At 44.5% G+C, this 57671-nt stretch carries 52 protein-coding genes, 1 tRNA gene and 1 pseudogene (1 of these 54 running past the window's edge); 25 read left to right on the top strand and 29 right to left on the bottom strand.

Annotation, left to right across the window (positions count from 1 at the left end):
- The 3 genes from trpA to ndhL form a co-directional block, all read right to left on the bottom strand.
- Positions 1–692, bottom strand: the 5' portion of a protein-coding gene (trpA, locus tag QT984_RS18495; RefSeq protein WP_333233507.1) for a tryptophan synthase subunit alpha. 106 nt of this gene lie to the left of the window's left edge; only the first 692 of its 798 coding nucleotides appear in the window; it begins with the start codon at positions 690–692; its stop codon lies off the left edge, out of view.
- A gap of 305 nt (positions 693–997) precedes the next feature.
- Positions 998–1303 (bottom strand): DUF3007 family protein, encoded by a 306-nt coding sequence (locus QT984_RS18490; protein ID WP_333056347.1) that lies wholly within the window; start codon positions 1301–1303, stop codon positions 998–1000.
- On the bottom strand, positions 1304–1519 hold the full coding sequence (gene ndhL / locus QT984_RS18485; RefSeq protein ID WP_193972727.1) for an NAD(P)H-quinone oxidoreductase subunit L: 216 nt from the start codon (positions 1517–1519) through the stop codon (positions 1304–1306).
- Between the two features lie 198 nt (positions 1520–1717).
- Between ndhL and QT984_RS18480 the strand changes: the two genes are divergently transcribed.
- Positions 1718–1802 (top strand) — tRNA-Leu (locus QT984_RS18480).
- 279 nt (positions 1803–2081) lie between these two features.
- On the opposite strand, the gene QT984_RS18475 is transcribed toward QT984_RS18480, so the two are convergent.
- The 7 genes and pseudogenes from QT984_RS18475 to fmdA form a co-directional block, all read right to left on the bottom strand.
- Complete coding sequence (locus tag QT984_RS18475; protein ID WP_333374619.1) at positions 2082–3989, bottom strand: ATP-binding protein; 1908 nt, start codon at positions 3987–3989, stop codon at positions 2082–2084.
- A gap of 150 nt (positions 3990–4139) precedes the next feature.
- The gene (gene phnD, locus QT984_RS18470; RefSeq protein WP_333056345.1) at positions 4140–5030 is read right to left on the bottom strand and encodes a phosphate/phosphite/phosphonate ABC transporter substrate-binding protein; all 891 of its coding nucleotides are present in this window, start codon (positions 5028–5030) and stop codon (positions 4140–4142) included.
- Positions 5031–5364: 334 nt separating this feature from the next.
- Positions 5365–5772, bottom strand: a pseudogene (locus tag QT984_RS18465) (7-cyano-7-deazaguanine synthase).
- Positions 5773–5904: 132 nt separating this feature from the next.
- Positions 5905–7680, bottom strand: coding sequence for an ATP-binding protein (locus QT984_RS18460; RefSeq protein ID WP_333211437.1), 1776 nt, complete (start codon positions 7678–7680; stop codon positions 5905–5907).
- A gap of 241 nt (positions 7681–7921) precedes the next feature.
- Positions 7922–10645, bottom strand: a complete 2724-nt coding sequence (locus QT984_RS18455) for a DNA methyltransferase (protein WP_333262315.1) — start codon at positions 10643–10645, stop codon at positions 7922–7924.
- 330 nt (positions 10646–10975) lie between these two features.
- On the bottom strand, positions 10976–11239 hold the full coding sequence (locus tag QT984_RS18450) for a zinc ribbon domain-containing protein (protein ID WP_333211433.1): 264 nt from the start codon (positions 11237–11239) through the stop codon (positions 10976–10978).
- A 132-nt stretch (positions 11240–11371) separates the two neighbouring features.
- A complete protein-coding gene (gene fmdA, locus QT984_RS18445) occupies positions 11372–12547 on the bottom strand; it encodes a formamidase (RefSeq protein WP_333211431.1) in 1176 nt (391 codons plus the stop codon).
- Between the two features lie 203 nt (positions 12548–12750).
- Here fmdA and QT984_RS18440 point away from each other — a divergent pair, with 203 nt between their 5' ends.
- The 5 genes from QT984_RS18440 (at position 12751) to ureC (ending at position 17294) form a co-directional block, all read left to right on the top strand.
- Positions 12751–13626 carry an urease accessory protein UreD gene (locus QT984_RS18440; protein WP_333313141.1) on the top strand — a complete coding sequence of 292 codons (876 nt, stop codon included), beginning with the start codon at positions 12751–12753 and terminating at the stop codon, positions 13624–13626.
- A gap of 173 nt (positions 13627–13799) precedes the next feature.
- Positions 13800–14102, top strand: a complete 303-nt coding sequence (ureA, locus tag QT984_RS18435) for an urease subunit gamma (RefSeq protein WP_006635319.1) — start codon at positions 13800–13802, stop codon at positions 14100–14102.
- Between the two features lie 33 nt (positions 14103–14135).
- A complete protein-coding gene (locus QT984_RS18430) occupies positions 14136–14447 on the top strand; it encodes an urease subunit beta (RefSeq protein ID WP_333056340.1) in 312 nt (103 codons plus the stop codon).
- Between the two features lie 67 nt (positions 14448–14514).
- The gene (locus QT984_RS18425; RefSeq protein ID WP_333056339.1) at positions 14515–15516 is read left to right on the top strand and encodes a DUF91 domain-containing protein; all 1002 of its coding nucleotides are present in this window, start codon (positions 14515–14517) and stop codon (positions 15514–15516) included.
- Positions 15517–15521: 5 nt separating this feature from the next.
- A complete protein-coding gene (gene ureC, locus QT984_RS18420; RefSeq protein WP_333211426.1) occupies positions 15522–17294 on the top strand; it encodes an urease subunit alpha in 1773 nt (590 codons plus the stop codon).
- On the opposite strand, the gene QT984_RS18415 is transcribed toward ureC, so the two are convergent.
- The 9 genes from QT984_RS18415 to QT984_RS18375 form a co-directional block, all read right to left on the bottom strand.
- On the bottom strand, positions 17291–17473 hold the full coding sequence (locus tag QT984_RS18415; RefSeq protein ID WP_333056337.1) for a hypothetical protein: 183 nt from the start codon (positions 17471–17473) through the stop codon (positions 17291–17293). The genes ureC and QT984_RS18415 overlap by 4 nt on opposite strands.
- 180 nt (positions 17474–17653) lie before the next feature.
- The gene (locus QT984_RS18410; RefSeq protein WP_333313142.1) at positions 17654–18283 is read right to left on the bottom strand and encodes a hypothetical protein; all 630 of its coding nucleotides are present in this window, start codon (positions 18281–18283) and stop codon (positions 17654–17656) included.
- Positions 18284–18624: 341 nt separating this feature from the next.
- The gene (crn3, locus tag QT984_RS18405) at positions 18625–18957 is read right to left on the bottom strand and encodes a CRISPR-associated ring nuclease Crn3/Csx3 (RefSeq protein WP_333056335.1); all 333 of its coding nucleotides are present in this window, start codon (positions 18955–18957) and stop codon (positions 18625–18627) included.
- 170 nt (positions 18958–19127) lie between these two features.
- Positions 19128–20078: a DUF192 domain-containing protein gene (locus tag QT984_RS18400; protein WP_333374617.1), complete on the bottom strand. Its 951-nt coding sequence runs from the start codon at positions 20076–20078 to the stop codon at positions 19128–19130.
- Positions 20079–20097: 19 nt separating this feature from the next.
- Positions 20098–21948, bottom strand: coding sequence for an NAD+ synthase (locus tag QT984_RS18395; protein WP_333339709.1), 1851 nt, complete (start codon positions 21946–21948; stop codon positions 20098–20100).
- Positions 21949–22035: 87 nt separating this feature from the next.
- Entirely contained in the window at positions 22036–22329 is a 294-nt protein-coding gene (locus tag QT984_RS18390) for an isochorismate lyase (RefSeq protein ID WP_333056332.1), read from the bottom strand.
- Between the two features lie 70 nt (positions 22330–22399).
- On the bottom strand, positions 22400–23149 hold the full coding sequence (locus QT984_RS18385; protein ID WP_333056331.1) for an NrtR DNA-binding winged helix domain-containing protein: 750 nt from the start codon (positions 23147–23149) through the stop codon (positions 22400–22402).
- Positions 23110–23709 carry a nicotinate-nucleotide adenylyltransferase gene (locus tag QT984_RS18380; protein ID WP_333056330.1) on the bottom strand — a complete coding sequence of 200 codons (600 nt, stop codon included), beginning with the start codon at positions 23707–23709 and terminating at the stop codon, positions 23110–23112. The genes QT984_RS18385 and QT984_RS18380 overlap by 40 nt, the downstream gene beginning before the upstream one ends.
- A gap of 69 nt (positions 23710–23778) precedes the next feature.
- A complete protein-coding gene (locus tag QT984_RS18375) occupies positions 23779–25203 on the bottom strand; it encodes a nicotinate phosphoribosyltransferase (RefSeq protein ID WP_333056329.1) in 1425 nt (474 codons plus the stop codon).
- Positions 25204–25703: 500 nt separating this feature from the next.
- On the opposite strand from QT984_RS18375, the gene QT984_RS18370 reads away from it, so the two are divergent.
- From QT984_RS18370 to QT984_RS18340, 7 genes are all read left to right on the top strand, one after another.
- Positions 25704–25853 carry an isochorismate synthase gene (locus QT984_RS18370; protein ID WP_333056328.1) on the top strand — a complete coding sequence of 50 codons (150 nt, stop codon included), beginning with the start codon at positions 25704–25706 and terminating at the stop codon, positions 25851–25853.
- An 857-nt stretch (positions 25854–26710) separates the two neighbouring features.
- Positions 26711–27091 carry a CVNH domain-containing protein gene (locus QT984_RS18365; RefSeq protein ID WP_333056327.1) on the top strand — a complete coding sequence of 127 codons (381 nt, stop codon included), beginning with the start codon at positions 26711–26713 and terminating at the stop codon, positions 27089–27091.
- Between the two features lie 188 nt (positions 27092–27279).
- The gene (locus tag QT984_RS18360) at positions 27280–28560 is read left to right on the top strand and encodes a glycosyltransferase (protein WP_333056326.1); all 1281 of its coding nucleotides are present in this window, start codon (positions 27280–27282) and stop codon (positions 28558–28560) included.
- Positions 28561–28710: 150 nt separating this feature from the next.
- Positions 28711–35349 (top strand): AAA family ATPase, encoded by a 6639-nt coding sequence (locus QT984_RS18355; protein WP_333374614.1) that lies wholly within the window; start codon positions 28711–28713, stop codon positions 35347–35349.
- Positions 35346–36377, top strand: coding sequence for a response regulator (locus QT984_RS18350; RefSeq protein WP_333374612.1), 1032 nt, complete (start codon positions 35346–35348; stop codon positions 36375–36377). Before QT984_RS18355 ends, QT984_RS18350 begins: the two co-directional genes overlap by 4 nt.
- 80 nt (positions 36378–36457) lie before the next feature.
- A complete protein-coding gene (locus tag QT984_RS18345) occupies positions 36458–37087 on the top strand; it encodes a response regulator transcription factor (protein ID WP_333211441.1) in 630 nt (209 codons plus the stop codon).
- A 240-nt stretch (positions 37088–37327) separates the two neighbouring features.
- Positions 37328–39490, top strand: a complete 2163-nt coding sequence (locus QT984_RS18340) for a flotillin family protein (protein ID WP_333313145.1) — start codon at positions 37328–37330, stop codon at positions 39488–39490.
- 90 nt (positions 39491–39580) lie between these two features.
- Here QT984_RS18340 and QT984_RS18335 read toward each other — a convergent pair whose 3' ends face one another.
- Both QT984_RS18335 and QT984_RS18330 read right to left on the bottom strand, forming a co-directional pair.
- Entirely contained in the window at positions 39581–39946 is a 366-nt protein-coding gene (locus QT984_RS18335) for a DUF5615 family PIN-like protein (RefSeq protein ID WP_333249118.1), read from the bottom strand.
- Positions 39943–40242 carry a DUF433 domain-containing protein gene (locus QT984_RS18330; RefSeq protein WP_333241144.1) on the bottom strand — a complete coding sequence of 100 codons (300 nt, stop codon included), beginning with the start codon at positions 40240–40242 and terminating at the stop codon, positions 39943–39945. The genes QT984_RS18335 and QT984_RS18330 overlap by 4 nt, the downstream gene beginning before the upstream one ends.
- 120 nt (positions 40243–40362) lie before the next feature.
- On the opposite strand from QT984_RS18330, the gene QT984_RS18325 reads away from it, so the two are divergent.
- Positions 40363–40581, top strand: a complete 219-nt coding sequence (locus QT984_RS18325; protein ID WP_190734845.1) for a hypothetical protein — start codon at positions 40363–40365, stop codon at positions 40579–40581.
- Between the two features lie 2 nt (positions 40582–40583).
- On the top strand, positions 40584–40919 hold the full coding sequence (locus QT984_RS18320; protein WP_333374610.1) for a type II toxin-antitoxin system PemK/MazF family toxin: 336 nt from the start codon (positions 40584–40586) through the stop codon (positions 40917–40919).
- 305 nt (positions 40920–41224) lie between these two features.
- On the opposite strand, the gene QT984_RS18315 is transcribed toward QT984_RS18320, so the two are convergent.
- Both QT984_RS18315 and QT984_RS18310 read right to left on the bottom strand, forming a co-directional pair.
- Entirely contained in the window at positions 41225–43189 is a 1965-nt protein-coding gene (locus QT984_RS18315; RefSeq protein WP_333374607.1) for a serine/threonine-protein kinase, read from the bottom strand.
- Between the two features lie 212 nt (positions 43190–43401).
- Complete coding sequence (locus QT984_RS18310; RefSeq protein WP_333272181.1) at positions 43402–43818, bottom strand: transcriptional regulator; 417 nt, start codon at positions 43816–43818, stop codon at positions 43402–43404.
- A 200-nt stretch (positions 43819–44018) separates the two neighbouring features.
- Between QT984_RS18310 and QT984_RS18305 the strand changes: the two genes are divergently transcribed.
- Positions 44019–44303, top strand: a complete 285-nt coding sequence (locus QT984_RS18305; protein WP_333211405.1) for a DUF2470 domain-containing protein — start codon at positions 44019–44021, stop codon at positions 44301–44303.
- 189 nt (positions 44304–44492) lie between these two features.
- Positions 44493–46130, top strand: coding sequence for an AAA family ATPase (locus QT984_RS18300; RefSeq protein WP_333056312.1), 1638 nt, complete (start codon positions 44493–44495; stop codon positions 46128–46130).
- A gap of 18 nt (positions 46131–46148) precedes the next feature.
- On the opposite strand, the gene QT984_RS18295 is transcribed toward QT984_RS18300, so the two are convergent.
- Positions 46149–46304: a hypothetical protein gene (locus tag QT984_RS18295; protein ID WP_333374605.1), complete on the bottom strand. Its 156-nt coding sequence runs from the start codon at positions 46302–46304 to the stop codon at positions 46149–46151.
- A 166-nt stretch (positions 46305–46470) separates the two neighbouring features.
- Between QT984_RS18295 and QT984_RS18290 the strand changes: the two genes are divergently transcribed.
- The 3 genes from QT984_RS18290 (at position 46471) to QT984_RS18280 (ending at position 50371) form a co-directional block, all read left to right on the top strand.
- Positions 46471–47571 (top strand): DUF3616 domain-containing protein, encoded by a 1101-nt coding sequence (locus QT984_RS18290; RefSeq protein ID WP_333056311.1) that lies wholly within the window; start codon positions 46471–46473, stop codon positions 47569–47571.
- Positions 47572–48134: 563 nt separating this feature from the next.
- Positions 48135–49166: a glycosyltransferase family 2 protein gene (locus QT984_RS18285; protein ID WP_333374603.1), complete on the top strand. Its 1032-nt coding sequence runs from the start codon at positions 48135–48137 to the stop codon at positions 49164–49166.
- A 437-nt stretch (positions 49167–49603) separates the two neighbouring features.
- Positions 49604–50371 carry a DUF1350 family protein gene (locus QT984_RS18280; protein WP_333374602.1) on the top strand — a complete coding sequence of 256 codons (768 nt, stop codon included), beginning with the start codon at positions 49604–49606 and terminating at the stop codon, positions 50369–50371.
- A 60-nt stretch (positions 50372–50431) separates the two neighbouring features.
- Here the strand turns inward: QT984_RS18280 and QT984_RS18275 are convergent, their stop codons facing one another.
- Positions 50432–50902, bottom strand: coding sequence for an anti-sigma regulatory factor (locus QT984_RS18275; protein WP_333374600.1), 471 nt, complete (start codon positions 50900–50902; stop codon positions 50432–50434).
- A gap of 441 nt (positions 50903–51343) precedes the next feature.
- Here QT984_RS18275 and QT984_RS18270 point away from each other — a divergent pair, with 441 nt between their 5' ends.
- Positions 51344–52480, top strand: a complete 1137-nt coding sequence (locus QT984_RS18270; RefSeq protein WP_006632014.1) for a PP2C family protein-serine/threonine phosphatase — start codon at positions 51344–51346, stop codon at positions 52478–52480.
- Positions 52481–52536: 56 nt separating this feature from the next.
- Here the strand turns inward: QT984_RS18270 and QT984_RS18265 are convergent, their stop codons facing one another.
- The 4 genes from QT984_RS18265 to QT984_RS18250 all read right to left on the bottom strand — a co-directional run bounded on the left by QT984_RS18265 (position 52537) and on the right by QT984_RS18250 (position 55066).
- Positions 52537–52863, bottom strand: coding sequence for an STAS domain-containing protein (locus QT984_RS18265; RefSeq protein ID WP_041623653.1), 327 nt, complete (start codon positions 52861–52863; stop codon positions 52537–52539).
- 240 nt (positions 52864–53103) lie between these two features.
- A complete protein-coding gene (locus tag QT984_RS18260) occupies positions 53104–53736 on the bottom strand; it encodes a helix-turn-helix domain-containing protein (protein ID WP_333233526.1) in 633 nt (210 codons plus the stop codon).
- A gap of 425 nt (positions 53737–54161) precedes the next feature.
- Positions 54162–54710, bottom strand: coding sequence for a DNA starvation/stationary phase protection protein Dps (gene dps / locus QT984_RS18255; protein ID WP_333056306.1), 549 nt, complete (start codon positions 54708–54710; stop codon positions 54162–54164).
- Positions 54711–54805: 95 nt separating this feature from the next.
- Positions 54806–55066, bottom strand: coding sequence for a sulfiredoxin (locus QT984_RS18250; protein WP_332985662.1), 261 nt, complete (start codon positions 55064–55066; stop codon positions 54806–54808).
- 270 nt (positions 55067–55336) lie between these two features.
- On the opposite strand from QT984_RS18250, the gene QT984_RS18245 reads away from it, so the two are divergent.
- The 4 genes from QT984_RS18245 (at position 55337) to QT984_RS18230 (ending at position 57392) form a co-directional block, all read left to right on the top strand.
- A complete protein-coding gene (locus QT984_RS18245) occupies positions 55337–55591 on the top strand; it encodes a hypothetical protein (RefSeq protein WP_333056305.1) in 255 nt (84 codons plus the stop codon).
- An 82-nt stretch (positions 55592–55673) separates the two neighbouring features.
- On the top strand, positions 55674–56753 hold the full coding sequence (locus QT984_RS18240; RefSeq protein ID WP_333233529.1) for an Hpt domain-containing protein: 1080 nt from the start codon (positions 55674–55676) through the stop codon (positions 56751–56753).
- Positions 56754–56758: 5 nt separating this feature from the next.
- Positions 56759–56917: a hypothetical protein gene (locus QT984_RS18235; RefSeq protein ID WP_333056303.1), complete on the top strand. Its 159-nt coding sequence runs from the start codon at positions 56759–56761 to the stop codon at positions 56915–56917.
- A 10-nt stretch (positions 56918–56927) separates the two neighbouring features.
- On the top strand, positions 56928–57392 hold the full coding sequence (locus QT984_RS18230) for a Fur family transcriptional regulator (protein ID WP_333056302.1): 465 nt from the start codon (positions 56928–56930) through the stop codon (positions 57390–57392).
- The last annotated feature ends 279 nt before the right edge of the window (positions 57393–57671 follow it).

Here is a 57671-nt window from a genome sequence, read left to right as displayed (position 1 = left end):
ACAATCGCAGCATCTGCACCCCATTCTTTCACTTGGCGAGCGTGTTCGGGTTGCGAGATACCAAACCCGACGCCGATGGGTTTGTCGGTGACGGCGCGAAGTTCTTGCAGCAACTCTTTTGCTCTCGTTTCTAAGCCTTCGCGTACTCCCGTCACCCCCGTCACGCTGACTAAGTAAATAAATCCTTGAGACTGACGAGCGATCGCTTCTATACGACTTTTGGGACTTGTCGGCGCAACTAATAATGTTAGTTCAATCCCTAATTTGTTGGCAGGTTGGATGAGACTGTCTGCTTCTTCTAAGGGCAAGTCTGGTACAACCAATCCCTGAACTCCAGCACTTTTGATTTGCTGCAAGAAGGTTTCTATACCTCGGTACAAAATCGGGTTGTAGTATGTGAAGAGAATGATGGGCGATCGCAAATTCGGACTAACTTTCGCTACCATTTCCAGCACCGAATCTAACCGCGTTCCCCGCTGTAGAGCCCTTGTAGCAGCGGCTTGAATCACCGGCCCGTCAGCTAGCGGGTCAGAATAGGGAACGCCAAGCTCGATCGCATCTGCACCATTGTCATCCAAAATTTGCAGTGCTTTAGCCGTTGTCTCCAAGTCTGGGTCGCCAGCAGTAATAAAAGGAATCAATGCACATTGGTGGTTCTTGCGTAACTTTTCAAAACAATTAGAAATAGTCATTAGTTATTAGTCATCAGTCATTGGTTGTTGGCAGTTGGTTGTTGGCAGTTGGTTGTTGGCAGTTGGTTGTTGGCAGTTGGCAGTTGGTTGTTGGCAGTTGGTATTAGCTAATAACAACTAATATCATGTCCGAGCGATTAACCATAATAGCCCGGTCGGGGCGGGTTTTTGAGATTGTCAATTATGGGCGGTATTGTTTGTGAACCCGCCCCTACAAAAATCGCGATCGCTCGACCGGACATGATATAACAACTAACCACTGACAACTAACAACTAACCACTGACAATTGACAACTAACCACTGACTAACTATCTTTTTCCTGCTCAATTTCGGCTTGAAGTTTGGCTAATTCTTCAGGAGTGAGTGCATCCAGTTGCTTCTGCAAGACAGCTTCTTTGTAGTCTTGCAATTGCTGGCTGTAGGTCATATTTTGAGTCAGTGCTCGAAATAAATAAGTCACCAGCCAGCCAATCAAGCCAGCAACCAAAAACAACTGACTCCAAATCCCGGCATTCATACTGTCGAGTCCGGCAAATTGCAGTAGCAAGTAGACAAACCCACCTGCTACAAAAAAGCCGACACTGATTCCAATTACGTCAATACGTCGCATTTAGGCTTCTATCTGCCGCCGTTTGGGCCGAAAATTCAAAAATGGAGCTAGGAGAAACATACCTGGGAAGAAGAAGAACATCAAGAAGTACATGAAGCCGCGCTCAAAAGAGGTAGCGACGTACCAGCGGCTGTTCAGGTAAGCGTAGGTGGCCGCGGGTACTACCAGGAGGTAGGCTCCTGCCAAGACGGCGTAAAGCAGTAAGGTAATATACATAGATTTGCTTTAGGGGAATAATAACACCGGTAAGTCAGTTGACACGCTCCGTTAGCTGGTTAACTATTGTACCGCTTGCGGAGATCCAGCGCGACTTTTGGGAATTTTTTGATTAGGGGTTGCGTAAATCGGGGTTTTGCCTGTAGAATAAAAGGCTGTTGCTGTTAATCGCTCAAAACCACAGCAGCTTGACCAAAGGGGGGCGTGGCGGAATGGTAGACGCTACGGACTTAAAATCCGTTGACCCGAAACGGTCGTGTGGGTTCAAGTCCCTCCGCCCCCATCCATTTCAATCGTTAGTGATTCAACGGTTTCAGATTTCTTGTCACCAAGAGTTCTGTTTTCCGCTCAATTTTCGCGCTAATGGTTTTTTACTAAGTCCAAAAGCGCCTCTATATCTGCCCAGTTCGCCCCGACTTTTTACGTCGGGCTGTCAACTGGTTGAGCAAATCGGCTGGTTTGGGAAATTGGGCGGCTGTCGGAGCTGAGTTTAAATAGTCGAATAACAAATTATGTGCCGTCGTTAACACATTAATGTCCTCAAAATAGACAATATCTAGCTTCAAGTTTGAGATGAGGCGGGGAGTGCGATCGCAAACTCTGCTCCCCCTCCCAAAGATGAAATTACCTCTATTTTTCCCCGATGTTTTTCCACAATTTGGTAGCAAATTGCGAGTCCGATACCAGTGCCTTTTCCTGGTTCTTTAGTTGTAAAAAATGGGTCAAATAGCTTGTTTTGGATTGCGGATGGAATGCCAGGGCCGTTATCGCAAATTCGCACCAGAATTTGGCTACTGTCCAACTTTTGCGTCTGAATTAAAATCTGAGGAATTTTCTCTTTTTTAGAGTCATGGGATGATTGTTCTAGTGCATCTATCGCATTTGCTATAATATTCATAAATACTTGATTTAGCTGCGCTGGATAACACTCTACTTCTGGCAAGTCTCCATAGTTTTTGACAACTTCAATTCCCTGCTTGAGCCGACTGTTCAAAATCAACAGTGTATTGTCAATGCCTTCATGAATATCAACTAATTTCATTTGAGATTCATCTAAGCGAGAGAAATTTCGCAAAGACAAAACTATTTGCCGGATGCGTTCTGAACCTATTTTCATAGATTCAAGAAGTTTTAGTAAATCTTCTGTGATAAATTCTAGTTCTATTTCTGCGATTTCTTCTGCGATCGCCTCTGTGGGTTGCGGGTATTCCTGCTGATATAGACGAAGTAAATGCAGCAAGTTTATAATATACTCGTTGGCATATTCTAGGTTGCCGTGAATAAAGTTAATAGGGTTGTTGATTTCATGGGCTACCCCTGCCACCATCTGCCCTAAACTCGACATTTTTTCGGTTTGGATTAACTGGGTTTGGGTGTGTTTTAGTTGGTGAAGCGCTGCTGTAAGCTCTTCTGTTCTTTCTTCTACTCGCTCTTCCAAAGTTTGGCGAGCCAGCTCTAATTCATGGGTGTATTCTGCTACCCATTGAACTAATTGATTGATGGATTTTGCTAAGGTTCCCACTTCATCTTCTGTGGTGACAGGCGCTTGCAAATCAAAGTTTGCTTGTTGAGTAATAGTTTTAGCCACGCTGGTTACAGCTTGGATAGGGATGGCGATCGCGCGACTGGTACAAATGGCTAGAAAAGTAGCGATCACAACTGAAACTAACATACTCACTACGATGATTTGCACTCGCAATTTCTCAGCTCTCTTAAAATTAACAGAAGCTTGTCTCTGCTGTGCCTTAGCTACTTCTGTCATCAAGCTTAAACTCTCTGACAGTCGCTCAAACTTAACATCGAGCTTAACAGCTCTATCCCCTCTGATTAAATCCAATACTTGCTGCTGCGCCTGTTTAACGTCCTCTAGTTTTAGTGAGGAGGGAGCTATTTCTTGCCAAAAAGATTTGAGCAATTTAGAATACGAATCTGTCGCAGTTGTGTAACCGTCTAATAATTCCTTTAATTCAGCATAATTTACTGCTAATTCTTCCGAGTATTCTTCACTAAAAGTGTCTATTTCTGCAATATTTTTTTTAACTGCCTTAACATCTTTCGAGAACTTAGCAGTTTCATATTCAAACCAGATTGAATCTCCCAAGATAGATATTAGTCGTTTGGGATGTGACTGGACTACCTGCACGGAATATTCTAAATCCCTGAGCAAATCTTGTTGATCGTCGGCGAAGGTTAAAGCTTTGAAAGCTTGCTTTTGGTAATAGTCTCCACAGATCATTCCCCCTGTGGTTCCTAGTACGGCTATTCCAATTGCTAGGGAGTAGCCATAATTAATTTTTTGGGCAATGCTCAAACGAGAAATGAAACGGTTAATTGCAATGAAGGGAGTTTTTTTGAGATAATTTTTAATTTCGCGAGATCCTTCACTGACAGGGACATTATTTTTACCTCTATTTAGGATAAGGTTTTTGAACCTCACAGCCCTATTCTCTCCCTGTTCAAACTTTTGCATACTGGCAACCTGAGCTAAATTTTAACAACTTTATCAATTAGTAAATGCACGTAAATAAACTTTCTGATTCCTAGTACCAAATCTTCTCTATAGTTTATGGATTAAGGGCTAACGCCCTACTACAAAGTCGGCATTAGATAAAACTTAACCTTACAAAACATTCCCCTGACCAATAGCTTTATAAACTTCACGAATCATGTTATAATCACTGTCGTTTGCTGGGACCAGTTTAGCTCCTTGATACTTATCATTATCTTTCCCAACTAAAATTGCTTCAATTAGCTTATCTTGATTTTCGACCAGGCGATCGCGAATTTCTTCAACAAGAGTATTAGGCAGATTACTACTAGCAACAAACAAATCATTAGGTAAGGGTTGCCCTGTGGCAATAATCCGAAAATCCTTGGTTGATAAACTGTCTGTTTTGAGTAAATCTTTGTATCTATTCACACCAATTGCTAAGGCATCAACTTGGTCTTTTTTGAGAGCCTGCAAACCCTTGATTCCCAACATTGAGATTTTGAAGTCGGATTGGGGATTTAAGCCAGCATCCAGGAGAATTTTAATCGGGCTTAGATGACCACCAGTTGCACCTATTTCCCACATAGCTATTGTTTTACCTTTCAATTGTGCTGCGGACTTAATTTCGCTATTGGCACGAACAAGAATAATTGAGTGATAGTCGGGGCGGGTGATGGCAATGATGGGAACAGCATTTGTCCGGGCCCGCATAATCACATATTCAGATGGCCCTGTTAGAGCTAGTTTTAGCTGACCAGACTGGAGAGCTACTGCTGCTTCTATATAGTTATCGACAGGGAACAATTCAATTTTTTTCTCCAAAACTTCCCCAAGAACACTGCGAAAGGTTTGATAATTTTGCTGCAAATCTTCTGCACCATGAACATCAGTCACAGCAAATTCAAGGGTTTCAGGTTCACTTACGGCCAAACTGGAAGAAGTGCGATTAGATTGATTTACTGTTGTAGAACAGCTTGCTACAAACAATAGGGATAACCCAACAAAATGCCGCCGCTTCATAATTTTTAGGAGTTTGAGTGGCAGTTGAAAATTGCATAACTATTATAAGCTATTTGGAAGAAACTTTCATTAAAATAGATTATCCGTTGGTTAAGCTTCAGTCAAGTGTTGTGGCAAAATTATTAAGAAAATTTTTATCGAGGGGTTTTATGGTTGCGAGTATCAGGCTGCGGATCTTGTAAACTTAACTCATGAAACGCTGCCAGCTTTAACTCAGGAGCGCTAATTAAATAACTTACAATTTTAATTGTTATTGTGGGATGGGCGTCCCGCCCATCATGAGTGGACGGGCGGGACGCCCATCCCACTTTCAAGAGTGGAAGTTATTTAATTCTCATTCCTCACAGGAATTGCCAACGCCGTCAGCAACTTTACCGCCGCCGTAACAAAACCAAGTTTTTTTGCAAGGCACTCCCCCATTATTGCCTAATTTAATGATTGCTGTCTTTTTTAGCTCAATCAGAGGTATTAAGATAGAGAGTGCATCGCCTTCTCTCTCCTATTATGCCCCGATCCGAAATACTTCTTGCATGGCTTGAATATAATGGGGGCGACAGTGCCGATAGCCGGAATAATCTAAAGCGTTGACACTAATGTAAACGCGATCGGCGTTGAGAGTTTCGGCCCCGGAGATGCCAAAACTTAGAAAAATTGTATTGCGATCGATAACGTAGGTGATGGGCAGGCTTTCGGAGATTGGATCGAGGGTGCGATCGCGCTTAAGCGTCTGGCTATCCTGCAACCGCTTTGAAGGGAGCGATCGCCTCAACGGATCTCTGATGGTGTACAATCCCGTATCACCAGCACGCCTCAAGAGGACTTTGATTGTCTAATTTTTGCACGTCCAAACAAAAACGAAGTCGCCCCGCGAATATTACACAGCAACTGGCAAAGTAATCACAAATTCCGTACCTTGTCCTATTTGAGAATTCACCTCTATTTTGCCTTGATGCTTGGCAAGGATTTGATAGGAAATAGCCAATCCTAATCCAGTACCTTTGCCGATCGACTTTGTAGTAAAAAATGGGTCAAAAATCTGTTGGACACAGGCTGCTGCAATTCCCGGCCCGTTATCCCGAATCTTGACGGTGACAGTATTGTCGGCTGTAATTTCCGTGCTCACCCAAATCGTTGGCGAATAGCCTTTGTCTTCCTTTTTCACCTCCTCCAGCGCATCTATTGCATTGCTAATAATATTCATAAATACTTGATTCAGTTGCGCGGGATAGCACTCAACCGCAGGCAAATTGCCGTATTGTTTAATAACTTGAATACCTTGTTTGATCCGATGATTGAGAATTACGAGGGTGCTATCAATTCCTTCGTGAATGTCGGCTGATTTCATTTTTCCGTCGTCCGATCGCGAAAAATTCCGCATGGATACGACAATTTCGCGAATGCGATCGGCTCCCATTTTCATCGAAGAGAGGGTTTTTGGCAAATCTTCTCTGAGAAATTCGAGTTCAATGTCTTCGATGCGCTCTAGAATGGCATCTGGTGGGTTGGGATAGTATTCTTGATAGAGAGTTACCAAACCTGCCAAATCTTCGATGTATTGGTTGGCATAGTCAATGTTGCCCCCGATGAAGTTGACAGGATTGTTAATTTCGTGGGCTATCCCTGCCACCATTTGACCGAGAGACGACATTTTTTCGGTTTGAATTAATTGGGATTGAGTTTCTTTGAGTTCTTTTGTATACTCACTAACTCGCTGAATCAATTGATTGAAAGAGACAGCTAAAACTCCTATTTCGTCGTCGGTTGTGACTGGTACTTGCAGGTTAAAATTCGATTCGCGAGCAACTTGCTGAGCGACATTAGTGACTGTTTCGAGGGGTTGGGCGATCGCGCGGCTGGTTTTGTCCGCTAGCGCCGCGGCGATGAGTGCTGAAATTAGCATACTTCCGAGAATAATTCGGTTTCGCAAATTTTCAGATTCTTCTAATGCTTGGGTTCCTTCCTGTTTGTGAATTTCTACTTGAGAAATTAGCTCAGTTAAACGTTGAGCGAGGTTATCTAGTACGATCGCCTCTTGGCCGCTGCTAGTCCTCAACATTTGTAGCTGTGCGGACTCGATGCTGTTGGGGGGCAAATTCCAAACTTCCGCTTCTTTTAACTGCAATTTAATTAGCTGACCGTAGTAATCAATGACGAGGGCAGATTTCTTCAATATAGCGTGCAATGCTGCCTCTTCTGTTGCTAGTCTCTTGGGATGTTCTCGTGCGAAAGATTCAAGTTCTGAAATCAGGATTTTGGCCTGATTGATTTGCCCGACAAAGCGATCGTGTTCGTATTGCAGCCACACGGCGTTTCCCAAAACGACTGGCAATCTCGCCGCGTGCGATCGGGCTTCAAATACGGTATTTTGCAAATTTTGCAGCAGTTGCTGCTGCTGCCCAGCAACATTTACCTGAACTAAAGCTTGCTGGTGAAAGTAGTCTCCCAATCTCAGTCCCGCACCAGTTCCCAAAATCGCTATGCCGATAGCTAAAGCATAGCCATAGCTGATTTTTTGACCGATCCGCAAATAGTTGAATCGTCCTTTTAGCCAACTTATATTAATGTTTGAATGGTGTAACAAGGTTTTTTTAGCAGAGTGTTCTTGCTCTACTTTGCTATCTTGGGGCTGAGTGTGGGTAAATAATAACATTGAAAGCTCCTCCCAAAACAATCAGGAGTAATTGAGCGAATAAATGCAGAAGGCACTTATGCTGAAAGCAGAAAGCTGTTTTGAGTGTTTAATTTTTAAATTTTAAATTTTTAACTCAAAAATCACAACTCAAGACTCAAGGCTTCCCCTAGTATCTCTCTTTTTCGACTAGAGTGTTTGTGATCTATATCAACAATCTATGTGATTATACGCAAATTTACAAAAGTTATGATAAGAGCGATTAGTATTTGTAGTCAGTTGGAACACAAGCCCCAACTACCGGCTCTCCCCGTTTTTCTTTTTCTGCCAGTTCTAGGTTGAATTCCAGCACTTTTGCTAAAATATCGTCGCTGTCAGTAAATCCATAAGCTGCATTACATTCGCGATCGAGCGCTTCATGAAGTTTATAAAGTTGACTTGTGGGTTCTTCAAAAAACTTATTGTAAACTTGAGTAATTCCCCACTGCTTTGCGGACATTTGTTGAGTGCGGTATTGATGCAATTCGACCGCCGTTGCCCGAATTTGCTCTACTGATTTACGAGTCGGTGTCTGGGGAAATGGGAAAGTTTCAAAGCAGGTATTGTGGGTGTATGCGATATCTCCTTTGAGAGTTGATTTTTGAGCGTGCATCCAAATTCGGTGAATGTTAGATGAGAGAATGCCGAGAATATAAAAGTCTTCTGAGGCAACAACTACTGATTTGTCTCCCGGCAGCCAACTAACGGGGGCGGGAATGAAGACAGCCCACTTTGAGACTCTCGGTACAGTGAAGTAGTCAGATAAGGGGGCGATCGCCTTTCTCATTCCTTGATTAGTACGCTTAAATCTCCACCACTTTTCTCGCAGAATAGCTTCGCGGTTTTGCTCGCGTTCAGGTTTAACATGAATCCTAATATGCTCTAGTGGTAGTTCGTAATTGCTAGCTTCTTCAATACTCATATCATTAAAATCAATAATCCAGCGTTCCGGCGTACAATTAGGATTTTTTGCGAGATTTGCCCCCATTGAAAAAAGTTTAAGAACCTCTTGATTTTTCGCATCAGCTTTAATCCAATCATTAACCTGCTGTTGAGTAACAATAAACCCCATTCCCACTGGAATTACACCTTGAAAGCATTTGTTTGAGTTCGCTGACAACCGGGCAGCTTGAGAAACATCAATCGTAGCTTGTAGCGAAGAGTTAATACTTGAAACCGCGAGATTATCTAAATAGTAAACTTTCGGCTTTTCCTTGCTCCAGTTAATCAAACTAACATGAACCTTAGCTTCCCCAGACCAAGGCTGAGTAGAAACGGCTGCATAAATGTAACCGCCATTTTGCGCGACATAATCTAAAGCAGCAGCACGACTTTTACCTTGACTAATTGAATTAGTAGCAACTAAACCAGCCCTGCCATTTAGTTCTAAATTATTGTGAGCAATGCGAAACCAATAAGCACAAAAATCAACCGAATCTTTCACATCAGGAAAGCGTTTAAACACGCGGTCAATATATTCATCTCCCAGGGCAATTCTCATGTGCTTTCCGCCTAAAAACGGAGGATTCCCGATAATCGCGTCAGCCTTTACCCAATCAGTAAATAAAGCATCAGCACAGACAATATTTTTATCCAAAGTATCCAAAGGCAGAGAAGGTTCTTTCAATCCCAAATTGTCGATCGCCACCTTGCGGCCAATCATCAACGTCACTCGCGCCAACTCCACCGCAAACGAGTTAATATCCATGCCGTAAAATTGCAGCGGCGTGACTAAATTCATATAACCTCTTGTACCGTCGAACTCGTTTAGCTTATCTAAAAGTAACTTTTCAACTTGCTTGAGTTCCTGATAAGCTACATACAGAAAATTACCCGAACCACAAGCCGGATCTAGGACGCGATAGCGACCTAATTCTTGGTGCAGATTTTGCAGTTTGGCTACGGTATTTGCAGCGTTAATTCGCTCTTCCCAGTAATAGCTAATTGTGGGCAAAACAATGCGACGAATGTCTCCCTCAGTAGTAAAGTGAATCCCGTAAGCGCGGCGCTGTTTTTTATCTGTTTTCAAAGCGGATTCAAAGATATTGCCAAAAATAGAAGGGCGTACCTGACTCCAATTTTGTTCGGCACAAACTTCTAATATTTTCAACTCTCCCTGTTGCAGTTCAATGGGGTGTATTTCCGAAAATAATCCGCCGTTGAAATACTCGACTCCTTCATAACGTCCTGCGGGCGTGACTCCCTGCTGATTCATTGCTTGAAATAAGCCGCCCAAGACATCGTAAGAACTTGCTCCTTCTAGGCAATCTTTGACGCAGCGAGTAAAGAATGCCGGCGGCAAAAGTCCTCTATCTTCGGCAAACATTGCTAAGACGCACTGCAACACAAATCGCTGGGCCTGAAACTGATTAAATTTAGCAAATTTGCGCTCTTGGCCGCGATCGATTAGCATTTCCAGTAGCATCCCCATTCTGCTAGCAGCTTTTTCGGTAATCTCGACTTGGTTGTTTTTGAATATGGGGCGGCGGCTGGTAGATTCCATGAAGGCAAAAGCGGGCGATCGCGCGGGCAATTGCTTTAGGGATATAATGTCTACAGGCTGATCCGGCTGAAGGTCGAAATCGTAAATGTGAAACTCGTCAAAATTGCACATCATCACGTAGCGCGGGCGATCGTCTTTTTTGAGGCGAATATAATAGCGTTCTGTTTGGGTGCGGTGTTCTCTTTTAGTCAAATCTTCACCGCGCTTTTTCATTTCAATCAAAACGTGCTTTTTCCACACCAAATCAGCAAATCCGAGTTGACCTTTTTTGCTGCTTTTTTCTATGCGTTCCTCATAGGTTGCGCCGGCTTCTAATGCCCCCTCGTGGCCGAAAGCCCGAAAGAAGCGGTCTAAAAATACCTGTGCTTGTCCTTTTTCATCGCCTGTAATGTGTTGTTGGCAGTAGGTGACGAATTTTTGGAGGCTTTCAGGGGTGGCTGGCATGGGAGGATAATTTAAAACGCATATTAATTAGTATAATCTGGTTAGAAGTTACGCAGCGATCGCTTAAAATTTCGATACTCCCTAGCCTTTTTTAAAGAGAGTAGAATTGATTCATACTTCCTTGGCCCGCCATGCCCGCCATGCCCGCCATGCCCGCCAGGGACTGAAGTCCCTGTCTAATAGCAAAAGTCGGTTGAAACCGACTGAAATACAGGACTTACGCACAGCAAGCAAATACTAACTTTACAGTCCTCATAGCGAGGACTTTCGCTTTGAGGCAGGGAATTCATTCCCTGCCGGACTATCGGACTGTCGGAATATCAAACTACATCAGTGACCGATCATCCAAGGCCGTCCCCCTCGGTGTTCGCGATTCCGCTGCGGTTTAGGTTCCTCAGAACGCTTAACTACCTCCGGTTCCCGATTTTCTTGACCTTTCAACCGCAGCTTTCCAGTTAGAATCATCGGCGGCGAAAAGATGCGTTTAGCAACAGTTTCGCAACTCGGACAAAGCACCGGTGTATCTGCTTCTGCAAGAGGGCGCCACTTATCAAAAGTGCCGCAAGTTTCACACTTAAAATCGTAGAGAGGCATATCAATTTTTGATTGCTGATACTAACAGGACTTAGGCAAAGAAACCGGGTTTCTCTGCAAAATCGTTGGTTGATAACTAGAGATTTACGAAGAAACCCGGTTTCTGACCTCGACGTGCGTCCAGGACTGTAATTAAGACGGCAGAATATCCATCTGGAAAATTTCTGTCGGTAAAGCAATCGTGCAGCAAGCATTAGGAATATCCACAATGCCGCTGATGCGACCCTCAACCGGAGCACAGCTTAACAGTAAATACGCTTGTTCTCCGGTAAAACCAAACTTTTTCAAATATTCGATCGCATTCAAACAAGCTCGGCGATAAGCAACGTGGGCATCCATATAATACTGCTGACCCGTAAATTCATCAACAGAAATCCCTTCAAAAACGAGGTACTCAGAATAGCGGGGTTCCACCGGCCCGGGTTTGAAAATCGGGTTGACCATCGCGTATTTATCCATGCCACCTTTGATAATATCAACGTGGAGGTCGATGTAACCCGACATTTCAATTGCCCCGCAGAATGAAATTTCCCCGTCTCCTTGAGAAAAGTGAATATCTCCCATCGAAAGTTTCGCGCCTTCGACATAAACCGGGAAATAAATCCTCGAACCCCGCGACAGGTTTTTAATATCGCAATTGCCGCCGTGTTCGCGGGGAGGAACAGTGCGCGCCGCTTCTGCCGCCACTCGCTCGAATTCTGCCCCTTGCAGCGACCCCAAAACAGCATTTTTGGGGTTCGGCAGTGCTGCTAAAGGCGGCACTCTATCGGGATTTGTGGCTACTAATTCCGCTTCCCGTTTGTTCCATTTATTCAACAATTCCTGAGAAGGAGCGCAGCCGATTAAACCCGGATGAGTAATCCCAGCAAACCTGACTTTTGGTATGTGTCGGGAAGCGGTATAAATTCCCTGAAAATCCCAAATTGCTTTAGCAGCAGTCGGAAAATGTTCGGTCAAGAAACCGCCGCCGTTTTCTTTAGCAAAAATTCCCGTAAAACCCCATTCGTCCCCTTGCAAAGCCCCGATATCGAGGATATCGACTACTAAAATATCCCCGGGCTGCGCGCCGTTAACGTAAATTGGCCCGCTCAAAACGTGAACTACTGTTAAGTCTACATCGCGAATGTCGTCGGGATTGTCGTCATTTTTAATTTGTCCGTCTGTCCAGTCTTTGCACTCGATGCGAAATACATCGCCGGGATTGACGGAAACTACTGCTGGAATATCTGGATGCCAGCGATTGTGACCGACTAATTCCTGTTCGGACATCGGTTTGGTCAAATCAACTTTGAAGAGAACTTGAGGCATATTCTGCACTCCTCTAGTTACTGATTTTTACATGGTACGCGCATCTTCGCCGATCTGATGGTTGATAAATGTAAATTCTTATACTAATAAGTGGAGAAACCAAAAATATTTCAGAGAACGATTATCATTATTTAACTAATTGCAGGGAAGCGCCGCAGTCGTGGTATGTTTTTGATCGGGAATGTTTTTAAATTTTAAAATTAGTGACTGAAAATTTGACCAAACAACATATAGATCAAGTTAAAAATGGCTGGCACGGCAGCCTGAATTTAGTCTACGCTAACCGCAGCGGCTCAACTCAAATCATTCACAATCAAATGCAAGCGCCCCTCAAGGTGCAGCGCCCGTTTTATCCTGAAGGGAAAGAGATTTGCCACAGCGTCATCTTGCACACGGCTGGGGGAGTTGTCGGGGGCGATCGACTTTCGGGCCATTTTCACCTCCAAGCCAACGCCAAAGCCTTGATTACCACGGCCGCCGCTGGTAAAATCTATCGCAGCAGCGGACTAGAATCACAACAAAATATTGACATTAAACTAGAATCTGGTGCTAATTTAGAATGGCTGCCCCAAGAAACTATAGTTTTTGATGGCGCCATATATCGGCAAAATTTGCGGGTAGAATTAGCACCAACAGCGAAGATTTTACTGTGGGAAATTACCAGATTTGGACGCAGTGCTAGGGGCGAAAAGTTCTTGTCGGGAGAATGGATCTCGCACACCGAAGTCTGGCAACAAAACAGTCCTTTATGGATTGATAGACAATTGCTAAAAGGTGGAGAAAAAATGCTCGAAAGTCCTCACGGCCTCGCAGGAAAACCCGTAGTCGCCACCCTCGCTTGGGTAGGCGAACCCGTAACCACAGAAGTCGTCGAAAAAGTGCGAGATTTGCCATCTGAGGCAACAATTTATCCTGGTAATTCCACCGTCGGCGTGACTCGTATTCCTAACGGTTTGCTGTGCCGATATCGCGGTACATCCACAACTGCAGCGAGAGACTGGTTTGTCAGCATTTGGCACTTGCTGCGCTTGTCTTTTTCAGAACGCCCTTGCTGTTTGCCCAGAGTTTGGATAAAATAGGATGATATTTGAGTTTCAATCTATAGTTGCCCTCCTAACTAGATTATTCATCTCTCTCTTCTGGAGACTCTGCGCCCTCTGCGCCCTCTGCGGTTTAATCATTCTTAATCATTCAGCAACAACCGTAAACGATATCATAACCAAATAATGCGATCGCACTTACAAGAATAAAAATGCAACTCACCCCCCAAGAAAAAGACAAACTGCTGATTTTCACCGCCGCCCTGGTAGCAGAGCGCCGCAAACAAAGAGGTTTAAAATTAAACTATCCAGAAGCACTAGCCTACATTTCCGCCGCCATTTTAGAAGGAGCCAGAGATGGCCTCACCGTCGCCGATTTAATGAGTTACGGAACAACTCTCCTGACGCGGGAAGATGTGATGGAAGGGATAGCAGAAATGGTGCATGAAGTCCAGGTTGAGGCGACTTTTCCCGATGGAACTAAGTTGGTAACAGTCCACGATCCGATACGTTAAAAAATCAACCACATAGACTCAGAGGAGGAAAAGATGATTCCCGGAGAAATGATTGTTTCAGCAGGCGAAATAGAATTAAATGCAGGGCGTAAAATACTACGGTTGCTGGTAGGAAATAAAGGCGATCGACCCATTCAAATCGGTTCCCACTATCACTTTTATGAAGCCAACGAAGCCTTAGAATTTAATCGAGAACAAACAAAAGGAATGCGGTTGGATATCCCCGCAGGTACAGCAGTCAGGTTTGAACCGGGAGATGAAAGGGAAGTGCAATTAGTGCCGTTTGTTGGTAGTCGTCAAGTCTACGGCTTCAATGGAAAAGTGAATGGTGAGTTAGATGGATGAGATTTTTAGAGGGACGAGACTTTTTGGCCGAACTTAAAAAGAATAATTAGTAGGAGGATAATTCGATATGCCCGATCAAATTAGATTGTGGGAAATATCAAAGGATAAATTGAATGAAATTACCGAATCTAAGTTAGACTTAGAATTTCGTTTGGAAACCTGGCTAGATAATGATATTTCCCTCCTAGCAGATGATCTCTTAGTAATTGGTCGGCAAGTGATTACTGATTATGGTGGAAAACTTGACCTTTTATGTATAGATAGGTACGGAGATTTAGTCATTGTTGAGTTAAAGAAGGACAAAACATCAAGAGAAGTAACAGCACAAGCCTTGGATTACGCCTCATGGGTTAAGGATTTGTCAAAGGAGAGAGTTACAGAAATTGCCAATGCTTATTTACTGACTAAAAATGGCAGTAACTTAGAAGATGCTTTCTGTGATAAATTTAGCTCAGAATTCCCTGATATTTTGAATTATCAGCACAACATTATAATTGTAGCTGCACAGATAGATATTATTTCTGAAAGGATTATTAAATACTTGTCAGAAACTTATGGTGTGAGAATCAATGTCGCAACATTCCAGTATTTCCGTGACTCAAGCGGTAGAGAGTTACTAGCAAGAAAAATGTTTATCGAGCCTGAAATAAAACCTGTAAATATATCAAAAAAAAATCCCACTTTGACCCTGGAACAATTACTTGAAATAGCAGATAGCAATGAATTTGGAAAAGTCTATAGACTACTTTATGACGAAGTTGTACCAGATATATTTTGGATAAATACAACAACAAAAGGTCTGGCATTGAGAGAAAGAAGTCAAAATGGCAAACTTATCTTAAATCTTTTGTTAACTGAAAGCACGCCTAGGAATGGTCTAAAAGTTAAGGTATACATAGATAGAATTTCAAACTATTTAAACATTGATGCAGAAGAGTTTGCTAATTTGTTGCCTAACTATCAAGAAATAGAACAAAATGATTCCTTTGGTTTAATTGCTGAAGGATTCTTTAAAACAGAAGAACAGGTGAACCAGTTTGTGGGAAAATTAAATCAAGTAAGGAGCTAATTAATATGAGTTACAGAATGGATCGCCGCGCCTACGCGGAAACCTTCGGGCCGACAACGGGCGATCGCGTCCGGTTAGCCGATACAGAATTATTCATAGAAGTTGAAAAAGACTTCACAACCTACGGGGATGAAGTTAAATTTGGCGGTGGCAAAGTTATTCGCGACGGCATGGGACAGTCGCCTATTTCTAATGCGGACGGCGCTGTTGACACGGTAATTACTAATGCTTTAATATTAGATTGGTGGGGAATTGTTAAAGCAGATGTTGGGATTCAAGACGGGAAAATTTACAAAATTGGTAAAGCCGGAAATCCTTACATTCAAGATAGGGTAGATATTATTATCGGGCCTGGTACTGAAGTAATTGCCGGTGAAGGAATGATTCTGACTGCTGGGGGAATTGACACTCACATTCACTTTATTTGTCCGCAGCAAATTGAAGTGGCGATCGCCTCTGGAATCACGACAATGATCGGCGGCGGCACTGGCCCCGCAACGGGTACAAACGCCACAACCTGCACTCCTGGGCCTTGGCATATGTACCGAATGCTGCAAGCAGCCGACGCTTTCCCGGTAAATCTAGGGTTTTTAGGTAAAGGAAATAGCAGTCAACCCCAAGGATTAGTCGAACAAATCTTTGCCGGTGCAATGGGTTTGAAACTCCACGAAGATTGGGGAACTACACCAGCAACGATCGACACTTGTTTGAGTGTCGCTGACGAGTACGATGTGCAAGTTGCAATTCACACCGACACTCTCAATGAAGCGGGATTTGTGGAAGCTACAATTGCCGCATTTAAAAATCGCGCTATTCACACTTACCACACGGAAGGTGCTGGCGGCGGACACGCACCGGATATTATTAAAGTGTGCGGACAAGCTAATGTTTTGCCCTCGTCAACTAACCCGACTCGCCCTTACACTGTCAATACTTTAGAAGAACATTTAGATATGTTGATGGTTTGCCACCATTTGGATCGAGGCATTCCTGAAGATGTGGCTTTTGCTGAGTCGAGAATTAGAAGGGAAACTATTGCTGCTGAGGATATTTTGCACGATTTAGGTGCGTTTAGTATGATTTCTTCTGACTCGCAGGCGATGGGAAGAGTGGGAGAGGTGATTATTCGGACTTGGCAAACGGCACATAAAATGAAAGTGCAGCGGGGGAATTTACCCCCCCTAACCCCCCCTTATCAAGGGGGGGAAACAAGAGGGATAACCCCCCCTTACCAAGGGGGGGAAACAGAGGGGATTAATGACAATTTTCGGGTGAAGCGGTACATTGCGAAATATACAATTAATCCGGCGATTACTCACGGAATTAGTCAGTATGTCGGTTCGGTGGAAGAGGGGAAATTGGCGGATTTGTGTTTGTGGCGGCCGGCTTTTTTTGGGGTGAAACCGGAACTGGTAATTAAAGGAGGGGCGATCGCCTATGGGCAGATGGGAGATGCTAACGCCAGCATTCCGACGCCGCAACCGGTGCATATGCGGCCGATGTTTGGCAGTTTTGGCGGTGCGATTGGGGCGACTTGTCTGACGTTTGTTTCCCAAGCTGCGCGCGATCGAGACATTGCCGCACAGCTTGGTTTGCAAAAGCCCACTGTAGCAGTTTCCGGCACACGACAAATTAGTAAAAGAGATATGAAACTCAACGATTATTTGCCACAAATGGAAGTCGATCCAGAAACTTATGAAGTCAGGGCGGATGGGGAATTGTTAACTTGCGAACCGGCAACAGTTTTGCCAATGGCGCAGCGGTACTTTTTGTTTTAACTGATATTTTGCACCATTTTCAGCAACAGGCAAGATTCCTGTTCCACAAAATATAAATTTTCTTGTGGAACAGGCACCATTGTCAGCAACAGGTAAGATGCCTGTTCCACAAAATATAAATTTTCTTGTGGAACAGGCACCATTGTCAGCAACAGGCTTTCCGGCCTGTTCCACAACATATAAATTTTCTTGTGGAACAGGCCGGAAAGCCTGTTCCTAAAAAGCTAATTGACACTGTGCAATATCTCAGTTTTAACCGATTATACAATCATGTAGGGGCGGGTTTTACCAACAATATTTGCCAAAAACCGACTATCTCAAAAACCCGCCCCCACCCAACGGCAAATTTTCATCTTACTTCATTCGGGATGTAATTTATTGTTAGAAAAATTGAGCGATCGCACTATCAAACCCTGACACAAAAACCAAAAATAAAGTGCAATATTAATCCCGCTCAACAGCTTCGGTATTCCCTCCAGCAAGCTCGAAACAATCTCGTTTTTTAAAGGCAGCGCTTCTGCAAAAAAGGCAACAAATAACAAACCAACGCCACTCAGCAGTAAAGGATAGGGAGTCGAGCGAATTTGTCTCCGAAAAGCTAATCCGTATGCAATTGCCAGCACCGCGTAAAATATGACAATTGTCGCTTTCGGGAAACCCGCACGTCCCAGATGAACGTGGGTGCGAAAAACTTCATTGAACAGAAAGCAACCTGCAAACAGTGCCGAATATAAAATAAATCGATTTTCTGGGCGATCGGGTTGAATAATTCTCAGCAATCCAAAGGTAAAAGCGCACACCATTACCGATAAATAAAATAACATTTGAAACGCCAAGAAAAAGAAACCTGCACCCGGATACGTGGCAGAACAAGGCGGCAAAAATAACCCTTTTACTGAAGAACCGAATAAACTCAGACACGCCGTCACTAGCCCAACTAGCACTAAAGTTAGACTATTGAACAACAATACAGTTCTGTAATTTGCCATAATTAATAACTAAGAAATAACAACTAACAATAGTATATTGCCCGTCAAACTATTTTTTTGCCTTAGTGCGGATTCAGTAAGGTGCATGACAACACCAACTGCACGCTAAACAGCGCAGATGTTTTGTGAATTTATAGGGATTGCTGTGCGTGCATCTGTGGCTAATAATCTTCTGAGGGAGCTATAGCAATGCTAAATGACTCGTAAATTTTTTACCCCACCCCAACCCTCCCCTTAGCAAGGGGAGGGAGTAAGAAATTCACAGTCGCTAAGGCAGGTAAGATGCCCCCACCACGGGAAGTTTTATTTTTATTTATTATTACCTAAAACTCAGGAGAGTCTTAATCGCTCGGTAAACTCAATTTTAATACCTGTCCAACTGATACCTCGTGCTTGTGCGTCGCTACTACCACCGCACCTTCTAATCGCGGATCGTAACATCCAACCCAAGCTGCAGGATGACATTCGTGCACTAAATACCCGTACAGCCAAATTGCTCCTCTACCTTCAATGACAATTCCTTGGCTTAATTGAACGTGTTGAGGAAGTTTCAAACCTTGTAAATCATCGGGTGTGATGATACCGTCTTGAGTTGTAATTCGCAAGCGCAAATGTTGGTAAGCTAAACCGTCTTGAGTTTGATTGGGGATTATTTTTAATTCAATAGGATTCATGGGATGCACAAATGTTGAATGCTGCGATAAAATCATATCATGTCCGGTAGTATGGGCGGGGGCGGGTTTATTATATTGTAGATTATGGGCAATTATTGTTGGTGAACCCGCCCCTACAAAATTTAACATCATACAAGTCCGAATCAAACAGACATGATATCATCTACCTTTTAGGGTAAATTGGGAATCCGATCGCCCACTTTCAATCCCAATTGGGCCGCCCTTCCGCCTCTGAGTTCAATCACTCCGTCAACGGGAACATCCGGGCCGTAGTTGGGGCAGGTTTCGCTCAAACACGGCGGTACGTTAGGAATTATCGCCTGCACGACGCCTTCCCGCAGAAAAACCATATCGAGTTCAATAAACACGTTTTTCATCCAGAAACGCACGTTTCGCGGGGGTTCGATCGGGAAAAGCATTCCCCTGTCGTCTGGCAATTCTGTGCGAAACATTAAACCTGTCGCTTGTTCTTGGGGAGTTTGCGCCACTTCTAGTCCGATCCTCTGCGAGGGCTGCGCTAACGCGCGATCGGCTATAATCGTGTTAACAGAAATTGGCAAAAGCTGACCCCTATCTAGTCCGCCAAACAGCGACATAAAGTTGGATTCTGTCAGATTAGAATTTCCCAAAACAACTCCTAAATAATCACCAGAGTTTTTATCTTTCATAATAGTTTGGTTGTTGGAAACAGAAAGCTCTAAATCGCTAAACTTCATGCCTTCTGTCAAGACAATTTTATCATTGCCGTTGCCAAAATCGGTAATTATATCGGCTTCACTAATAGTAGATGCGGCGGCGGTTTTTTCCATCACAAATAAATCCTCCCCCGCGCCTCCTGTCAAGAGATCCCTGCCTTCGCCTCCTATTAGCAAATCCTGACCCCGATCGCCAAAAATCCAATCGGAGTCTTGTCCTCCATAGATTGTATCGCTTCCTTGCCCGCCAGACAGCGTATCAGCGCCTTCATTTCCTGCTAGCAAGTCATTTTCCCGATCGCCAAAAATTCGGTCGTTTCCCCCCAAACCTTGAATAGTATCATTACCCGCAAATCCTCTAATCGTATCGTTGCTGAGAGTTCCCGCGAGAAAATCGAAGCCAAAAGTACCGTCGATGTTAACCATTTTGCGTTTAAGGATGGGTTTAATAGAAGGAAGATTTGGCGATCGGCATCCGCCAACCGGTACCAAAAGCTCGATCGCTAATTTTCAAACCTGGGGCTGCTTGCCGCCGCTTAAACTCCGCTTGCCTGACTAATTTTACTACACGTTTAACCACGGCTTCATCGTGTCCAGCAGCGACAATTTGTTGAACCGATTCGTGATGTTCGATCGACCGCTGCAAGATGTCATCCAAAACATCGTAATCCGGCAAAGAATCTTGGTCAATTTGTCCAGGCTTCAGTTCAGCACTAGGCGGTTTAGTAATAATATTAACCGGAATAATTTCCTTTCCCAGGGGCGGGCATGGGGGTGGGTAGGGAGAGGGCGGGCACGGGGGCACCGCCCCTACATATCCGCCAGAATTCAGCCACCTACAAAGCGAATAAACGCGAGTTTTCGGCACATCGGAAATCACCGCCAATCCCCCATTCATATCGCCGTAGAGGGTGCAGTAACCCACCGCCATTTCCGACTTATTGCCAGTCGAAAGTAGCAAATGTCCGAACTTATTAGAAATTGCCATCAACAGATTGCCTCGAATCCGCGATTGAATATTTTCCTCAGCAATGCCGAAAGTTGTGTTGACAAACAAATCGGCGAGAGTGCGATCGTAAGTTTTCATCAAATCGTCGATCGACAACATTTCGATCGCGATGCCCAGATTTCGGGCTAATTCCAAAGCATCATTAACCGAATGATCCGAACTATAAGGAGAAGGCATCAACACCCCTAGAACATTTTCGGGCCCGATCGCGCAACTGGCGATCGCAGCCACCAAAGCCGAATCTATCCCGCCACTCAAACCGAGTACAACCTTAGAAAAACCGCACTTGCGGACATAATCTCGCACTCCCAAAACCAAAGCAGCCCAAATTTCGGCATCTCCAACCGCCGGATAAAAACTCAAATCAGTTGTGGAACGGGCATCTTGCCCGTTCCCGCTGCCAACGCCACTGCCGATCGAACCTAGTTTTTGTCGTCCTTCACCTAATCCCAAATCAGTTGTGGAACGGGCATCTTGCCCGTTCCCGCTGGCAACTAAATCTTGTTTAGCTGCATCATATTCCAGCACCGCAAAATCCGTTTCAAAAGAAGCTAATACCTGAATTAAATCACCCTTTCGATTCACAGCAAAACTGCTGCCGTCAAAAATAATATCGTCATTTCCTCCTATTTGATTAGCATAAATAATCGGTATCCCGCAGCGGATGACGCTGTGCTGCAACATAGCCGATCGCACTCCCCGCTTCAGAGCAGAATAAGGCGATGCCGACAAATTCACCACTAAATCTACACCCAATTTTGCCAAATCGGAAACAGGATCGCCCGCGTAACTGCGTTTACCCCAAAACTCCTCATTGTTCCACAAATCTTCACAGATTGTCACGCCGATTTTGACTTCGCCAATAGAAAAGTAATTGCTGTTTTCTCCCGGTTCAAAATATCTATCTTCATCAAATACATCATAAGTAGGCAACAAGCGTTTATGAAAAACTTGTTTGACCACGCCATTTTGCAACAAAACAGCGCTATTAAACAATGATTTTCCGCCTAGTTGAACAGCATTAGCATTAGGTAAGGCAGTGCCTGCTATGACTGCCAACTCCGGCGGCAAAGCTTGCGCCAGTTGCAGCAACTGTGCACCTGCATCTGCAATGAAACTCGGATTGATTAACAAATCGCGCGGCGGATAACCGATCAGGGAAAGTTCCGGTGTTAGCAATAAGTTTGCGCCCTCAACCTCAGCTTTTTTCGCAGCCTCCAGAATTAGGTTGGAGTTGCCCAAGATATCACCAATAGTAGGGTTGAGTTGTGCGATCGCAATTTTCATCTCACCAAATCACCTAATAAATATTGCTAACAGTCCGCCCGCGCGGACTCACTTTCCTATAGTCCTAGATTTGAATGTAGCGAAAGATTACTTGGATTTGTAATGTTTCAACTCTTCCTCAATATAATAATTTACCAAATCCCGGTAAATATTTTCAACCACATCAGGATTCAAACCCGATTGTTGAGCCCACTCGCGCCGCTGCTGTAACATATCGTGAAAGCGATCGAACGATTTAACGCTAGCTTCACTCGTTTTGAACCTTGCTGCAGCGATGACGTATTGAAATCTCTTGCTCAAAGCCTCGATCACTTCTCGATCGATGATATCAATTTCCTCCCGAACTTCGTGAATATTAGCGCATTCATCTGGATCTTTCATAGTCCGTACTCCTTAATAGCTTCTATTCTCATGTTACTAAATTGCTCCCCGAATGTCATCCAATAAACAGCTAGATAAACACCAGAGGCTTATTTTTGAAAGGAGCAAAAGCGGTCGCATCAAAGCGGTACAAACTAGCAGGGCGGCCCGCCCCGCGCGAAACCTTAACACCGGTATCGCACAAAAAACCCAATTTCAACAATCGAGCTCTAAAATTAGAATAATCAGAAAAATTTTCCCCCAAAATAGTTGTATAAAGTTGATACAAATCGCTCAAAGTAAAAAGTTCCGGCAACACTTCAAAAGCTACCGGGCTGTATTCAAGTTTGTTACGCAGTCGCCGATATCCGTATTCGAGAATTTGATTGTGATCGAAGGCCAGCTTAGGAACTTGTTGCACGGGATACCAAGCAATGCCGCCGACGCGGTGGCCCACACCCGCGACTACACTCCCAGCAATTAACTCAGCTTCCTCAAAACGAACCAAAGCAAAATAACTCACCGAAAGATAGCGATTGCCCCTGGTAATTTCCCGAGGATCGCGCCCCGGTTCTCCGAAAGTATACAATTGCTCCAGATACAAATTTTTTACCCGAATTTTCTCAGACAAAATCCGGTAAGCCGCATTTTCAAGAGACTCTCCGTGTCGCACCAAAGTACCGGGAAGACTCCAAGAATCGATAAACGGTTCGTCTGGCCGCATTAGCAACAGCACCAACAAGCGGTTCTGCACGGTATCGACGGAAAAAATAACATTATCTACTCCTACTTTAAAGTCAGCTAATGAGCAACCCTCGCTCTTGTTTGTGCCTCGTGCCATGCGTACAAATGCTCCCTATGGATGTAATCTTCGATGGTGGGAGTCAGAGCTTCCCTGTCTCCTTTTTCCCGATAGGAAGTAGAAGAAACATTGGGAGCACTCAAAGATGCGATCGCCACCTCTGCACCCATGCGCCTCAACTGCCACAAATCTAATTGTTCTGATGGATAACCGGGTCGCGGTACTATCAGCAAGTCCACTTGTTTTAACAATTGTTCAAATTTGTACCAGCGAGACAGTTGCCCCACCAAGTCCGAACCTATTACCAGCGTCAAATCTGCATTCGGCCACAGCAATTTTGCTTGTTCCACAGTTTCCACAGTCCTCGGACTGCTGAGTTCTGGATGCAAGCAAAGATTGTGTCTGGGCGAATTAATTTCTTGAATCATTAACAGCAGCATTGCCGATCGGTGTTCTAGAGAAGTTTGGTGCGACTTAAAAGGATTGTCCGACGCCCAAACTGCTACCCAATCAAAATGTTGCGAAAGCCAACTCAGAATTGTTTTATGTCCTGCTGTTGGTGGATCGGCACTGGTTCCAAAAAGAGCAATCTTCTGCATAGGGAATCGGTAATTGTTGACTGTTGACTGTTGACTGTTGACTGTTGACTGTTGACTTCAATCTAAAATCTAAAATCTAAAATCTAAAATCGATTGACTCTTTTTCGTTTTTTCGGTGAGACTCTGCAAATCTGTAGAAATTTCCACTGACGGCGAAATCGGGTTGTCAAGTTGACGAGTTTCGGGTCGAAGACTGGCGACAGAAGCAGCAGTGCGTTTGGCGATATCCTCCAAACTTTCCTGGTTCTTGACTCGTTTTCCCTCCTTGAAAACCAACTCCATTAATGGTAAGTAAGAATCGCAATTGTGAATAGTTTCTCCCGACAATCCTAAACAATCTCCGAGAATTTGCCCATTTTCAATATGTCTAAAAATTTGCTTTCTTCCTGGATATGTTACCTTGCCGCTTGCCTCTTTCATCACCGGAATTCCGTCAATTTCCACCAACTTATAAACACCGTTCACAGGGGAACCGCTGACTAACTTGGTTCCCAAACCGTAACCGTCAATGCAAGCACCGCTACTTTTTAATTTAGCAATTTCTCGATCGTCCAAATCGCCACTAGCAAAAATTGGAACCCCAGGCAGGATCGATCGAACTTCCCGCGACAGCACCGCCAAATCGCCCGAATCCAGCCGCACGCCTTCCAACTGCATTTCACCGCTGTTTACTCGATCGGCCAACATCCGCGCCGCCCCCACAGTATCATAAGTATCGATCAGCAGTGGCGCCCCCGGAAAATAGCGGTGAAAAGCTGCAAACGCCTGATTCTCGCTGCCTTCGAGGGCGGCAACAGCCATTACCAAAGCATGGGCGATCGTACCGACAGGTTTGCGGCCCAACTTCAAAGCAGCCAAAACATTAGAAGTTCCGTCGAATCCCGCAGCCAGAGCAGCCCTAGCCGCCCAAACAGCAGCTTGAGGCCCAAAAGCCCTGCGCGTCCCGAATTCCAGCAACTTAGCCTCCGGGCCCGCCACATCCCGCAGCCGCGCTGCCCGCGTCGCAATCAAAGTTTGATAATTTATGGCATTCAATAAATAAGTTTCCACTAACTGAGCCTGCCACAGAGGAGCCTCAATTCGCAGCAGTGGCTCATTGGCAAAAACCGCCGTCCCCTCCGGCACCGCCCAAACATCGCCAGTAAAACGGGCTGTGGCGAGTAAAGTCCAAAATCGTTCCGGGGCGCCGGCAAAAATCCCAGTGGACTGCAAAGCCTCAATTTGCGACTGAGAAAACCGAAATTTCTCCAAATAATCGATAACTTGAGCCAAACCCATCGCGATCGCGTAGCCAAAACCTTCTGGCAGCCTGCGCGCGAACAACTCAAAACTCGCGGCCCGCCCGTCGAGCCCTTCCCCGACGTAACAAGCGGCCATCGTTAGCTGGTAGAGATCGGTCAAAAGGCTGTAATCTGCTGAAGAAACCGTTAGTTCCTGGTCTTCTAAGATTTCTTCAAAACCTGTGAGCTGCAGGCTTTCTGTGGTAGTTTTCATAAAAAAAACCCCGGACAAACTTCTTTTTCTTAATTATAGTGACAAACACCATATCTTTTTGTAAATATTTGATGAAGATTGCAGATATTTGTCGGATAAATTCGCTTATAATGCCCTTTGATAGCGGATCTCGGTTAATTTGTACATTAATATTATGGTAAATTCAATATAAATATTGAATTTAACAAACTCAGAATTAAGCACAAACACTCAAGCGTTCCGGGTTTTTTGCGAAAATATTTCGTTGCAGCCTTTGAATAGAGTTAGAAAACCCGGTTTCTGACCGTCGGGAGGGCGATCGCGAGTGCTGGAGTTGAGCGAGGAAATAATCTACCAGCAAAAGGTCGATCGTCCAAAAATGCGTAATTTCTTAAACCTTCAGCTTGCTTTATTGTTGCAGACCAATAAGTAATTCAAATAAATATTGCTAAACTCATCCACAGCCCAAAAATCAGAGTAATATTAAAAGTATCAGAACTCAGACAAGAGAGGCAGATTCTATGAATCTTTCTAAATCTTTGGCAAACGCGATGCGTTACGTTTCGGAAGCAGCGGTGCGGATTTTTAGCCCCAGCGATGACAACTATCCCAATAGTGGAGTTCAACCTTTTGAGGGTAAGCTCTCCAAAAGTGCTAAATCCAAAGAATGAACAGCCATTCCCACCGTTTCTAGCGAGTTCGGCACAGGCATTCAGTTTAACAGTCAACGGTTAACAATTAACTGTTGACTGTTAACTTTTGAGTTTTGATTTTGACCGAAAGCATCCAGGATACCCGCCACGTGATTCATTCCTTCGCAGACTCAGGACGGAGAAATCAAAAACCTGTATCCGATGAAGCTTGCCGAACGTATTTATCTCGCGCAAGTCAATGCTTCAATCTAAAATCTAAAATCTAAAATCTAAAATCGATTGACTGTTAATAGTAATTGTATGTGCGGTTTCCCTTCGTTCTACCCAAGCTACAATTACCAATCACCAATTACACTGAACTTCCCCAATTTACCAAACAAAGGCATATTCAGTGTAGAGTAAGCTTTTTAAAGATTTTGGCGCCCGGTTTACTGCGTATAAATCAGAGAAACACCAAGCAAATCTAGAGCCTTTTGTTGCACTGGGGTTGGTTTAGTAATCTTATCAAAAACAAAACTAGCACCCTTAATAGTTGATTGAATTTGATTGTGAGCTAGAGTACCCAAATCCGCTAGTAACTAACCTTTAGTTGAGGAGATAACCTGAACTTTTGGCTAGGTATCGCAGAGCGCATACAAATATATACTGGTAACACTCTCTGGCAATGACTAAAGCCTGCGTGCCATGCCTGAGTTTCTCCAAGCGATCGCAGCCTATGTTTGAGGGAAACACCTAGCCAAAAGTTGAGGATTTTATCTCACAGATTCTGAGTCGCAAGCTGACTATTTGGCTAAGTTAATACTCAACTAAAAGCTAGAAGCTTTTTAGGGTTATTATCTTAGGCTGAAAATAGTAAATCAACCAGAAAAAAGACCATGAACTTAATTAAAGTGTCGGGATTATCGGCTTCAATCGTACTATCGTTATCCATCTTTCAGCAGCCGACTCATGCTCAAAAAGCAAGTACCTTTGCTACCAGTTGCACGGACATTTCAATCAATGGCGCTCAATTATCAGCAACTTGTAACAAAAAAAATGGTACCAGTCAGCGCACTTCCATTACCATTAAAGGCGTTCATAATCAAAATGGACAACTCGTGCAAGGTAATCTTAATGAACAAAGTACGTTCAACCGAACTTGCACAGGCATCAGCATAAAGGGAGACGAACTGTCTGCCAATTGCCGCGGTGGAAATCAGCCATCTTCTGTCACATTACTAGGAATTGATAATAACGATGGCAACCTAACCTATTAGTTAGTGTAGTTGGGCGATCGCTTACTCAGTCTGGTTGTATAGCCGATCGAGGAACGCCCCAAAACTTCCTCCCTCACAGCAGTAATCTATAACCAAAAAGTGCGATCGCCCCCACGCCCCAACCCCCCAACACAAACCACTCACCCCACTGCAATAAAAAAAGTTTAACCTCAAAGGAGCCTTTACTGATGACTCACTTCGGCATTCTCTGTCCGGGATTCAACAGCCACCTCAACACTATGATACCTTTGGGCTGCGAACTGCTTCGTCGCGGTCATCGAGTTACTGTATTTAACTTCCCTGATGCTAAAGCCACAACTCTAGCCAGTGGATTAGAATTCCAGTCATTAGCTGAAGATGAGTTTCCCCTAGGAACAAATGCAGAAACTTTGAGCCAACAGGGGAAGCTCAGCGGACTGGCTGCCTTTCGATCTTCTATTAAAACTTTTACCCAGATTTCGGCTGCTATTTTCAGAGAGGCTCCAAGCGCCATTAAAAAAGCAGGTGTAGAAGCTTTGCTTGTAGACCAAGTTTCGCTCGAAGGAGGAACGATCGCGGATTTTCTCAACCTTCCTTTTATAACAGTTTGCAGTGCCTTAGCCGTCAACCGAGAACCCAACATTCCTCCCTTTTGTACCCTTTGGCCGTACACTCCAACTTGGGGAGCACGTTTACGCAATCAAATTAGCTATCAGTTACTCAGTTTGGTTGTTAAACCGCTTCGAGGACCGATAGCCGAGTATCGCCGAAAGTGGAAATTACCTGTCTACTCTCACCCGAATGACTTTTACTCTAAACTCGCTCAAATCAGCCAACAACCCGCAGAATTTGATTTTCCCAGGCAAGATTTACCTGCACACTTCCATTTCACTGGCCCTTATGACAACAGATCCACGCGCAAACCAGTCCCTTTTCCTTTTGATAAATTAACTGGCAAACCATTGATTTATGCTTCGATGGGAACTGTGCAAAATCGCTTGCTGGATGTTTTTCAAATAATCGCCTCTGCTTGTGAAGGATTAGACGCTCAATTGGTAATATCTCTCGGAGGTGGTGCGACTCCCGAATCTTTGCCGCCCTTGCTGGGAAATCCGATCGTTGTTGGCTATGCACCACAATTAGAATTGCTGCAAAAAGCCACTCTCACGATTACTCATGCCGGGATGAATACGACTTTGGAATCTTTGAGCAATGGAGTCCCAATGGTGGCAATTCCTGTGGCGAATGATCAGCCGGGAGTGGCAGCGCGGATTGCTTATACGGGTGTTGGCGAAGTGGTTCCTTTGAAGGAATTGAGCGTTTCTAAAGTCCGATCGGCAATTGTGAAAGTCCTAACCCAAGATTCGTATAAACAAAGGGCGATCGAGATGCAAGAGGCGATCGGGCGATCGGGCGGAACTAAGCGCGCCGCTGATATTATCGAACAAGCTGTATTGACTGGGAAGCCTGTCTTGGCTTCTAAAATCTAAAATCTCAGATGTGGAGTCAAATCTAAAATCTAAAATCTAAAATCTAAAATCTAAAATCTAAAATCTAAAATCGACTGATGGCTCACGCCCCTCTGGTGTGAGGAGCAAATTTATGCTATGTTCGACTGCAAAGTTGACTGCAGGCTGAATATGCTCACTTTTCCTGGCGTTGAAGTCACAGAGCTTATCTACGAAAGCGCAAACTCGCTGGTTTACCGAGGATTCCGACAACCCGACAGTCTCCCCGTCATCCTCAAAGTCCTCAAAGAAAATTATCCCACACCCCAAGAACTCGCCCGCTATCGCACAGAGTATAAAATTACACAATCTCTGAATCTGAGTGGCTGTATAAAAGCCTATGATTTGCAGCCATATCAAAACACGCTGGTAATGTTTGTTGAGGATTTTGGCGGCGAATCCTTGAAAATTTGGATGCAGCAGCAAAAATTTAGTATTGCAGAATTCTTGCGAATTGCGATCGCCACAACAGAAAGTTTACAACAAATTCACAGCGCCCACATCATTCACAAAGACATTAACCCTTCAAATATTGTCTTCAATCCAGCCAGCGGCGAACTCAAAATTATCGATTTTGGCATTTCCACGCAGTTAACGCGCGAGAATTACACCATCAAAAATCCCAACATTTTAGAGGGAACTCTTGCTTATATGTCGCCGGAACAAACCGGCAGAATGAACCGCAGTTTAGATTACCGCACGGATTTTTATTCCCTGGGGGCTACCTTTTACGAACTGCTGACAAACAAATTGCCTTTTGACACCAATGATGTGCTGGAATTGGTACACAGTCATCTCGCTAAACAGCCCTTATCTCCATCTCAGGTGAATCCCGAAATTCCGCAAATTGTTTCCGATATTGTGATGAAGTTGATGGGGAAAAATTCTGAGGAGCGGTATCAAAGTGCGATCGGCATTAAAGCGGATTTAGAAGAATGCTTAAATCAACTGCACAGCAATAACAATATATCCTTTTTTTCGCTAGGATGTCAAGATATTTCTGATCGCTTTCAAATTCCGCAAAAACTTTATGGCAGAGAGCGAGAAATTGATAGTTTACTAACAGCTTTTGAAACAGTCAGCAGTCACAGGGAAGATGCCTGTGCCACAAGTGGACATGGGGAAGATGCCTGTGCCACAAGCAGTCACAGGCAAGATGCCTGTGCCACAAGCTCAATGATGCTGATTTCGGGATATTCTGGTATCGGCAAATCAGCTTTGGTGCAAGAATTATACAAACCGATTACTCAACATCGCGGTTATTTTATCTCCGGCAAATTTGACCAATATCAGCGCAATATTCCCTACAGCGCCATTGTCAATTCTTTTCAGGATTTAGCAAAACAACTGTTAGCAGAAAGCGAAGCCAATCTCACAGAATGGCGGAAAAAATTATTAGACGCATTGGGAATTAACGGTCAAGTTATTATTGACGTAATTCCCGAAATTGAATTAATTATCGGCAAGCAACCCCCGCCGCCAGAATTGGGTGCGGCTGAAGCGGAAAATCGCTTTAATTTTGTGTTTCAAAACTTCATTAAAGTCTTTACCAAACCCGAACATCCTCTGACAATATTTATCGATGATTTGCAGTGGGCTGACGGCGCATCTCTGAAACTGATGCAACTGCTGATGAATGCTTCGCCAGCGGGACTGTTTTTAATTGGGGCTTATCGGGATAACGAAGTTTCTGCGGCTCATCCGTTAATGCTAACAATTGAAGAGATTGTCAAAAATGGGGCAAAAGTCGATCGCATTTTCCTGTCACCTTTGGATTTATCCTCTGTTACTCAACTGATTGCCGATGCCCTGAATTGCCCGGAAGAAACAGTCAACTCCCTTGCCGAGTTAGTGTTTTTCAAGACGGGCGGAAATCCTTTCTTTATGAATGAATTTCTCAAATCGCTTTATACAGAAGGACTCTTACAATTTGACTTTACCCCCAAGGCTGTTTCGGGGCAACCACGGGGGGATTGCCCCTACGAAAAACCAGGGTTTTGTAGGGGCGGTGCCCCCGTGCCCGCCCAGCCCATAGACGATGGGGTAGGGGTTTCAGATATCGGGGATCTTCACGAGGGATTGCCCCTACAAGAGAATGAAACAGCCCAGCCTCACCAAGGGGGGACACAGGGGAGTTGGCAGTGGAATTTAGAAGAAATTAAAGCGAGGAATTTCACTGATAATGTTGTCGAATTGATGGCTAGCAAAATTCAACAACTGTCAGAGAAGACGCAGGAAACGTTAAAGATAGCAGCCTGCATTGGCAATCAATTCGATCTGAAAACCCTCGCCTCACTTTGCAAAAAATCTGTGGAACAAACTGCGGATGATTTGTACGCAGCCGTTGCTGAAAATTTAGTCGTGTTGCTGGGGAATATGGGAGATGTGGAATTAGAAATTGCAGGGAAGTTCGCCAGTACGCAATCCGTAGAATACAAGTTTGTTCATGACAGAATTCAGCAAGCCGCTTGTTCCCTGATTGATGAACAGGATAAGCCGCTCGTCCACAAACAAATAGGACAACTACTGCTGCAAAATACTCCCATCGACAAGCGAGACGAAAAAATATTTGATATTGTTAATCAATTAAATTTCGGCTTAGAGTTAATTGTTTATCATGAAGAAAAATATGAACTGGCAGAATTAAACCTAATAGCAGGTCAAAAGGCTAAAGCATCAACTGCTTATCAGCCAGCTTTCAACTATCTGCAAACAGGGATAAATTTGCTGACAGGAAACACTTGGCTGCTGCAATACCACCTCAGCTTGCAACTACATCAAGAAGCCGCACAGGTAGCCTACCGTTTGGGGAATTTTGAGCAAATGGAAGCTTTAGCTAACCTTGTCCTAGAAAATGCTAAAACTGTTCTAGAGCAAGTCCCAATATATGAGTTGAAGATTGAAAATTGCATAAAAAAAAGCAAGTTTAAAGAAGGGTTTAACCTTGGATTAAAAGTGCTACATTTGCTAGGAGTTCTTTGGCCAAAATCTCCAAATAACATATATATAAAAGCGGAACCTTACAACTTAATTAACCTGCCCAAAATGACCGATCCAGAATCTCTAGCAGCTATGTCGATTCTGGGAGGAATGATAGGGATCGGCTATATAGGTATTCCAGAATTATTAGTGCCACTTGTGTTAACACAGATTGATTTATCTATTAAATTTGGCAATGCTCCTAAGTCTAGTTTTGCTTACGCAAGTTACGGAGTCATATTGTGTACAACTATACAAGATATTGAAAGTGGCTATAAATATGGAAGATTAGGTTTAAGGTTAGTAGAAAAATTAAATGCCGATTACCTGAAGGCTGGAGTTTTAGATATATTTGGCAATCATATATTGCATTGGAAAAAGCATCTTAAGGGAAGCTTATCAATTTTAAAAGAGGCTTATTTCTGCGCTGTTGAAACAGGGAATATAGATTTTATTGGTTATTCTACTTTTGATTATTGTTTTAATGCCTACTCAGTAGGATGTGAACTTAAAGACTTAGGAAAAGAGTTAATTTATTTTTATGAAATACCGACCAATAAAAAAAACAATACTTGCTTGACTTGGTTAGCCATGTATTTACAAATTATTTTTAACTTATTAGGTAAGGCTGACAATCCAACTCAGCTAATAGGAGAGTTTTATAACGAAGAGAAATTTCTACCACTTCAGCCACTTCAGCTAGAATTGAGCGATAGACAAGGACTTTTATTGCTTTATCTAAATAAGTTGATATTGTGCTATTTGTTTGGAAAGTCCCATGAAGCTGCTAAAAATGCAGTAGTTGCAGAACCATATTTAGATGGTGTGATGGGAATGGCAGCTATACCTATCTTCCATTTTTATGATGCTCTAGCGCATTTAAGTGTATTTGCTGATTATTCAAATTTTGAAAAAGAAAATGCTCTCAAGCGGGTTAATGCTAATCAAGAAAAAATGCAGGTATGGGCGCATCACGCTCCCATGAATTACTTACATAAATTTTATCTAGTTGAAGCTGAAAAAGCGCGAGTTTTAGGTCAATTTCTGGAAGCAATGGATTACTACGATCGCGCAATTTCCCTCGCCAAAGAAAACGAGTACATCCATGAAGCCGCCCTCGCTTACGAACTCGCCGCTAAGTTCTATTTATCTAGGGGTAAAGAATTAACAGCCAAAGCTTATATGCAGGAAGCTCGTTACTGCTACCAGCTATGGGGTGCAGCGGCTAAAGTCAAAGATTTAGAAACGCGATATCCGCAATTATTTACGATCGATCGACCTACAAATAAAAACATTTCAACCACTACATCAACTACGGGTAGCCGTTCTAGTTCTTCCTTGGATATCGCTACAGTCATGAAAGCTTCCGAGGCCATTTCTGGTGAAATTGTACAGGATAAATTACTCTCCAGATTGATGAAAATTTTGATTGAAAATGTCGGCGCTCAAAAAGGATATTTAATTTTAGAAAGCCAGGGAAAATTGCTGATTGAAGCTGAAGGTGCAATTAATGATGAACGGATAAAAGTGTTGCAATCTGAGCCTGTTGAAAATTGCCAGGAACTTTCCGAAGCTATTATCAATTATGTCGCTCGAACCAAAGAAAATTTATTGTTAAATGATGCCACTCGTGAAGGTAACTTTACGAATGACCCTTACATCAAAGCACGTCAGCCCAAGTCTATTTTGTGTGCTGCTTTGATGAATCAAGGTCAACTGGCTGCTATTGTTTATCTCGAAAATAACCTCACCGCACAAGCTTTTACTCCCGATCGCCTGGAAGTTTTGCAATTGTTATCGGGACAAGCGGCGATCGCACTTACTAACGCTAAACTCTACACAGAAGTAAAAGAACGCGAAAACCGGCTTACTCAATTTATCAATGCGATGCCGATAGGAGTAACAGTAATTGACAGCGCCGGACAAATTTCCTACGCAAATCCCACAGCTTCCCAACTCAGCGGCATCAATTATATACCCGAATTAAATGCCGCTCAATTTGCCGAAATCGGTCAAGCTTATTTAGCAGGAACTAACGAGTTATATCCCACCGCACAAATGCCAATTATGCGTTCTTTGGGGGGTGAAACGGTCAAAGTAGACGATATGGAACTGCACCGACACGATCGGATTGTTGCCTTGGAAGTTTCCAGCACACCAATTGTGGATGAAACTGGCAAAATTAATTATGCGATCGCCACATTTCAAGATATCACCGATCGCAAACAAGCAGAAAAAGTTTTAGCCGACTACAACCGCACTTTAGAACAGCAAGTGAGCGATCGCACTCTCGAACTCCAGCGAGAAATCATCGAACGACAACGAGCCGAAGACGCAGCACAAGAAGCCAACCGAGCAAAAAGTACATTCCTCGCAAATATGAGCCACGAATTGCGGACTCCCCTCAATGCAATTCTGGGATTTTCCCAATTAATGAATCGCGGTTCTAACCTATTGCAGGAACAGCAAGAACACCTGAGTATTATCACCCGCAGCGGAGAACATTTGCTCGAACTGATTAACCAAGTATTAGATTTGTCCAAAATAGAAGCGGGACGCACGACTCTCAACGAGACCAATTTTGACCTCCACCGCCTGCTGGACGACATCGAAAATATGTTCCAACTTCCGGCACAAAATAAGGGAGTGCAGTTATTAGTAGAGCGGATGCCCGACGTTACCCAATATGTGCGAACTGATGAAATAAAATTGCGCCAAATTTTGATTAACCTGCTTTCTAACGCGATTAAATTCACCTCGGAAGGCAGCATTCATGTGAAAATTAAAAATCACGATTTTGCTCAGCAAATCTGCTTTGAGATTGAAGACACAGGAGATGGGATTGAGGCTAGTGAATTAGACAAGATATTTGAAGCTTTTGTTCAAACCAAAACAGGCGAAGAAGCGCAACAAGGAACAGGATTAGGTTTAAGGATCGCACGTTCTTTTGTACAGTTAATGGGCGGTGAAATGACAGTCAGTTCTCGTGCGGGATGCGGTACTATATTCAAATTTGACATTAAAGTTAATGCAGTTGAAAGTGCCGATCGCCAACGGGAACAGCCAACCAGACGAGTTATGGCGATCGCACCCAATCAACCGCGCTATCGAATTCTCGTTGCAGACGACGCTTTTGACAACCGCCAACTGCTAGTCAAACTGCTTTCTGCGATCGGTTTTGAAGTTTACGAAGCCAAAAATGGGAGAGAAGCAATAGAAAAGTGGGAGCAATATTCGCCGCACTTAATCTTTATGGATATGCGGATGCCGGTGATGGATGGGTATGAAGCCACCAAACAAATTAAAGAGGGCAACCACAGGGGGATTGCCCCTACGGAAAACGATGATTTTGTAGGGGTAGTGCCCCCGTGCCTACCCCAGACAGCAATTGTTGCCATAACAGCAAGTAGTTTTGAGGAAGAGAAAGCTGTTGTCCTTTCTACCGGCTGCGATGATTTTATTCGCAAACCATTTAGAGAAGCAAACATATTTGATATTCTGCACAAACATATCGGAGTGCAATTCGTTTTTGAAGAACTAAATGCTGCGCCCAGCTTCACAGAAAATGAAGTAAATGTATTGACAAAAAGCGCTTTTTCTGAATTGCCTCCTGAGTTACTAGCCAATCTTCAGCAAGCCATTAGCAATCTCGATTTGGAACAGATGCACACAGTCATCAGTCAAATTCGCGAAATCAATCAGCCCTTAGCGAGGGCGATCGCAGCTTGCATTAAAAATTTTCAGTACGAACAGTTGCTAAATTTAATACACACATTAAGGGATGAGACATGAAGAAAAACCTCCGTTTTACCCGCGAAGAAAGTATTTTAGTTATTGATGATTGTCCTGAGAACTTAAAACTTTTAAGCAGCATACTATCTGTCGCTGGGTATAAAGTTCACCTAGCTCCCAGTGGGAAATTAGCTCTTAACTTTATCAATGCCAATTTACCCGACTTAATTTTACTGGATATTATGATGCCTCACATGGATGGCTACGAAGTCTGCGAGCAGCTCAAAGCTACTCCAAAAACTCAAGATATCCCAATAATTTTTATCAGCGCTTTGCAAGAAGTTTTAGATAAGGTAAAAGCATTTTCTCTGGGCGGAATAGACTATATTACCAAACCTTTTCAACAACAAGAAGTTTTAGTGCGCGTCGAAAATCAATTGCGTCTGAGAAGGATGTCTAAACAACTCCTAGACCAAAATATTCTCGAAGAGCGCAACCGGATGGCGCGGGAAATTCACGACACTTTAGCGCAAACTTTTACAGGCATCATCATACATTTGGGAGCCGCAGAACGGGTAATAGCAGCGAATCCCGAACAAGCACAAGCACACATGAAAACAGTCTGCGAATTGGCTCGCTCTGGACTTGCTGAAGCACGGCGATCCGTAGAATCTTTACGCCCGCAACTGTTAGAAGATGGCGACTTGTATAGCGCTCTCAACCAAATCGCTAAACAAATGTCATCAGATACTGATACGCACACTATTTTTGAAGTGGTTGGCACGGCATATTCCCTACCATTAGAGGTAGAAAATAACCTGTTGCGGATCGGGCAGGAAGCATTAACAAATGCTTTCAAATATGCCAAAGCTACAGCGATAAAAATTGAGTTAGTTTATGAAACATCCAAGTTCCTTTTGCGGGTGCAAGACAACGGACAGGGATTTGATACAGAAAGTATCTGTTTTAGGAATGGCTTTGGTTTATTGGGAATGAGAGAACGCGCCGATCGCATTAACGCGCAGCTAACAGTAAACAGCCGCCCCGGAAACGGAACAGAAGTTATAGTTTCAGTTAATCGCCAGTAAAGGTGCACATTTCGCACCATACATAGTAAGTTTGTAGTGAGAAATTCAGTTTTTTTAATAAGATTAACAGGGTAAACATGATTAACCAATCAAATATTATTCGCGTTTTAATTGCCGACGATCATTATATTGTGCGGCAAGGTTTAGTGGCGCTGCTGAATCAGGAATCAGATGTTAAAGTTGTGGCGCAAGCAAGCAACGGGCAGGAAGCATTAACAATGTTCCGCGAATATCAGCCCGATGTCACCCTTATGGATATGCGGATGCCCCAAATGGATGGAGTCGCCGCCATTGCTGCGATTTGTGCGGAGTTTTCCAGCGCCCGGATTGTGGTGCTGACGACTTATGACGGCGATGAAAACATCTATCGCGGATTGCAAGCTGGCGCTAAGGGCTATCTGCTTAAGGATGCGGAACCAGAGGAACTTTTAGCAGCAATTCGGACTGTTTTTGAGGGTAAAAAGTACATTCCGCTGGCAGTGGGTGTTAAGTTAGCCGATCGCCTGAGTGGGCCTGAATTGAGCGATCGCGAATTAGAAGTCATCCGCCTCATAGTCGCTGGTAAAAGCAACAGCCAGATTAGTGAAGTTTTGCACATCAGCGAAAGCACCGTCAAGTTTCACATCAACAATATTTTGAGCAAAATGGGAGTTAGCGATCGCACGCAGGCCGCGATTTCCGCCTTAAAACGGGGGATTGTCAGCCTGTAGTTTAATGAGCAGTATTTTTTTTACTGACAAATATAGGAATCCTAAATCATTTGTGAATTTCTTACTCCCTCCCCTTGATAAGGGGAGGGTTGGGGTGGGGTAAACATTTTACGACTCCTGCAAGGATTGCTATATGACTATTATGACGGCAAATAATGATAAGACCTTAAGTTTTACGCCAAAACTTTTTAGTAAGGCTAAGCTGGAACTCCTAGGATAAATTAGCCCTGCTAAAAAAAAATGCTTTATTCATTTTTGTCCAAATCTCAAGTCAAAATCCGCTTTTTAAAACAGTTTGTAGCCGCTGTTTCGGCGTCTTTAGCACTTAGTGCAACAACCAGTTTGAAACCCTCGCCGGTATTAGCAGCTAGCAATATCCCCCTCGCAAATGGAACCTCGATTCAGTTAGTCGCAAAACCTGATTCTAGCCTGCAGTTAGGGCAGTTGCGTACCACTGTTCCCGTGCAGACAATGCAGCTCGATCCGGGCGGATTTATCCCGATCGCGATCGGCGGTATGATAATTATTCTAGTGCTGCCATTATTTTTTGGCGGATTGGTAGTAATTGGCGATCGCGAAGTTGGCATTGTCAGTAAAAAGTTTAGCTTCGGCGGCAAGTCTTTACCGCCCGGAGATTTAATTGCCTTAAACGGAGAAGCGGGATATCAAGCTGATACTTTGCCCCCCGGTTGGCACTGGGGTTATTGGCCTTTGCAGTACAACGTTCGCAAAGAGTCTCTAACTGTAGTTCCCCAAGGTGAAATTGCCCTGATTATCGCAGCAGGTGGTAAGTCAATTCCACCGCAGCGCATCCTCGGCAAAATCACAGAATGTGACAATTTTCAAGATGCTCGCCAATTCCTCAAAGGCGGCGGCGAAAAAGGTAGACAACTCGGCATTTTGACTGGCGGTAGCTATCGAATTAATACAGCATTATTTACAGTAATTACAGCGGCAAATGCTGCCAAACACGGGATGACAGCCGAACAATTAAAGCTGTACAGAATTGCCCCTGATAAAGTGGGAATTGTCACAACTTTTGACGGCGTTCCGATTCAAGATGGCGAAATTGCTGGCCCAATTATTCCGAATCACGACAACTTCCAAAACGCGCAAAAATTTATCACCGCCGGCGGGCGGCGCGGTTTGCAGGAACAGGTTTTGCTTTCCGGTTCGTGGAACTTAAATCCTTGGTTTGTCGGGGTTGACCAAGTGGCGATGACCGAAATCCCGATCGGCTATGTCGGCGCGGTTATTTCCTATGTCGGCCAAACCTCGGAAGATGTGAGCGGCGCTGCTTTCACTCACGGAAATTTAGTAAATGTCGGCAATAAAGGGGTTTGGGTAACTCCCCTTTATCCGGGGAAACATCCGCTGAATACTCGCATTTTGAAAGTAGAGTTAGTGCCGACTACTAATATAGTATTGAACTGGTCAGGAAAAACAGAAAGGCACAGTTACGATTCTCAACTTTCGTCTTTAACCGTGCGTTCTCAAGACGGTTTTGCCTTTGATTTAGAAGTAGCTCAGATTATTCACGTTGGAGCCTTGGATGCTCCAAAAGTCATCTCTCGCGTCGGTTCGATGCAGAATTTAGTAGACCACGTTTTGCAGCCGACAATTGGGAATTATTTCCGCAATTCGGCTCAAGCTTATTCTGTATTAGATTTTCTCTCGGCAAGAAGCGGCAGACAAGCGGAAGCCGCCGAGTATATCAAAGCAGCTTTGCGTACCTACGACGTGCAAGCAATTGATACTTTGATCGGGGATATTTTGCCGCCTGCAGAGTTGATGCAAACTCAAACAGATCGCAAAATTGCTGAAGAACAGTGCAAGACCTATGAGGTGCAGCAATTAGCACAAACTCAGCGGCAACAATTGGTGCGGGAAACGGCGCTGGCTGAGATTCAACAAGAGATGGTGAAATCGGAACAAGGCGTGAAGATTTCTGAGTTGAAAGCGAATTCTCAGGTGAAACAAGCTCAAGGCGAAGCTGAGTCGATTCGGGTGAAAGGAAATGCTCAAGCTGAAGCTTATCGCGCCGGTGTTGTGGCTTTGGGAGGTTCCGGTTATACGGCTTTGCAGTTAATGCAAATTATAGGCGATCGCAATGTGCGAGTTGTGCCGGATGTTGCGGTAACAGGCAACGGTAGCGGTGGCGGTTTGGTTGATGGTTTGCTGGGAATGATGATGTGGAATCAAACGGGCAAAAATGGAGAAAATGGCGGGGAGTTACCTGTAGTTAATCTACAGAAATCGGAACCTGCCGCCAAGTTATCAGTAGCCCAGGCGAATTCTGTTAAGCCGCCGGCATCTCGCGCTAATCCCCCCGTTGCGAATGCTGAGGCTGATAGTGATTCGCGGTTTGATGAATTGCCGTTTGACGATCGATCTTTTAGTTAGGCTGTGCAGTTTGTAGTCACAAACCAGAATACTCACAACCCCGACTTCTTGGAGAAGTCGGGATTCTAATTATCTCGATCGATAATATCTTTACTCTTCACTCCAAGCACTGATAAACTCTATTTGATTTTGCATTTCTGCCGCTGATTTGGCAGAAATTAGACTCAAAAGGCGACGCATTTGTTCTCCCACTGAATAATTTTGCTGTCCTAAAATAATTCCTGCATGAGAATCTCCTCTTTCTAGCCAATTGGTATGGATTCTATAAAAATCCCTAATGTTGAAACTATAAATTACCCTTTGATTAGTAAAAGCCCAAATTAATTGCTCTTCATCGCTGCGAGATAACATCCCTGTTTCGGAAACTGTAATGACATCTACACCACGACTTTGTAAAGCTTGCAATAGTTTTTTACTTCGTGAATCTTCATCTAAGTAAAGACGAATTTGGCTCATGCTTTTTTCTGCATTTTTAGCCGATTTAATGCTGCCAAACGTTCATATTCTGCTTGTTCAGCCGCTAAATCTGCTTCTATTTCTGCTCGATTTGCGTGATAATAAGTCAGTGCAGCATAAACCTGTGCTAAGGTGAGATGATCCAGATCCGCTGCTATTTCCTCAGCACTATTACCTTGTTTGTATAAGACTACGATTCGCTGCACCGATGTGGCAGTACCTGCAATAATAGGGATGCCACCGCGAAGGTGCGGATCGCGGATAATGAAAGTGCCAATATCAGTTAAAGTTGGCATAGGTGAATATGGGGTTATAAATTAGAACTTAATTATAGCATAATTTTATTAAATTTTTGAGCTATAATCAAATCAACCTGTCCTAAGTGTTCCACAAGATAAGAAGCAAGAGGATTTGCTATGTTAACTACTGTTCGAGAAGTTTACGATCGCGTTCTGTCTACCCTTTCACCAAAGGATAGACTGCGCTTGGCAACTCTTATTCTCAACGATTTGGTGCAGCAAAATCTGTCGGTTGTCGATGAAAGCGAGACTTGGACTGAGGAAGATAAACTCGATGTGACGGCATTTTCTTTGCAGTACGCGGCAACCATTTTTTCTGAAAATGAGGAGATGTAATAGTGTCTTTTAATCCTGGTGATGTGGTGACAGTTGATTTTCCTGGTGTGACTGGCATTAAACGTCGTCCGGCTGTAATTCTATCATCAGTTACCTATAACACAACCCGCCGCGATGTAATAGCTGGACTCCTTACTACACAGACCACTGCTTTAGGTTTAACTGATTATATACTCCAAGATTGGGCCGCAGCAGGTTTACGAGTCGCTTCAGTTTTTCGCAGTTTTATTGTCACTCTCCCCCCATCTTCCAACTTAGTTCTAATTGGTCATCTGTCGGAACGTGACTGGAAGGAGGTTCGTGCTTGCTTGAAATTAGCTCTTGCGGATTTGGAATGATATAGTTGTTACTGTTGGACTAATAGTCTCGAATTTAGAGTTGATTAGGACTTACGCACTGACCAAAGAAACCGGGTTTTTACCGAATCTGCTGGCTACAACCAAATATTTCGTAAAAAACCCGGTTTCTGAGCTCCAAACAGTTTGTGTTAGCCAATTGCTATGACCCGAATTTCGCGAGTCTGTTGTTTGAAGAGTAAACCCCCGCGTAGCAGGTAATGAAATGACCAAAAGCCGATAACTTCCTAGAAAAAAGTTCGAGAAAAAAGACTTGACAAGGGGCTGAAATCGCTATAGATTACAGCTTACAGCTCTCGATGCGGGAGAAGAGAACCAAGCACCCAACAAATTAAAACCCCAACCCCACCAAACAACATCCCCCAATCATCCCCCAACCCTATCCCTGACCCACAACACGGGAGGTGGCCTTTAGGTGCTTGTTTATTATAGGTTAGATCACTTGTGTTCAACCAACTGCCTCCTTTTCGCCAACCCACACGATCGCCCAGTTTGCATTCAGTCTCATAACTAACAACACCGCCTATTTCCAACCAGATTTTTCTCTGGACGCTCAAGCCAAAGTGACCCTGACTGTATTTTACCCACAATTGGTCGATCATACGTAAATCATCACGAGGAAGAAAATTCTCGATCGATTCGATATTGAAATAACCTTCCTTCTCCCGTCTAGCAGCTTTCAGCATCACCTTTCTTGTTTCCTCATCCGCCTCTTTCCACTTCCCCGCCGCCAATAAATCCCGCAGATGACTATAGTCAACACCCTGCGGTGATTTAAGCGAGTCTGGTGGTTGAGGTGATGGTTGAGGTGATGTTTGAGGTAATAGATTACAACTCTCCATGCGAGCGAAGAAAAACCGCAACTCGCAACTCCACTCCCGGTCCTCTGCGAAAAATGCTACGCCCTCCACTTCATGCCACTCCCCCCCCACAATAACACCCTCCTCCTCCCAAAAGGAATATAACGAAGGGAGGTGGCCCTGTGGTGCTTGCTTATTAAAAGTCAGCTCACTATAGTAGTCCAACCAACGGTCTCCTTTTCGCCAACCGACGCGAGCGCCTAGCTTATGTTCAGTCTCTTTTAAATTAAATTTATTTCGCCAACCGACGCGAGTACCTAGATTATGTTCAGTCTCTAAATTAAATTTATTACGCATTTCTAACCAAATTTTTTTCTGGACGCTAAAGCCAAAGTGACCATTACTATATTTTACCCAAAGTTGGTCGATCGTCCGCAAATCATCGCAAGGAAAATTCTCGATCGATTCCTTACTAAAATAGCCTCCTTTCTCCCGTCTAGCAGCTTTCCGCATCACCCTAAGAGTTTCTTGATCCGCCTCTTTCCACTTTTCTCCTGCTAATAACTTCTGCAAATTAGAATAGTCAACACCCTGCGCTGATTTAAGTTGCACCGAAACACCGGCAACCGTTGGCGGAATCGGTTCTCGCAGATAACTCAACCAATCTTGCATCGACTGCGGCCGCTTTTCCGGTTCGGATGCCATCCCTTTTTCTATTGCTAAACTCACCCAATCCTTCACCCCAAAATCTTTAGCAGGTGGCAATGCTTCATTTCTATAATGCCGATTGAGGGAAGCTGTTGGCACTTTTCCCGTTACCGCATAATATAAAGATGCAGCTAAAGCATAAATATCAACTGTTGGTTTACCACTACCTTCCATATGCTGTTCCCAAGGAGCAAAAGCAGGGTTATGAGGATGTCTGCTACTAATAATAGTCGGCATTAATTCACTTGCAAGACCAAAATCAATTAATACTGCTTGCCCGTTCGGACGCAACATAATATTACCCGGATGAGCATCTCGATGGACAATTCCGGCTTGGTGAACATCACTTAATGCTTCTCCAATTTGGCGGATAATTGCCACTGCTTCTGTATCCGGGAGTGGCCCCCGTTGCTGTACGGCATTAAATAAACTTTGCCCGACGATTAAATCCATTACCAAACAGTGAAGGCCTTTTTCCTCAAACAAATCGCTAATGCGGACAATTCCAGGATGCGCGTTTTGGCAAAATTTTGCTAAGATTTGCCCTTCGCGGATAAATCTGCGGACAAAGTTGGGATATTCCGGGTCATTTTGCAAACTCAGATTCGGCGTTTTGAGGACAACTTGATGCTTAAGTTGCAAGTGTGTGGCCTTGTAAGTGATGCCAAATCCCCCCATTCCGAGGATGTCGTCGATGCGGTAGGGGCGAGTTTTGAGGGTTGTTTGTCCGGGCGTCCACAGCATGGCAGGTTGGTTAAATTCTCTCTAATTGCTAATTATGATAAACTGTCTCGCCTTTAAAAAGCAATGAAAAGGAAGCATTCTCAGGATTTACGCACTCCGATTAAAGAAATCGGGTTTTTAGAGAATCTCTCGGTGACAATGCGTGTTATCTATCGTAAAAACCCGGTTTCTGGACTAAAGTCCTTACTACAAACAAAAATATGTTTTTCAATTCAAGCAGTTGTTTTAACTGGAGGCAGCGGAAAGAAAACAGCCGGCGAGACGCAGAAAAACTCTGCAAGTTTTTGTATGTGTTCGGTTGTAAGTTGGCGCTTTTTACGGAGGATATCTGAGACAATAGACTCTGTTTTAAAAATAGGAACTAGGTCTTTTTGTCTGAGATCAAATTCTTCGATTAAAGCCTTTAACAGTTCTACTCCGTAAATATCAGGTATGGGTTCTAAAGTTTGCTCGTACTCATAAACAAGGGTTCCCAGTACGTTGAGGTAGTCGCGTTCGTCGGGAGTCAGTTCGCCTTTATCCAACAAAGAGTCGATCGCTTCTTGAGTTGCCATTAACTCCTCCTCAGCACTTATGGGTCGCGGCGGAAATGTTTTGAGTAGTTCGATATAAGCGCTAGATTTTTTCATTTGACTATGCACTATTAAGAAAGTAATATTTTATCATTATAGTTGAAAGATGGCATTTTTAAAACCGCAGATTAACGCCGATTTACGCGGATAGAATTTAGTTATTTATCCCTCATAACTCTTGAGGCAATTGATCGCGGTTGAAAACTTTGTACCGATCGCAGTACAATCGATCGATATTGCATCTGAGGAATCTCCCCATGTCAGAACAGTTTTCCACTGAGATTAGCGATCGCATCTGCACTCACATGAACGAAGACCACGCTAGTGCTGTAGTGCTATATGCTCAAGCATTTGGCGGCAAACCGGAGGCGACAGAAGCTCAAATGCTCGCTATTGATGCCAACGGCATGGATTTAACCGCTAAAGTCAACGACGAAACAGTGCCCGTCAGAGTAAATTTCGATCGCACTTTAACCGATGCCGAAGATGCTCACCATACTCTGATTGAAATGGTGAAACAAGCTCGAAAAGCTGCTAAGTAGCCAACTGCTCACGATTCTGTTATAATTTTAACGTTCGCAGTACGGACTTTAGTCCGGCTAAATAGTTGTTAAGGACTAAAGTCCTTACTACTAACCTTTAGTTCGGTTAAATCATTTTTAAGGACTAAAGTCCTAACTGCAAACAAAATATTTAATAAGGTTGAATATATATTTAAGATATCCAATAAAATGACAGAAAATTACCCAAACCCCAAAGAATTAGATGTCGTCAAGGGCAGTAAAAATAACCATTTCGAGGCACTGGTAAAACGACTAGATTTGATGATTCGCGCCCGCTATTCGCTGCTGTACATTGTCGGCGCGGAGGAAGAACCAGTCGAAGCCGTAATTGCCCAAGTAGCGCTGCAAGTAACTCCCGCGCGCCGGGTGTTGTTCTGGGATCTTGTGCGGGGCTGGGAGGATAACGGTTCTGGGAAAGGTTCGGTAATGGCGGCGCTCGATCGCGTCAGCAAAACTGCTGTTGAAGAATATACCATATTTGTACTGCGGGATTTGCACCCTATTTTGAAATATCCCTACACCGAAAAAAATGCGGCGGTAGTGCGGGAATTGCGGAATTTAACGCGGGAATTGAAGCGTAGCAAAAAAACTATAGTTCTTACTTCTCACACCCTGGAATTGCCGGAGGAATTGAAAGAAGAAGTCACAGTAATTGATTTTCCTTTGCCCAACGTCCAAGAAATCGACAGTTTAATTTCCCACGTTGTAGAAAAACCGCAACAGTTGCAAGTTAGCGGTTTAGCAAGGGAACAATTGGTTAAAGCTTGTCAGGGTTTGAGTCGCGCTAGAATCGGGCGGGTTTTGGCTAAAGCTTTGGCCGCCAAACAGCAAATTAACGAGTCAGATATTGACGGAGTTTTGGAGGAAAAACAACAAGCAATTCGCCAAACGGGAATTTTGGAGTTTTTCAACTCCAGAGAATCCCTAAAAAGTGTGGGCGGGTTGGAGAATTTGAAACAGTGGGTAAAGATGCGGCAAGATGCTTTTACTGATGAAGCGCGTCGCTACGGTATACCGAATCCGAAAGGAGTTTTGTTAGTAGGAATTCAAGGAACGGGCAAATCTTTATCGGCGAAAACAATAGCCTCAGAATGGCGTTTGCCACTGTTGCGATTGGATACTGGAAGATTGTTTGGCGGCGTGGTCGGGGAAAGCGAAAGTCGCGTCAGGCAAATGATACAATTAGCAGAGGCGATCGCACCTTGCGTTTTGTGGATCGATGAAATAGATAAAGCCTTCGGCAACATTATCAGCGGCAGCGACGGCGATTCGGGAACTTCGCGCCGGGTATTCGGCAGTTTGATTACTTGGATGCAGGAAAAAACCAGTCCGGTGTTTATCGTCGCAACTGCAAATAACGTGCGGATTTTGCCGGCAGAGTTGCTGAGAAAGGGCAGGTTTGATGAAATTTTCTTTTTGAATTTGCCCTCAGAATCGGAACGGCAAGATATCTTTAAAGTGCATTTGCAGCGTTTGCGGCCAACTAGATTGCGCGAGTTTGATTTGGGAGTTTTGGCGAAACGCGCTGAGAATTTTAGCGGTGCAGAAATTGAACAAGTCGTAATAGATGGATTGTATCGAGCCTTTGGCACTTTTGTCAACGGACAGCGCCGGGATTTGATGACCGAGGATATTTTAAGGTCGATCGAGGATACAGTACCTTTAGCTGCGATCGCGCGATCGCAAATCGAAGATTTGAAGCGCTGGGCGGCGGAAGCGGGCGCGAGAACAGCTTCTAACGATACTCACTTAATTGATGAATTGAAACGCTACAGCCAGCGGCGAAGGGATGCGATCGACAATTAACTTAATTTCTAGGGTGCCTCAGTTCATATCTAATTTATTCTCGGAAAATTTATAGCCACCGCCTTGGCGGTTACGACGATAGCGATTGCTGAAACCCTTGCTCTGATTACCTCTGCCTCCTGCTTCCTGCCTCAAGCCTTCTGCCTTCTGCCTCCTGCTATACATCTGACGCACCTTTCTAATCCCATGGTGCGTCAGTTGATGGCTGATTAATTCTCCCAAATATCTCCCGTTATGACGCACCCTACTACTATAGCTATTACACCTGTGGCAAGATATCAATTTTAAGCATATTTAGCTATAATGACTGACCATAACAATAGTTTTAGTGCTAATAATTATGCCAGAATCTTTTTTGCTCGGTCGGCTGCTGCTGCAATTCACCAGCGAAGCCGCGGATATCATTACAGACTTATCCGCTGTTGCTTTAACTCCAGACGGCCATTTGTGGCTGGGTTCCGATGAAACGACTTCGATCGAGCGTTTGTCGCCTGTCGCCCCTCATATTTTTGGAGAACATCAAAAATTTGCGATCGCAGATTTTATAGATTTATCTGGAGAATCTGAAATCGATATTGAAGGAATTGATTTCAGCAACGATTATCTTTGGCTAGTCGGTTCTCACAGCACCAAACGCAAGAAAGCTAAAGGCAAAGACCCCGGTAAAGACATTGAAAGATTAGCAGAAATCGTCACAGAAGTCAACCGCTATTTACTGGCGCGCATTCCTATGAAAGACGGGATTTTGTGCGAGTCAATTCCCGATTCAGACAATCCCGAAATTCAGCAGACAGTGGGATGCCTGCAGCGGACAGAAACAGGCAATTTGCTGACAGACGCGCTCAAAGATGACACCCACCTCGGTCTATATTTATCTGTGCCGATTCCGAGTAAAGAAAATGGCTTTGATATTGAAGGGTTGGCGGTGCGCGGAAATCGGATTTTTCTTGGTTTGCGGGGGCCGGTGCTGCGGGGTTGGGCGATAATTTTAGAGATAGAAGTTGAAGAGGCAGAACCGGGAGTTTTAAGGCTTAAGGCTATTGGGGAAGGAGAGAAATTGTACAAGAAACATTTTGTTGATTTGAACGGTTTGGGGGTGCGAGAATTGTGCTGGAATGGAGAAGATTTGATGGTTTTAGCCGGGCCGACGATGACTTTATCTGGGGCGATGAGGGTTTTTCGGTTAAAGGGAATTTTAGGGCGATCGGGCGACAGTATTACGGGGCAAGATGGGGGAGATTTGGAGGTATTGTTTGACTTGCCTTTTAAGGTGGGTACGGACAATGCTGAGGGATTGAGCCTGTTTCCCTATTTGGGAGGGCAGAATTCGCTGTTAGTGGTTTACGATTCGCCGGATGCGGGAAGAATGGTGGAGGAAAATGCTATTTTTGCTGATGTTTTTAAATTAGGTTCGTATAGCGATTCTCAAGGAATTGTGTAAGTGTTGTAGGGCCAAAACTCGCGCCCGGTTGCCCCGATCCTTGGGGGTAGGCATTCTTGGCACTACCCCTACATATTTGTACAACTGATTTAAGATTGCTGTAGTAAAGTTTCACACTCCTAAATTCCCGGTTTTGGCGGTCGAAAAAATATGATTAGCTATTAACAGAAATCGAACTGAGTCAGAAACCAATTTTTGTGTAGCTGCATACTTCTCAAACCAATGATTTTGGGTGATGCCGGGTTTTTCTGGGTAAGTCCTATTTAACAAAAAAAAAGATGCGATCGAATTTAGGACAACTCCAGTCCCCAGAAAAATCCCTCAATCCCTCGCACCCGTGGCTTTTGTGTCAAAAAAATTGGCCGCCAAATCATAGTCTGCACTCCGCCTGCTAAGGGCTGTTGCCTCCTTATGGTAGATAACACTGACGTGGTAAACCTGTTATATTGGCAGTATGTAGGCAAGTTTCCTGACTACAGGTACTTGCACGTAAAGGAGTCAGAGTGTCTGCTTCGAGACTATACTTCGGCGAATAACTACCAAACCACACCTTAATGCAAGTTATGAACAGCCAAAAAGTCAGCGTCATCATTCCTGCATTCAATGCTGCCGACACTCTGGCCGAGACAATTGCCTCCGTACTCAATGGTACCCACAAGAATCTAGAAATTTTAATTGTTGATGACTGCTCTACTGACGCTACTGACAAAGTTGCTGCTAAGCTGGTAGAGCAAGATTCGAGAATTCAATACTTCAGAAATCCCGAAAATTACGGGGTTTCTAAGTCGAGAAATTTAATGATGTATCGCGCCACAGGCGAGTATGTAGCGTTTATCGACAGCGACGATACTTGGGAACCCAATAAGTTAGAAGTTTGTTTGAATATGCTCGCAGACAATCCCGAAGTCAAAGCTGTCGCTCACGCTTTGCGGTATTTAGACAAGCGTGGCAACAAGTTGAGTTATATTCCCACCTATCCTACAACTAAAGCAGAAATGCAGGCGATTAAGGAGACAGGCGAAAGTCCTTGGGTTTTCCCGTCTTCTGTTGTAGTCGATCGCTCTATTCTACTCCAAGAAGGCGGGTTTCCAGAAGATTGGGAGGTAGGAGAAGATACAGAATTATTTACTAAAGTTGCTCAAAAGTATGGCTTGCTAGCGGCGACAGAACCTTTGGGAAATTATCGAATTAGAGGGAACTCTCTCACAGATAAGCACTGGCTCAAAAAGCGCATAGCTTCTGATTGTGTCAAGGAAAACCAACTGCGGCGCTTGCGGGGAGAAAAAGAGTTATCACTCCACGAGTACGAAGAGTTATGTTTTAAGAATTTGCCGCTTTTGCAAAGGCTGAACAAATTTCGAGAAGTTTTGGCACTGCACTACATGAGAAAGCTGGGACAAAGTTGGTTAAATCGGGAGGTGTTGCCGACTATTGTTTACGGCATCGCTACCACAGTGCTCAATCCTCAAGCTACTGTCAACAAGTGGAAATGGATGAAGACTCACGAAAAGTTGAGTCATCAAACGGCAGAAGGTATTGGTCATTCGCCAGAATTAAACCCCCAGCGATCGTCTGAAATCGGGGGGCTGTCCTAAAGGATGTTATAGTTGTATAGCCGAATCGAAGCCGATCGCCCAGGGGCTGATTAATACGCGATATTGGGGTTTTGAGGGGTATTTGACTGTTAATATCCTGTCGGGTGAATTACCCGCGATACCAGCTACAGCGGCTTGCAGCCGTGCGATAGGACACGATATACAAATCTTTGAAAGCCGCGGATGTCAGCCTTGATTTATTCGGTTACTAGCTTCAACCCTATACAGCTTGCAAATAGCAGCGATCGCCAGCCGTGCTATTTACCCCCACAACAGTTAGAATAAATAATGTATAAGTAAAAAAGAAAGTTTTTGGAATTTAAAAATGGGTAGCAAACCCCTTTTTGATGCAGAAAATAAAAGCAAAAATTTATCCAACATTCTGCCTTTTACCTTCAGAGAACGATCGCCTTTTTATTTATTATTAGATTGAATTTATGGACTGGCAAGAAATTTCAGGCAATTGGGTATTAATTCCTTCAAGACCGATCGCGATCGTGCATTTTCTCGGCGGTGCATTTGTGGCGACAGCACCGCAAGTGACCTATCGCTGGCTGTTAGAGGCTTTGGGAAACCAAGGATATCTTGTAGTCGCAACGCCGTTTGTCAATACTTTGGATCATATTGCGATCGCCCGCGATGTCCTCAACAAATTTGAAAATGCCCTCGATCGGCTGCGCGCCACTAAATTGCTCAAATCTTCGTATCTCCCCATCTACGGCATGGGACACAGCATGGGATGCAAACTGCACTTGCTGATCGGTTCTGTGTTTGACATAGAAAGGGCAGGCAATATTCTGATTTCTTTCAACAATTATGCGGCATCCGAAGCAATCCCGATCGTCGAGCAAATTTCCCCCGTCTTTAACGTCGAGTTTACCCCTTCCCCGCAAGAGACTAATCGCCTCGTCCAAAATAGCTATCAAATCCGGCGCAATCTTTTAGTCAAATTTAACGGTGACAACATCGACCAAACCCTGCTGTTGACCAAACTGCTAAAAGCACGATTTCCCGACATGATTACCGTTCAGACTCTAGCGGGCAACCATCAAACGCCCTTGGGGCAAGATGTTAGCTGGCCTGTGGGTCAAATTTTTACGCCGTTCGACGCGATCGGGCAGTGGGTAAAACAAGAAGTGTATCGAGAATTAAATCAATTAAAACGGACAATTCTGCTGTGGCTGAATCCTGCGTCCCGCGTTTAAAAGCTTCTAAAGGCTATTAACCCGAAAGTTCCTTCGGCAGTTGCCAACCACATATCAGCTTCATCGTTCGGCATTAAGACAGGGCGAATAATTTTTGACGATCGACAAACAGTTCCGTCCATCAGCCGTTCTCTCGTAACTAATAGTGTCTGCGATGTCTTTAATCAATTTTAGACCCCGCCCGCCCGGAGAGTGAATATCGACTTTTTCCGAAATATCTTTGATTTTTTTCTCTAAATCAAACGGATCGCCCGAGTCCCAAATTTTAATCTCTAAAGATTCAGCGAACACAGCCACCTGAATGTCAACAGGCAAATCCGTTGGTTTGCCCTTGTGGGCGTGACGCACCGCATTCGTAAAGCCCTCAGCCAAAGCCAACTGACACCGTATCCACACACTTGTAGGGATTCGCGAGTCGTACAATTGTGCAAACCACGACAAAACCCAGCTTAATCCATTCAGACCTGTATTGACTTGAAGATCCGCTTTTTTTAGCATCGGCAACTTTTCGGAACCCTTTAATTCAATCACGCTCACCACACAAGTTCTTCATCGGCCGGTGGGCAAAATACAACGAGACAAAATACAACCAGATAAAATACCACGAGACAAAGTATAACGGCGGCCAAATTGAATGGTTGTTTGAGGATACTAGCTTTGGTGGGCCGTCGATCGATGTTTAATCCACTAATCGGTTAGCCATTATACCATAAATAGCACTTCCATGTCAACCATCGCCTGTGGCAAATAAAAGTCTATAAAAATTTATATTCTGAGTATAAACTGAGTGAAGTTCGATCGCGCCAAATTTCTATCAAATTTTAACGTAAATTGAACTCAACGACCCGCCCTCAAAAGCAATTACCTCGAAAGCGATGTCAATCAACTATACTCAATCTCAGACAAGGGCGCTGACAGGATATATTTTAAATGACCCCCAGACCTTGAAAAACTTGTAGTACCTAAGTGCCCATGTTTCAAATTCTGGTTATTGACGATGATACGGCTGTTCAAGAACTGCTGAGAAGAACCCTGAAAAAACAGGGTTACGAAGTAACAGTAGCAAGCAATGGCGAAGACGGTGTAGCCCAGGCGCAAAAATTGCGTCCGGCCCTGATAATTTGCGATTGGATCATGCCGCGCTTGACCGGCATCGATGTCTGCCGTCGAGTCAAGGCAGATCCGGATCTGTCAACTACACAATTCTTTTTGTTGACTTCTTTGGGTTCGATCGCCGATCGAGTCAAAGGCCTCGACGCCGGTGCCGACGATTTTATCTCAAAGCCGATCGAACTCAACGAGTTACAGGCAAGAGTACGCGCGGGATTGAGGCTGCACCAACTCAGCCGAGATTTGAAAATAGCCAAGCAAAGTCTGGAAGCAGAGTTAGCCGAGGCCGCCGAGTACGTGCAATCGCTGTTGCCAGATCCGATGACGGAACCTTTCAGCATCGAAGCAAAATTCATTCCCTCCCGGCAGTTGGGGGGAGATTGCTTCGACTACAACTGGCTAGATGCCGATTATTTGGCGATTTACTTGCTAGACGTAGCCGGTCACGGTTTGCGGGCGGCGCTGCCTTCGGTGGCCGTGCTGAATTTGCTGCGATCGCGCACGCTCCCCAACATAGACTACTACAAACCCAGCGACGTGTTGCGCGCCCTGAACACCACCTTCCAGATGAGCTACCAAAATGACAAGTATTTCACCATCTGGTACGGCGTTTACAACCGCATTTCTCGCCAGCTAGTTTATGCCAGCGCCGGCCATCCACCGGCAGTGTTAATTTCCCAGTCCCCTGCGAGCACCGCTAAAATCCAGCGATTAAAAACCCCCGGAATGCCCGTCGGGATGTTCCCTGACGCCCCCTATGTCGATAATTGCTGCGATGTCGAGGATTTGAGCACTCTCTACATCTTTAGCGACGGGGTATACGAGATCCACCAACCTGACGGCAATATCTGGGGGCTTGACCCTTTCGTAGACCTGTTAGCAGCTTACAACGGTGCAAGTGCCGACCAGTTAGAGCTGGTTTTGAACTACATTCAAAAGTTGAACGCTAAAGCAGTTTTTGATGATGATTGGTCTTTACTCAAGGTAAACTTTGGCTAGCTGACTTCTTGCAGTGCATCTGCGACCAAATAGCAAGAAGACAGCAGCCCAAAGATTTAGTTAGTTGAGAGAATTTTGCTATTAAAAGCATCGCGGGTCTGAAATATCTCGAAAACTCGATCCATGCTGGTGAGTTCAAATAAAATGCGGATTTGCTCGTTGATAGAACAGACAACTAATTGACTCCCAGCGGCCCGGACTGTTTTGAGCGCCAATACTAAAGCGCCCAAACCAGAACTATCCATAAATGTCACATCAGTGAAGTCTATCAATACCACATCGGCTCCCGCTTCCACTAGGTCGCTAATCTCTTGGCGGAATTGACTTGCCTTGGTGCCGTCTAAAATGCCAGAGGGCTGAATAATTTTAACTACAGGACTCATATTTTGCGGTGGGAATATCAGAATTACTAGCCAGACTACGCTAGTATAGCTGCGAGATGGACTCCGATCCAAATAAGAGAGGGGGAAAGCGCCAGAGCCTGAGAGCGGGAGAATAGTTTTGAGGGCAATAGATGGTGCTCGTCGCGGATCGTAAGGTCGATCGCAGTCGCAGCGCTTCGCCGGGAGTGAATTTTGAGAGGGGGACAATCTTTGTTCTGCCGAAGGCCCTTCTGGTATGAATCAAACTGGGCTAACTTTGGCGCGGTAGAGCAGTTTTTCACCTTGTCTGTAGCCTGTGTAGCGGACTGTGACGGGTTCTCCGGGTTCGGCTGTTCCTTCCATTAGCTGGTGCTGTTGGGGGTTGTAGGGAATCTCGGCTCCGACTGGGGCGATCGACTCCACTCCCCAATGCTCTAATAACTGCTCGACTGGCCGCAGCAAGGGCAGTAGTTTCTGAGCCCGCAAGTTGTGATTTTCCTGAGCTTTGCTCGCAGCAGTCGGCCACTGCAACATCCAAGATTCTAAAATTTGCAGGCTAGATAGCTGGAATTCCTGCATCAAAGATTCTCGCTGCTGTTCGATCGAAGCTTGCAGGCGCTGATATTCTTGTTCTAGGGCTGTCGGTGGTGCCTGTTCTAACTCTACATAGTTTGGCGTCAAGGTTGCGAGCAGTTCGGTTAAGGAAATTTGCAAAGCTTGACTAATTTTGAGCAGGATGTCGGCTCTGGTTTGCAGGGCTAAACCGCGACGCAGGCGACTTAGCTGGATCTCGGAAACTCCTGCTTTTTTGCTGAGTTCTCGATCGCTCGAAAGCCCCGCCTGTTCCATCAGGCGTTGCAGTTGAAGAGCATAATCTGGAATATTGGCAGTCACGAAAAACTCATCCAAATTAACTATTAGCCGGGAAGTCCCTCGGTATATTTAGAGGGGATTAATCTGAGCACTCGGCCCCGTACCCCGTTGGGAATTACTCCTTGGGATGAAAGGCTCGTCGGGTTTCGGTACCGAAACCGACAATTATTCTTTTATACCCCAAGATGCTCTGGAAATACTCTGATACTATATTAGCAAGTGGAGGTGGAACTACCTCACTATAAAAAGCCTTTGAAAAAAAGGAACAAGAAGCCTGCGGTCTAACTGTACTCAGTTGACCGTCAGGTTTGTTCACTAAATGGACATATTCTCGATCCTAAGCTGTCAGGAGCCTTAAGGAAATACATCTGTGGGGCGGGCCCAACAGCCCGCCCCACAAGAGTTTGGCGATTTATGAAGATGCAAGTTCAATTATTGAAAGTGTGCTATTTGACGGCAACTTTTGCAGCGGCAGCTGTTGCAGTTGTCGCAGAACCTTGCAAATGCGCTTCTAGGAACCACAAACGCTTGTCAATTGTCCGCGAAATTTCGGTGTACAAATCCGCTGTATCGGCATCGCCGAGTTCGTCTGCTTTGTCGATGGCGACTCGCAGGTGTTGGGCGTAGGGTGCGTAGCGATCGGCTAAAGCCGTCACATATTCTTTCCCGTCTAAAATGTCGAAAGGAAATTCTGGCAAAATCGAATCAGCAGCGGCTGTGCGGGCTGTTCCTACAGCCAAACCGCCCAAAGCTGTGACTCGTTCTGCAACCGTATCAACGTATTCTTCGAGTTCTGTTGCCATTTCGTCAAATAGCAAGTGCAACTGATAGAAGTCCATGCCTTTGACGTTCCAGTGAGCTTGCTTGACTTGAGTTTTTAAGTCCAGAGTCGTTGCTAGCGTTGCGTTGAGCAGCCCGACTACTTGAGAGCGGGTGGCGGCTGACATATCGATGCGGGTGGGGTAAAGATGTTGTTTGTGGTTGTTGGTAGTCATAGGTTTTTAGCTTGTTATTAGTGATTGTCGATCGAATATATTAGAAAGCTTTGGGCGATCGAATATTTGCCTGTCATGAATTTCTGTTGAGAGGCTCAGGCTAAGTGCATCTGCAACACGGTACGGGGAGCTCGGCGTACATTACAGCGGATAGTTTCTAAACCGAGACGCTGGCAAGCTTCGTACCGATGGCAACCGGAAAATCCGTAATACTGACCATCTACTTCTAGCACGTCGATGGGTTCGTTTAAACCTACCTCGCGGATGGATTCCATAAGGGCGGCGACTTTGGTTTGGTCGTTGACTCGCGGCAGGGGGCGGCGAATCTGGTTGAGGGGAATTTCTTCTATCCTCATGGCGGCTCTCTTTTTTGCTTATGGTTAAATCATACTCGTTATGACTTCGTTTTGTCAATAAACATAAAGACTTACGCAAAAACATGGTTTCAGCTCCGAATATGGGGGTTAGAAAATCCCAACTACTGCTATCTGGCCCGGAACTCCCAGACAAATAGCTATGAATGGGCAACACTGAGCACAGGCAGGATTTTTCATGCCTTTCGATAGATCGATCGACCTCAACGTTCTAGGTACAGTGGGAGAAAAGATAAATTGTGGCTTGAAATTATGGCATCCTCCCAACCCCTCAAAGGCATTGAATTGATCGACTGCGCCAAAGCTAACGCCCAACAAGGAATCGCCACAGCCGCGAAGCTCTGCGGCTACGGAAGCGACCTCAACACCTTCGAGCGGGAACTGAAACAGGCTTGCCAAGACATCGGCGTCGAAGTCAAGGAGTTAAACGACTTGATTACGACTCAGCAGATGATGAAACAAGGAATGGGTATTGAAGTCGCTCCAGATACTCCCTCAGAACTCTAGGCTCAATCTCCACCGCAGCAGTTTGAGAGCTAAGATTGCCCTCACACCCGTATTTTGAGTCTGCTAGCTGAGGCAGGCTAGAATGTTTTGCATGGGAGCTTCCGACTTTTGGCAGGAGTCGTGTTTTCTCCCGCGAAGAGGGTGCTTTCTGGAGGGTGCACAGATTGTTAGGAGGACTGTCGTGTCAGATCAGCAAGACCGAATAATGCGTTTGTTTATAGAGGAGGCTAAGGAGCACCTCGATACTCTAGAAAATGGTTTAGTGGATTTGAAGTCCACGATGAAAGACCCCGAAAGCGTCCAAGAGATGTTTCGAGCTGCCCATTCGGTAAAAGGAGGGGCGGCTATGCTTGGCTTAGATAGTATTAAAACAACCGCTCACCGCTTGGAAGATTGTTTTAAGGTGCTCAAGGACGGGCCAGTTAAGCAGGTTGACCAAACGGCAGAATCCCTATTTTTAAAGGGAGTTGATACGCTTAAGGACTTGCTGGGGCGACTGGAGGGGCCTTTCGGCTTGAGGAATGAGGAGGGAGAAAAACTCGTGCAGCAGGTGATGCCTGTTTTTGCTCAACTCGAAACTCACCTCGATAAATTGGCGTCGGGTAAAGTGCAGGTGGTTGCTGCTGGGTCTGGTACGCCCGCCGCTCCAACAGCGGGCGCTGTGCCGCCAAATTTTGCTGTTGAAGTGATGACTTTACTCAAAGAAATGTTGCAGGTGTTCAAGCAGAAAGAATCGGCTGCTAGTCGCTCTGAGTTGACGGCTGTGTGCGTTCGCCTCTATAAGTTGGGAGGTAAAATAGAGACTTGGCAAAATTTAGTAAAAACAGCTAGAGCAGCGATCGTTAATCCCAAAAACTCTTATAAAGTCTTAGCTCCGTTGATTATCAAAGAACTCAAGGAAGCTGGCGATTTAGTACAAGTGGGGAAAGTTAAGACGATCGTTCCGAGTAAAAATTTGCTACTTTTGGCAGCAAGCCCAAAACCAGCCCCAGCAGCCCCAGCAGCCCCAGCAGCCCCAGCAGCCCCAGCCTCCGCGTCGAAGCAAGTCGCACTTCCCGCCGAACCGAAGGCGGTAGTCAAGCTTTTGCTCAAAACTTTCAACAAAAAGCAACTTTCGGAAATCGCCAAGTTACTGGTTAACGCCATCAAATCCTCGAACTAGGATGTGTGGCAGTAGAAGATAGAGTTGAGCAGCAACTCGAAAAAATTCACTCATTCGAGATTTTTGCCCTCTACCTTCTACTGTTGGGCAACCCTGCGTTAGAATTAGTGAATATATCGGCGTGCAATATTGTACCAGAATTAAAAATCGAGCAGGCTTTATAAGGCGGTAGCTGTGAAACCAATTAGTTCATTAGAAGATGCTTTAAACCGCTGTCAGGCGATGGGAATGCGCTTGAGCCGCCAGCGTCGATTTATTCTAGAACTTTTGTGGGAGGCAAAAGAACACCTCTCTGCTCGCGAAATCTACGATCGCCTCAACAAACAAGCTCATTCGATCGGGCATACTTCTGTTTATCAAAATCTAGAAGCTTTGTCGAAAGCAGGGATTATTGAGTGCATAGAACGCTCGGAGGGACGCTTGTACGGCAATGTCAGCGATTCTCACTCTCATGTCAATTGTCTTGATACGGCTCAGATTCTCGACGTTCATGTGGAATTGCCGATCGACTTGATCGAGCAAATTCAAGAGCAAACGGGTGTCAAAATAGTAGACTACCGGATAGATTTCTACGGATACCGATCGGCCGAGTCCGCCACCCAAGCATCGAGTGTCAGCGATACGTCAAAGGCTTCGTAACGGATAAAGCAGCGGCTGTTGGAAGCAAAACCGATATTTGTACTGAGCCGATCGGTGGTATAAAATGATTTAAGTATTTAGCTGGGTTCGATCGGGCTTTTTGCCGTCGCCAGCCGGAATTCGGCACAGTAGAAAAAAAATGAAAACAGAAAAATGAAACTCGATCGGCAAGTTTGGCGATCGGGAATAAAATTTACGACTAAGGATCGCGAATTAAATAACTTACAATTTTAATTGTTATTGTGGGATGGGCGTCCCGCCCGTCCAAAAAGGACGGGC

Origin of the sequence: Microcoleus sp. Z1_B2 (assembly GCF_036700325.1) — a bacterium.
Classification (GTDB): Bacteria; Cyanobacteriota; Cyanobacteriia; order Cyanobacteriales; family Microcoleaceae; genus Microcoleus.
The sequence above is the reverse complement of the archived record's forward strand: the minus strand, read 5'-3'. Positions and strand labels throughout refer to the sequence as shown.

Coding starts and splice junctions, on each gene's coding strand:
- QT984_RS18490 (WP_333056347.1), bottom strand. CDS start 1,303: ATGCGACGTATTGACGTAATTGGAATCAGTGTCGGCTTTTTTGTAGCA.
- ndhL (WP_193972727.1), bottom strand. CDS start 1,519: ATGTATATTACCTTACTGCTTTACGCCGTCTTGGCAGGAGCCTACCTC.
- QT984_RS18475 (WP_333374619.1), bottom strand. CDS start 3,989: ATGCAAAAGTTTGAACAGGGAGAGAATAGGGCTGTGAGGTTCAAAAAC.
- phnD (WP_333056345.1), bottom strand. CDS start 5,030: ATGAAGCGGCGGCATTTTGTTGGGTTATCCCTATTGTTTGTAGCAAGC.
- QT984_RS18460 (WP_333211437.1), bottom strand. CDS start 7,680: ATGTTATTATTTACCCACACTCAGCCCCAAGATAGCAAAGTAGAGCAA.
- QT984_RS18455 (WP_333262315.1), bottom strand. CDS start 10,645: ATGCCAGCCACCCCTGAAAGCCTCCAAAAATTCGTCACCTACTGCCAA.
- QT984_RS18450 (WP_333211433.1), bottom strand. CDS start 11,239: ATGCCTCTCTACGATTTTAAGTGTGAAACTTGCGGCACTTTTGATAAG.
- fmdA (WP_333211431.1), bottom strand. CDS start 12,547: ATGCCTCAAGTTCTCTTCAAAGTTGATTTGACCAAACCGATGTCCGAA.
- ureA (WP_006635319.1), top strand. CDS start 13,800: ATGCAACTCACCCCCCAAGAAAAAGACAAACTGCTGATTTTCACCGCC.
- QT984_RS18430 (WP_333056340.1), top strand. CDS start 14,136: ATGATTCCCGGAGAAATGATTGTTTCAGCAGGCGAAATAGAATTAAAT.
- QT984_RS18425 (WP_333056339.1), top strand. CDS start 14,515: ATGCCCGATCAAATTAGATTGTGGGAAATATCAAAGGATAAATTGAAT.
- ureC (WP_333211426.1), top strand. CDS start 15,522: ATGAGTTACAGAATGGATCGCCGCGCCTACGCGGAAACCTTCGGGCCG.
- QT984_RS18415 (WP_333056337.1), bottom strand. CDS start 17,473: ATGTTGTGGAACAGGCCGGAAAGCCTGTTGCTGACAATGGTGCCTGTT.
- QT984_RS18410 (WP_333313142.1), bottom strand. CDS start 18,283: ATGGCAAATTACAGAACTGTATTGTTGTTCAATAGTCTAACTTTAGTG.
- crn3 (WP_333056335.1), bottom strand. CDS start 18,957: ATGAATCCTATTGAATTAAAAATAATCCCCAATCAAACTCAAGACGGT.
- QT984_RS18400 (WP_333374617.1), bottom strand. CDS start 20,078: ATGGTTAACATCGACGGTACTTTTGGCTTCGATTTTCTCGCGGGAACT.
- QT984_RS18395 (WP_333339709.1), bottom strand. CDS start 21,948: ATGAAAATTGCGATCGCACAACTCAACCCTACTATTGGTGATATCTTG.
- QT984_RS18390 (WP_333056332.1), bottom strand. CDS start 22,329: ATGAAAGATCCAGATGAATGCGCTAATATTCACGAAGTTCGGGAGGAA.
- QT984_RS18385 (WP_333056331.1), bottom strand. CDS start 23,149: ATGGCACGAGGCACAAACAAGAGCGAGGGTTGCTCATTAGCTGACTTT.
- QT984_RS18380 (WP_333056330.1), bottom strand. CDS start 23,709: ATGCAGAAGATTGCTCTTTTTGGAACCAGTGCCGATCCACCAACAGCA.
- QT984_RS18375 (WP_333056329.1), bottom strand. CDS start 25,203: ATGAAAACTACCACAGAAAGCCTGCAGCTCACAGGTTTTGAAGAAATC.
- QT984_RS18370 (WP_333056328.1), top strand. CDS start 25,704: ATGAATCTTTCTAAATCTTTGGCAAACGCGATGCGTTACGTTTCGGAA.
- QT984_RS18365 (WP_333056327.1), top strand. CDS start 26,711: ATGAACTTAATTAAAGTGTCGGGATTATCGGCTTCAATCGTACTATCG.
- QT984_RS18360 (WP_333056326.1), top strand. CDS start 27,280: ATGACTCACTTCGGCATTCTCTGTCCGGGATTCAACAGCCACCTCAAC.
- QT984_RS18355 (WP_333374614.1), top strand. CDS start 28,711: ATGCTCACTTTTCCTGGCGTTGAAGTCACAGAGCTTATCTACGAAAGC.
- QT984_RS18350 (WP_333374612.1), top strand. CDS start 35,346: ATGAAGAAAAACCTCCGTTTTACCCGCGAAGAAAGTATTTTAGTTATT.
- QT984_RS18340 (WP_333313145.1), top strand. CDS start 37,328: ATGCTTTATTCATTTTTGTCCAAATCTCAAGTCAAAATCCGCTTTTTA.
- QT984_RS18335 (WP_333249118.1), bottom strand. CDS start 39,946: ATGAGCCAAATTCGTCTTTACTTAGATGAAGATTCACGAAGTAAAAAA.
- QT984_RS18330 (WP_333241144.1), bottom strand. CDS start 40,242: ATGCCAACTTTAACTGATATTGGCACTTTCATTATCCGCGATCCGCAC.
- QT984_RS18325 (WP_190734845.1), top strand. CDS start 40,363: ATGTTAACTACTGTTCGAGAAGTTTACGATCGCGTTCTGTCTACCCTT.
- QT984_RS18315 (WP_333374607.1), bottom strand. CDS start 43,189: ATGCTGTGGACGCCCGGACAAACAACCCTCAAAACTCGCCCCTACCGC.
- QT984_RS18310 (WP_333272181.1), bottom strand. CDS start 43,818: ATGAAAAAATCTAGCGCTTATATCGAACTACTCAAAACATTTCCGCCG.
- QT984_RS18305 (WP_333211405.1), top strand. CDS start 44,019: ATGTCAGAACAGTTTTCCACTGAGATTAGCGATCGCATCTGCACTCAC.
- QT984_RS18300 (WP_333056312.1), top strand. CDS start 44,493: ATGACAGAAAATTACCCAAACCCCAAAGAATTAGATGTCGTCAAGGGC.
- QT984_RS18290 (WP_333056311.1), top strand. CDS start 46,471: ATGCCAGAATCTTTTTTGCTCGGTCGGCTGCTGCTGCAATTCACCAGC.
- QT984_RS18285 (WP_333374603.1), top strand. CDS start 48,135: ATGAACAGCCAAAAAGTCAGCGTCATCATTCCTGCATTCAATGCTGCC.
- QT984_RS18280 (WP_333374602.1), top strand. CDS start 49,604: ATGGACTGGCAAGAAATTTCAGGCAATTGGGTATTAATTCCTTCAAGA.
- QT984_RS18270 (WP_006632014.1), top strand. CDS start 51,344: ATGTTTCAAATTCTGGTTATTGACGATGATACGGCTGTTCAAGAACTG.
- QT984_RS18265 (WP_041623653.1), bottom strand. CDS start 52,863: ATGAGTCCTGTAGTTAAAATTATTCAGCCCTCTGGCATTTTAGACGGC.
- dps (WP_333056306.1), bottom strand. CDS start 54,710: ATGACTACCAACAACCACAAACAACATCTTTACCCCACCCGCATCGAT.
- QT984_RS18250 (WP_332985662.1), bottom strand. CDS start 55,066: ATGAGGATAGAAGAAATTCCCCTCAACCAGATTCGCCGCCCCCTGCCG.
- QT984_RS18245 (WP_333056305.1), top strand. CDS start 55,337: ATGGCATCCTCCCAACCCCTCAAAGGCATTGAATTGATCGACTGCGCC.
- QT984_RS18240 (WP_333233529.1), top strand. CDS start 55,674: ATGTTTTGCATGGGAGCTTCCGACTTTTGGCAGGAGTCGTGTTTTCTC.